At 71.6% G+C, this 56189-nt stretch carries 55 protein-coding genes (1 of these 55 running past the window's edge); 28 read left to right on the plus strand and 27 right to left on the minus strand.

The window, feature by feature from the left end; all coding sequences use genetic code 11:
- Window positions 1–72: 72 nt before the first annotated feature.
- Complete coding sequence (locus PCA76_RS11420; RefSeq protein WP_272617371.1) at window positions 73–1563, plus strand: glycoside hydrolase family 3 protein; 1491 nt, start codon at window positions 73–75, stop codon at window positions 1561–1563.
- 51 nt (window positions 1564–1614) lie between these two features.
- Here the strand turns inward: PCA76_RS11420 and PCA76_RS11425 are convergent, their stop codons facing one another.
- Both PCA76_RS11425 and PCA76_RS11430 read right to left on the minus strand, forming a co-directional pair.
- On the minus strand, window positions 1615–1902 hold the full coding sequence (locus PCA76_RS11425; RefSeq protein ID WP_272617373.1) for a GNAT family N-acetyltransferase: 288 nt from the start codon (window positions 1900–1902) through the stop codon (window positions 1615–1617).
- A complete protein-coding gene (locus tag PCA76_RS11430; RefSeq protein WP_272617376.1) occupies window positions 1899–3125 on the minus strand; it encodes a cysteine desulfurase-like protein in 1227 nt (408 codons plus the stop codon). The genes PCA76_RS11425 and PCA76_RS11430 overlap by 4 nt, the downstream gene beginning before the upstream one ends.
- A gap of 95 nt (window positions 3126–3220) precedes the next feature.
- Between PCA76_RS11430 and PCA76_RS11435 the strand changes: the two genes are divergently transcribed.
- The 7 genes from PCA76_RS11435 (at window position 3221) to PCA76_RS11465 (ending at window position 7659) form a co-directional block, all read left to right on the plus strand.
- Entirely contained in the window at window positions 3221–3586 is a 366-nt protein-coding gene (locus tag PCA76_RS11435) for a hypothetical protein (RefSeq protein WP_442930219.1), read from the plus strand.
- 59 nt (window positions 3587–3645) lie between these two features.
- Window positions 3646–4467, plus strand: a complete 822-nt coding sequence (locus tag PCA76_RS11440; RefSeq protein WP_272617378.1) for a DUF1206 domain-containing protein — start codon at window positions 3646–3648, stop codon at window positions 4465–4467.
- An 83-nt stretch (window positions 4468–4550) separates the two neighbouring features.
- Entirely contained in the window at window positions 4551–5738 is a 1188-nt protein-coding gene (locus PCA76_RS11445) for a mechanosensitive ion channel family protein (protein WP_272617380.1), read from the plus strand.
- Window positions 5739–6059: 321 nt separating this feature from the next.
- Window positions 6060–6494 (plus strand): phage holin family protein, encoded by a 435-nt coding sequence (locus PCA76_RS11450; protein ID WP_272617382.1) that lies wholly within the window; start codon window positions 6060–6062, stop codon window positions 6492–6494.
- Window positions 6491–6898: a DUF3618 domain-containing protein gene (locus tag PCA76_RS11455; RefSeq protein ID WP_272617384.1), complete on the plus strand. Its 408-nt coding sequence runs from the start codon at window positions 6491–6493 to the stop codon at window positions 6896–6898. The genes PCA76_RS11450 and PCA76_RS11455 overlap by 4 nt, the downstream gene beginning before the upstream one ends.
- Window positions 6895–7167, plus strand: coding sequence for a DUF4235 domain-containing protein (locus PCA76_RS11460; protein ID WP_099852132.1), 273 nt, complete (start codon window positions 6895–6897; stop codon window positions 7165–7167). Before PCA76_RS11455 ends, PCA76_RS11460 begins: the two co-directional genes overlap by 4 nt.
- A 288-nt stretch (window positions 7168–7455) precedes the next feature.
- Window positions 7456–7659, plus strand: a complete 204-nt coding sequence (locus PCA76_RS11465) for a cold-shock protein (RefSeq protein WP_030338233.1) — start codon at window positions 7456–7458, stop codon at window positions 7657–7659.
- A gap of 131 nt (window positions 7660–7790) precedes the next feature.
- Here the strand turns inward: PCA76_RS11465 and PCA76_RS11470 are convergent, their stop codons facing one another.
- Entirely contained in the window at window positions 7791–7985 is a 195-nt protein-coding gene (locus PCA76_RS11470) for a hypothetical protein (RefSeq protein ID WP_272617392.1), read from the minus strand.
- Window positions 7986–8073: 88 nt separating this feature from the next.
- Window positions 8074–9057: an aldo/keto reductase gene (locus tag PCA76_RS11475; RefSeq protein WP_272617394.1), complete on the minus strand. Its 984-nt coding sequence runs from the start codon at window positions 9055–9057 to the stop codon at window positions 8074–8076.
- An 84-nt stretch (window positions 9058–9141) separates the two neighbouring features.
- On the opposite strand from PCA76_RS11475, the gene PCA76_RS11480 reads away from it, so the two are divergent.
- Window positions 9142–9936: a trans-aconitate 2-methyltransferase gene (locus PCA76_RS11480; RefSeq protein WP_272617396.1), complete on the plus strand. Its 795-nt coding sequence runs from the start codon at window positions 9142–9144 to the stop codon at window positions 9934–9936.
- A complete protein-coding gene (locus PCA76_RS11485; protein ID WP_272617398.1) occupies window positions 9933–10955 on the plus strand; it encodes an adenosine deaminase in 1023 nt (340 codons plus the stop codon). Before PCA76_RS11480 ends, PCA76_RS11485 begins: the two co-directional genes overlap by 4 nt.
- Window positions 10956–11176: 221 nt before the next feature.
- Here PCA76_RS11485 and PCA76_RS11490 read toward each other — a convergent pair whose 3' ends face one another.
- Both PCA76_RS11490 and PCA76_RS11495 read right to left on the minus strand, forming a co-directional pair.
- Window positions 11177–12580 carry a HAMP domain-containing sensor histidine kinase gene (locus PCA76_RS11490; protein ID WP_272617400.1) on the minus strand — a complete coding sequence of 468 codons (1404 nt, stop codon included), beginning with the start codon at window positions 12578–12580 and terminating at the stop codon, window positions 11177–11179.
- Between the two features lie 29 nt (window positions 12581–12609).
- A complete protein-coding gene (locus tag PCA76_RS11495; RefSeq protein ID WP_030489108.1) occupies window positions 12610–13299 on the minus strand; it encodes a response regulator transcription factor in 690 nt (229 codons plus the stop codon).
- A 73-nt stretch (window positions 13300–13372) separates the two neighbouring features.
- Here PCA76_RS11495 and PCA76_RS11500 point away from each other — a divergent pair, with 73 nt between their 5' ends.
- Window positions 13373–14293 carry an ADP-ribosylglycohydrolase family protein gene (locus PCA76_RS11500; protein WP_272617404.1) on the plus strand — a complete coding sequence of 307 codons (921 nt, stop codon included), beginning with the start codon at window positions 13373–13375 and terminating at the stop codon, window positions 14291–14293.
- A gap of 179 nt (window positions 14294–14472) precedes the next feature.
- On the opposite strand, the gene PCA76_RS11505 is transcribed toward PCA76_RS11500, so the two are convergent.
- A complete protein-coding gene (locus PCA76_RS11505) occupies window positions 14473–15354 on the minus strand; it encodes a DUF1775 domain-containing protein (RefSeq protein WP_272617406.1) in 882 nt (293 codons plus the stop codon).
- Between the two features lie 188 nt (window positions 15355–15542).
- Between PCA76_RS11505 and thrS the strand changes: the two genes are divergently transcribed.
- Complete coding sequence (thrS, locus tag PCA76_RS11510; RefSeq protein ID WP_272617408.1) at window positions 15543–17552, plus strand: threonine--tRNA ligase; 2010 nt, start codon at window positions 15543–15545, stop codon at window positions 17550–17552.
- Window positions 17553–17697: 145 nt separating this feature from the next.
- Here thrS and PCA76_RS11515 read toward each other — a convergent pair whose 3' ends face one another.
- On the minus strand, window positions 17698–18426 hold the full coding sequence (locus PCA76_RS11515; protein ID WP_272617410.1) for a D-Ala-D-Ala carboxypeptidase family metallohydrolase: 729 nt from the start codon (window positions 18424–18426) through the stop codon (window positions 17698–17700).
- 176 nt (window positions 18427–18602) lie between these two features.
- Between PCA76_RS11515 and PCA76_RS11520 the strand changes: the two genes are divergently transcribed.
- Complete coding sequence (locus PCA76_RS11520) at window positions 18603–19115, plus strand: HIT family protein (protein ID WP_196930193.1); 513 nt, start codon at window positions 18603–18605, stop codon at window positions 19113–19115.
- A gap of 34 nt (window positions 19116–19149) precedes the next feature.
- Here PCA76_RS11520 and PCA76_RS11525 read toward each other — a convergent pair whose 3' ends face one another.
- Entirely contained in the window at window positions 19150–19632 is a 483-nt protein-coding gene (locus tag PCA76_RS11525) for a hypothetical protein (RefSeq protein ID WP_272617412.1), read from the minus strand.
- Between the two features lie 98 nt (window positions 19633–19730).
- Here PCA76_RS11525 and PCA76_RS11530 point away from each other — a divergent pair, with 98 nt between their 5' ends.
- On the plus strand, window positions 19731–20789 hold the full coding sequence (locus tag PCA76_RS11530) for an aldo/keto reductase (protein WP_272617414.1): 1059 nt from the start codon (window positions 19731–19733) through the stop codon (window positions 20787–20789).
- A 198-nt stretch (window positions 20790–20987) separates the two neighbouring features.
- On the opposite strand, the gene PCA76_RS11535 is transcribed toward PCA76_RS11530, so the two are convergent.
- Window positions 20988–23144 (minus strand): elongation factor G-like protein EF-G2, encoded by a 2157-nt coding sequence (locus tag PCA76_RS11535; protein WP_272617416.1) that lies wholly within the window; start codon window positions 23142–23144, stop codon window positions 20988–20990.
- Window positions 23145–23394: 250 nt separating this feature from the next.
- Here PCA76_RS11535 and pgsA point away from each other — a divergent pair, with 250 nt between their 5' ends.
- The 6 genes from pgsA (at window position 23395) to pdxT (ending at window position 28469) form a co-directional block, all read left to right on the plus strand.
- A complete protein-coding gene (gene pgsA, locus PCA76_RS11540) occupies window positions 23395–24024 on the plus strand; it encodes a phosphatidylinositol phosphate synthase (RefSeq protein WP_272617418.1) in 630 nt (209 codons plus the stop codon).
- Window positions 24025–24070: 46 nt separating this feature from the next.
- Window positions 24071–25003, plus strand: a complete 933-nt coding sequence (locus PCA76_RS11545; RefSeq protein WP_272617420.1) for a phosphatidylinositol mannoside acyltransferase — start codon at window positions 24071–24073, stop codon at window positions 25001–25003.
- A 58-nt stretch (window positions 25004–25061) separates the two neighbouring features.
- The gene (locus tag PCA76_RS11550; protein WP_272617422.1) at window positions 25062–26222 is read left to right on the plus strand and encodes a glycosyltransferase family 4 protein; all 1161 of its coding nucleotides are present in this window, start codon (window positions 25062–25064) and stop codon (window positions 26220–26222) included.
- Between the two features lie 82 nt (window positions 26223–26304).
- On the plus strand, window positions 26305–26808 hold the full coding sequence (locus tag PCA76_RS11555; RefSeq protein WP_272617424.1) for a hypothetical protein: 504 nt from the start codon (window positions 26305–26307) through the stop codon (window positions 26806–26808).
- A 138-nt stretch (window positions 26809–26946) separates the two neighbouring features.
- Entirely contained in the window at window positions 26947–27864 is a 918-nt protein-coding gene (pdxS, locus tag PCA76_RS11560) for a pyridoxal 5'-phosphate synthase lyase subunit PdxS (RefSeq protein ID WP_272617426.1), read from the plus strand.
- Window positions 27861–28469 carry a pyridoxal 5'-phosphate synthase glutaminase subunit PdxT gene (gene pdxT / locus PCA76_RS11565; protein WP_442930220.1) on the plus strand — a complete coding sequence of 203 codons (609 nt, stop codon included), beginning with the start codon at window positions 27861–27863 and terminating at the stop codon, window positions 28467–28469. Before pdxS ends, pdxT begins: the two co-directional genes overlap by 4 nt.
- Before the next feature lie 17 nt (window positions 28470–28486).
- Here pdxT and PCA76_RS11570 read toward each other — a convergent pair whose 3' ends face one another.
- Window positions 28487–29341, minus strand: a complete 855-nt coding sequence (locus tag PCA76_RS11570) for a helix-turn-helix transcriptional regulator (RefSeq protein WP_272617428.1) — start codon at window positions 29339–29341, stop codon at window positions 28487–28489.
- Window positions 29342–29442: 101 nt separating this feature from the next.
- Between PCA76_RS11570 and PCA76_RS11575 the strand changes: the two genes are divergently transcribed.
- The 3 genes from PCA76_RS11575 to PCA76_RS11585 all read left to right on the plus strand — a co-directional run bounded on the left by PCA76_RS11575 (window position 29443) and on the right by PCA76_RS11585 (window position 31608).
- Window positions 29443–30081, plus strand: a complete 639-nt coding sequence (locus PCA76_RS11575) for an NADPH-dependent FMN reductase (protein ID WP_272617430.1) — start codon at window positions 29443–29445, stop codon at window positions 30079–30081.
- Between the two features lie 232 nt (window positions 30082–30313).
- Window positions 30314–31066: a YebC/PmpR family DNA-binding transcriptional regulator gene (locus tag PCA76_RS11580; protein WP_204944465.1), complete on the plus strand. Its 753-nt coding sequence runs from the start codon at window positions 30314–30316 to the stop codon at window positions 31064–31066.
- A 74-nt stretch (window positions 31067–31140) separates the two neighbouring features.
- On the plus strand, window positions 31141–31608 hold the full coding sequence (locus PCA76_RS11585; RefSeq protein ID WP_272617433.1) for a DUF402 domain-containing protein: 468 nt from the start codon (window positions 31141–31143) through the stop codon (window positions 31606–31608).
- Between the two features lie 44 nt (window positions 31609–31652).
- Here PCA76_RS11585 and PCA76_RS11590 read toward each other — a convergent pair whose 3' ends face one another.
- The 7 genes from PCA76_RS11590 to PCA76_RS11620 all read right to left on the minus strand — a co-directional run bounded on the left by PCA76_RS11590 (window position 31653) and on the right by PCA76_RS11620 (window position 37887).
- The gene (locus PCA76_RS11590; protein WP_272617435.1) at window positions 31653–32714 is read right to left on the minus strand and encodes an ABC transporter permease; all 1062 of its coding nucleotides are present in this window, start codon (window positions 32712–32714) and stop codon (window positions 31653–31655) included.
- Complete coding sequence (locus tag PCA76_RS11595) at window positions 32711–33604, minus strand: ABC transporter ATP-binding protein (protein WP_272617437.1); 894 nt, start codon at window positions 33602–33604, stop codon at window positions 32711–32713. Before PCA76_RS11595 ends, PCA76_RS11590 begins: the two co-directional genes overlap by 4 nt.
- An 81-nt stretch (window positions 33605–33685) precedes the next feature.
- Window positions 33686–34405 carry a response regulator gene (locus PCA76_RS11600; RefSeq protein ID WP_272617439.1) on the minus strand — a complete coding sequence of 240 codons (720 nt, stop codon included), beginning with the start codon at window positions 34403–34405 and terminating at the stop codon, window positions 33686–33688.
- Window positions 34402–35739, minus strand: coding sequence for a sensor histidine kinase (locus PCA76_RS11605; protein ID WP_272617440.1), 1338 nt, complete (start codon window positions 35737–35739; stop codon window positions 34402–34404). The genes PCA76_RS11600 and PCA76_RS11605 overlap by 4 nt, the downstream gene beginning before the upstream one ends.
- Window positions 35740–35867: 128 nt before the next feature.
- A complete protein-coding gene (locus tag PCA76_RS11610; RefSeq protein ID WP_272617442.1) occupies window positions 35868–36815 on the minus strand; it encodes a permease prefix domain 1-containing protein in 948 nt (315 codons plus the stop codon).
- Window positions 36812–37153, minus strand: a complete 342-nt coding sequence (locus PCA76_RS11615) for a PadR family transcriptional regulator (RefSeq protein WP_272617444.1) — start codon at window positions 37151–37153, stop codon at window positions 36812–36814. Before PCA76_RS11615 ends, PCA76_RS11610 begins: the two co-directional genes overlap by 4 nt.
- Before the next feature lie 128 nt (window positions 37154–37281).
- On the minus strand, window positions 37282–37887 hold the full coding sequence (locus tag PCA76_RS11620; protein ID WP_272617446.1) for a hypothetical protein: 606 nt from the start codon (window positions 37885–37887) through the stop codon (window positions 37282–37284).
- A gap of 133 nt (window positions 37888–38020) precedes the next feature.
- Here PCA76_RS11620 and PCA76_RS11625 point away from each other — a divergent pair, with 133 nt between their 5' ends.
- Window positions 38021–39415, plus strand: a complete 1395-nt coding sequence (locus tag PCA76_RS11625) for a serine/threonine-protein kinase (RefSeq protein ID WP_272617448.1) — start codon at window positions 38021–38023, stop codon at window positions 39413–39415.
- Between the two features lie 22 nt (window positions 39416–39437).
- Here PCA76_RS11625 and PCA76_RS11630 read toward each other — a convergent pair whose 3' ends face one another.
- From PCA76_RS11630 to PCA76_RS11640, 3 genes are all read right to left on the minus strand, one after another.
- Entirely contained in the window at window positions 39438–39626 is a 189-nt protein-coding gene (locus tag PCA76_RS11630) for a hypothetical protein (protein WP_272617451.1), read from the minus strand.
- Window positions 39627–39999: 373 nt separating this feature from the next.
- Window positions 40000–40539, minus strand: coding sequence for an RNA polymerase sigma factor (locus PCA76_RS11635; protein ID WP_272617453.1), 540 nt, complete (start codon window positions 40537–40539; stop codon window positions 40000–40002).
- 102 nt (window positions 40540–40641) lie between these two features.
- On the minus strand, window positions 40642–41262 hold the full coding sequence (locus PCA76_RS11640; protein ID WP_272617455.1) for an L-threonylcarbamoyladenylate synthase: 621 nt from the start codon (window positions 41260–41262) through the stop codon (window positions 40642–40644).
- 147 nt (window positions 41263–41409) lie between these two features.
- On the opposite strand from PCA76_RS11640, the gene dnaE reads away from it, so the two are divergent.
- Window positions 41410–44940 carry a DNA polymerase III subunit alpha gene (gene dnaE, locus PCA76_RS11645; RefSeq protein ID WP_272617457.1) on the plus strand — a complete coding sequence of 1177 codons (3531 nt, stop codon included), beginning with the start codon at window positions 41410–41412 and terminating at the stop codon, window positions 44938–44940.
- Window positions 44941–44995: 55 nt separating this feature from the next.
- Here the strand turns inward: dnaE and abc-f are convergent, their stop codons facing one another.
- The 3 genes from abc-f to PCA76_RS11660 all read right to left on the minus strand — a co-directional run bounded on the left by abc-f (window position 44996) and on the right by PCA76_RS11660 (window position 49302).
- Window positions 44996–46633 (minus strand): ribosomal protection-like ABC-F family protein, encoded by a 1638-nt coding sequence (abc-f, locus tag PCA76_RS11650; RefSeq protein WP_272617459.1) that lies wholly within the window; start codon window positions 46631–46633, stop codon window positions 44996–44998.
- A 390-nt stretch (window positions 46634–47023) separates the two neighbouring features.
- Window positions 47024–47719, minus strand: a complete 696-nt coding sequence (locus PCA76_RS11655; RefSeq protein ID WP_272617461.1) for a response regulator — start codon at window positions 47717–47719, stop codon at window positions 47024–47026.
- On the minus strand, window positions 47716–49302 hold the full coding sequence (locus PCA76_RS11660) for an ATP-binding protein (protein WP_272617463.1): 1587 nt from the start codon (window positions 49300–49302) through the stop codon (window positions 47716–47718). The genes PCA76_RS11655 and PCA76_RS11660 overlap by 4 nt, the downstream gene beginning before the upstream one ends.
- Before the next feature lie 100 nt (window positions 49303–49402).
- On the opposite strand from PCA76_RS11660, the gene PCA76_RS11665 reads away from it, so the two are divergent.
- Complete coding sequence (locus PCA76_RS11665; protein WP_272617465.1) at window positions 49403–50806, plus strand: cation:dicarboxylate symporter family transporter; 1404 nt, start codon at window positions 49403–49405, stop codon at window positions 50804–50806.
- Window positions 50807–50974: 168 nt separating this feature from the next.
- Here PCA76_RS11665 and PCA76_RS11670 read toward each other — a convergent pair whose 3' ends face one another.
- From PCA76_RS11670 to PCA76_RS11680, 3 genes are all read right to left on the minus strand, one after another.
- Complete coding sequence (locus PCA76_RS11670; RefSeq protein ID WP_272617467.1) at window positions 50975–51847, minus strand: DUF4231 domain-containing protein; 873 nt, start codon at window positions 51845–51847, stop codon at window positions 50975–50977.
- 188 nt (window positions 51848–52035) lie between these two features.
- Entirely contained in the window at window positions 52036–52884 is an 849-nt protein-coding gene (locus PCA76_RS11675; protein WP_272617469.1) for a DUF4262 domain-containing protein, read from the minus strand.
- Window positions 52885–52893: 9 nt separating this feature from the next.
- Window positions 52894–53445, minus strand: coding sequence for a hypothetical protein (locus PCA76_RS11680; protein WP_272617471.1), 552 nt, complete (start codon window positions 53443–53445; stop codon window positions 52894–52896).
- A gap of 257 nt (window positions 53446–53702) precedes the next feature.
- Between PCA76_RS11680 and PCA76_RS11685 the strand changes: the two genes are divergently transcribed.
- A complete protein-coding gene (locus PCA76_RS11685) occupies window positions 53703–55883 on the plus strand; it encodes a protein kinase domain-containing protein (protein WP_442930221.1) in 2181 nt (726 codons plus the stop codon).
- 73 nt (window positions 55884–55956) lie between these two features.
- Window positions 55957–56189 carry the 5' end (the start) of an FAD-dependent oxidoreductase gene (locus PCA76_RS11695; RefSeq protein ID WP_272617473.1) on the plus strand. 1183 nt of this gene lie beyond the right edge of the window, so 233 of the gene's 1416 nt are visible here — the first part of the coding sequence; the start codon lies at window positions 55957–55959; its stop codon lies beyond the right edge, outside the window.

Consider the following 56189-nt stretch of genomic DNA (forward strand, 5'->3'; position numbering starts at 1 on the left):
CGAGCGCAACCAGCGGGTCGACGGGGGCGCACCGACGCCGATGATGGACATCAACAACTGTGCGAGGGCGGCGTGACCACGCCCAGCGGGCACCTTCCGGCGCTCGCCGCCGCCGTCCTGCAACCCGGGTTCGTCGGCACCACCCCGCCACCGTGGGTGTGCCGCTGGCTCGGTGAGGGCCTCGGCTCGGTGGTGCTCTTCGCCCGCAACGTCGTCGACTCCACGCAGGTGGCGGCGCTCACCGCCACGCTGCGCGCCGAGCGGCCGGACGTCATCGTGGCGATCGACGAGGAGGCCGGAGACGTCACCCGGCTCGAGTCGGTCCACGGCAGCTCCCGGCCCGGCAACCTCGCCCTCGGCGCGGTCGACGACCCCGAGCTGACCGAGGCGGTCGCCCGAGACCTCGGCGTCGAGCTGGCCGCGGCGGGAGTCACCCTCAACTACGCCCCGGACGCCGACGTCAACTCCAACGCGGAGAACCCGGTGATCGGCGTCCGCTCGTTCGGTGCCGACCCGGCGCTGGTCGCGAGGCACACCGCCGCCTGGGTCCGCGGCCTCCAGGCCGGTGGCGTCGCGGCCTGCGCCAAGCACTTCCCCGGGCACGGCGACACCCGCGTCGACTCACACCACGACCTGCCCCAGATCACCGCCGACCGGGACCGGCTGGACGCCTGCGAGCTGGCCCCGTTCCGGGCCGCCGTGTCCGCCGGGGTGCAGGCCGTGATGACCGGTCACCTGCTGGTGCCCGCGCTCGACCCGCACCTGCCGGCCACGCTGAGCCAGCGCATCCTCGGTGGGCTGCTCCGCGACGAGATGGGCTTCTCCGGCGTGGTGGTGACCGACGCGATGGAGATGCGCGCCGTCGCCGACCGGTACGGCTTCGCCGGGGCGACGGTCCGCGCCCTCGCCGCCGGAGCCGACGCGATCTGCATCGGCGGCGAACGGGCCGACGAGCAGGCGGCCCGCGAGCTGCGCGACGCCATCGTGGCCGCGGTCGTCTCCGGTGAGCTGCCCGAGGAACGCCTCGCCGAGGCGGCCAAGCGCGTCGGTCAACTCGCCGCCTGGACGGTGGCCGCCCGCACCGCCGGGTCGGCCGGAGCGCGCGGTGCGACCGACGTCGGTCTGGTCGCCGCCCGCCGGGCCGTCCGGGTCACCACCGCCCGGACCGCGACGGTCGCGTTGCCGCTGACCCGCGCGGCGCACGTCGTCGAGTTCGAGCCGCCCCGCAACATCGCCATCGGCGCGGAGACCCCGTGGGGCATCGGCGCGCCGCTGGGCGAGCTGCTGCCCGGCACGAGCACGGTCCGCTACGCCGAACCCGACGTGCCGGCCGACCCCGGCGCCGGGGCGGGCGCTCGCCCACTGGTCCTGGTGGTCCGCGACCTGCACCGGCACGACTGGATGCGCGCCGCCGTGCAACGCGCGTTGGCCGTCCGGCCGGACGCGGTCGTGGTCGAGCTGGGCGTGCCCGAGCTGGTCACCGGGGCGGTGCACCTGGCCACCCACGGCGCCACCCGGGCCAGTGGGTGGGCCGCCGCCGAGGTGCTGGCCGGCGACCGCTGAGCTGACCGGCTGGCGCTGTTCGACCGGCTGGCGCTGTTCGACCGGCTGGCGCTACGCGAGGTCGGCGACCAGGTCCGCGTACTCGGGGTGCTTGTCGATGAACGCGGCCATGAAGGGGCACTGCGGCACCACCTTGGTGCCGCGAGCGCGGACCTGGTCCAGGGTGCCCCGGATCAGCGTGCCGCCCACGCCCTTGCCCTGGAAGCTCCGGTCCACCTCGGTGTGGGTGAAGACCAGGACCTCCCCGCGCGGCAGGTACGCCGTGAAGCCGGCCAGCGCGTCGTCGACCAGGATCTCGAAGCGGTGCTTTGCCGGGTTGTCCTCGACCAGGGTGCTCATCCGGCCATTCTCCCCGCGGCGTCGGTCAGCGCGTCCAGTTCGCCGAGCAACCGGTCCACCTCGTCGACGGTGTTGTAGTGGTAGATGCTGGCCCGCACCGCGCCACCGCTGTCGCGCAGACCCATCATCTGGAAGTACTCGTAGGCGTAGTAGTCACCGACGGAGAGGCAGAACCCGGCGGCGCCCAACGCCTCCTGGGTGGCCGCTGGTGACATCCCGGCGACCCGGAACGACACCGTCGGGCAGCGCCGGGCCGGCGAGCCGTAGACGGTGATCGCGGACCGCTCCGCGAACCCGGCGAGCAGCCGGTCCAGCAGTGCCTCCTCGTGCGCCTGGGCGGCGGCCAGCCCGGCGCGCAACCGCGCCCGCCGGTCCCCGACCGCGTCCGGGTCCAGCCCCGCCAGGTGATCCACCGCGGCGGTCACACCGGCCAGCAGCGGGAAGCTCGGGGTGCCGTACTCGAACCGCTCCGGCACCCCGTCGGAGGAGGGCACCAGCTTCGCCGGGCGCAGCGCCGCCCACCGGGCCGGGTCGGCCACCATCGCCGCCAGGTGTGGCCCGGACCACTTGTACGCGCTGGTGACCAGCACGTCGGCGCCGAGCGAGGCCAGGTCGGTCGGCCCGTGCGGCACCGAGTGCACCCCGTCGACGCAGACCAGAGCGCCGACGGTGTGAGCGGTCTTGGCGATCGCCGCCACGTCCGGCATCGTGCCGATGGCGTTGCTGCCGGCGGTCACCGCGACCAGCCGCGTCCGCTCACCGACCAGGTCCGCGTACTGGGCTGCGGGCAACTCACCGGTGTGCCGGTCCACCTCGGCCCAGCGCACCGTCGCGCCAGCCGCCTCGGCCGCCTGCACCCACGGTCGCACGTTCGCGTCGTGGTCGAGCCGGGAGACCACCACCTCGTCGCCCGGGCGCCAGCTCGCGCCGAGCGTGCGGGCCAGGGTGTACGTCAGCGCGGTGGCACTCGGGCCCAGCACCACCCCGTCCGGGTCGGCGTCCAGCAGGTCGGCCACCGCCGAGCGGGCCTCGGCCACCATCTCCAACGACCGGCGACCCGGTACGAAGGCGGCGCTGCGGTTGCCGACCGCCGTACGCATGGCATCGGTGACCGCGTCGATCACACCGGCCGCGGTCTGGGTGCCCCCGGCCCCATCGAAGTGGACGAAGCCCTCGGTCAGGGCGGGATAGGCAGCCCGGGTGCGGGCGATGTCGAACGGCATGTCCCGGACCCTAGCCGGTGCTCCCCGTGCCTGGTCGGCCGGCGGTGGATCACCGTTCGGCCGGACCGTCGCCGACGTCTCGTACTCTTGGTGAGGTGACGAACCGACCCGCCACCATGCCCATTCCCCCCATTCGCCGCGCCGCCGGTCTGTTCGCCGGTCTGGCACTCGGCCTCGCCGTGCTCGCCGGTTGCAGTTCCCAGGGCGCCTCCACCGACTGCGGGCTGGACGCCTGCACGGTCACCTTCGAGCGGGGTGTCGACGCGAGCGCCACCATCCTGGGCGTCGAGGCCAAGCTGGTCGGCGCTGAGGGTGACCAGGTGACCGTCGAGGTCGCCGGCGAGCAGCTCAGCCTCACCACCGGCCAACAGGCCGCCGAGGCCGGAGGCTTCGGAGTCACCCTGGACAGCGTGACCGACCAGCAGGTCAAGATTCGCGTATCGCGCAACCCGGGCAACTGACCTGGGCGGGCGGCGGTGGCCGACGTTTGGGAATCTTCCGAATCGGAGATTGTGACGCCATGTCACTCACCCGTAGCGCCGAAGCCACCGCCTCCCGAACGGCGGACAGCCGGTGGCTGGAACTCCTCGCCCGGGCCGGCTTCATCGGCTACGGCATCGTCCACCTCCTCTTCGCCTGGTTGGCGTTGCAGATCGCGTTCGGCACGTCGTCCGACGACGGCGACCAGTCCGGCGCGCTGCGTACCCTCTCCGAACAACCGCTGGGTAAGTTCCTGGTCATCGCCACCGCGGTCGGTCTGCTCGCGATGGCGATCTGGCAGGCGCTGGAGGCGGCGGTCGGGCACCGCGCCGAGCGGGGCAAGGAGCGGGTCGTCGAGCGGCTCGCCTCGGCCGGCCGGACTGTCGTCTACCTCTACTTCGCCTGGACCGCCTTCAAGGTCTTCAAGGACGTCGGGTCGAACAGCGCCGACCAGCAGGAGGCGTTGACCGGCAAGCTGATGACCTCCAGCGGGGGTCGCTGGCTGGTCGGCCTGGCCGGGCTGGTGCTCGCCGGCATCGGCGTCGGCCTGGTCATCTACGGCATCCTCAAGAAGTTCGAGAAGCACCTGAAGACCGGCGAGATGAGCCCGAAGACCCGCAAGCTGGCCCGCCGCCTCGGCACCGCCGGATACACCGCCAAGGGCGTCGCGTACGGCATCTCCGGTCTGCTGGTCATCGTGGCGGCGGTGAACTACGACCCGAAGAAGGCCCGTGGTCTGGACGCCGCGCTGCACACGCTGCGCGAGCAGTCGTACGGCACGTTCCTGCTGACCCTGGTGGCCCTCGGCATCGCCGCCTTCGGCCTCTACTGCTTCCTCCAGTCCCGGTACCGCAAGGTCTGAGCTGGTCGATTCCGGGGACGTCGGGCACTCTTGGGCTTTTGCCCGGAGTGCCCGACGTCTGGTCGAAGGGAAGCACCGAAGCCGTGCAGAGCTATCTCGAAACGGCCGTCGTCGCGCTCGTCGCGGCGGCGGTCGCCCTGTTCCTGGTCGAGGTCGTCCACCGGCTGACCCGGCGGTTCGGCCGCCGGTCGCAGCTGTTGACCGAGCTGACCGATCACGCGCACCGCCCGTTCCAGGTCGCCGGCACGGTCGTCGCCGTGCAGTTCGCCGTCCGCCTCAGCACCGGGTACGCGGTCGGTGAGAGCTGGCGGCAGTTGCTGCTGCACCTGCTCGTCCTCGGCGTCATCGCCACCACCGCCTGGCTGGTCGCCTCCCTGCTGGTCGTCGTGGAGGACACCGCGCTGGCCCGGTTCCGGGTCGACGTGCCGGACAATCGGCACGCCCGGCGGGTACGGACCCAGGTGGTGATGCTGCGCCGACTGACCATCGCGGTGATCGTCATCCTGACCGTCGGGGTCATGCTGATGACGTTCCCGAGCGTGCGTGGCATCGGCGCCGGGGTGCTGACCTCGGCCGGTGTGGTCGGTGTGGTGGCCGCGCTCGCCGCGCAGAGCCTGCTCGGCAACGTCTTCGCCGGCCTCCAACTCGCCTTCAGCGACGCCGTCCGGCTCGACGACGTGGTCGTCGTCGAGGGGGAGTGGGGTCGGATCGAGGAGCTGACCCTCAGCTACGTCGTCGTGCAGATCTGGGACGACCGGCGGTTGATCCTGCCCACCTCGTACTTCACCAGCAAACCGTTCCAGAACTGGACCCGGACCGAGGCGGCGGTGCTCGGCACCGCCGAGTTCGACGTGGACTGGGCGGTGCCGGTGCAGACCATGCGCGAGGAGCTGCGCCGCCTCGTCGAGGGCACCGAGCTGTGGGACGGGCGGGTCTGCGTCCTGCAGGTCACCGACGCCACCGGCGGGACGGTCCGGGTGCGGGCGCTGGTCAGCGCCGCCGACGCGGGCAGACTGTGGGACCTGCGCTGCCTGGTCCGGGAGCACCTGGTCGCCTGGATTCGGGACAACCGCCCGACCGCGATGCCCCGGATGCGTACCGAGCTGGGCGATGCCAGCAGCAACCTGCCCTGGCAGTGGGTGCAGCCGAGGCGGCCGGCCCGTCGCGCAACCGACACGGAGGCCGCCGACGACGCGCGCGTCTTCGGGGGCAGCGACGACGGCGACGCCCGCAGCGAAGCCTTCGTAGGCCCCGAAGAAACCCGCCCCTAACCCGCCCCCATCACCCCCTCCCACCCCACCCCCACCCCACCTCCCACCCCCTCCAGCCCCAGGTGATCAAGAGGTTTCGGTCACCCGCGCCGGGTTTCTTGACCGAAACCTCTTGATCACGCGCATCGGGCGGGCGGGGGGTCCGTTGCGGGAGGTTTGGTCGGGCTTGGGTGGGGGATGTGCTGCCGGACGTCTCTGGCGCGATCGGGCGTTGGCGGCGCGCCGTCCGGTCAACGGGGACGGTGAGCTGCTTCGCGCGTTTTAGGATTGACGGGCGGCGACTCCGGGCATACAGCGCGGTGATGAGGAAAGGAGGACAGCATGGCTGACGTGGCGAACGCCCGCACATCCCAGAACGGGAGCGAGCCCTCCACCGCCGAGCTGGTGCAGCGAGCCACCGAGCAGGTCTCCCGCCTCGTACGGGACGAACTGGCGCTGGCCCGGGCGGAGTTGACCCAGAAGGGCAAGCACGCCGGAATCGGAATCGGCCTGTTCGGCGGCGGCGGAGCGCTGGCGTTCTACGGCCTGGGAGCGCTGGTCGTCACGGCGATCCTGCTGCTCGACCTGGTGCTGCCCGCCTGGGCCGCCGCGCTGATCGTGGCGGTGGCGCTCTTCCTGCTGGCCGGCATCCTCGCCCTGGTGGGCAAGAAGCAGGTCAGCCGTGCGGTCCCACCGGTGCCGGCGGCCACGGTCCGGAGCCTCCGGGCCGACGTGGACACCGTCACCGCCGCGGTGAAGGACAGGGGACGGTCATGACGGGCAACGGGACCGGCGACACGGAGGCGCTCCGCGAGGAGATCCGTCGCACCCGCGTCGAGTTGGGCGAGACGATGGAGGCGTTGGCCGCCAAGGCCGACGTCAAGGCGCGCCTGAAGGAGTCCGCCGGGCAGGCCAAGGAGCGGATGCGCGAGCAGGCGGCGCAGACCGTCGCACGGGTCCGCGGGCAGGCCGCGCGTGGCGCCGGAATGGCGCGCGCGCAGGCGTACGAGGCGGGCGAGTTGGTGCGCGCGCAGGCGCACGAGACCGGCGGGCTGGTGCGCGCGCAGGCGCACGACAAGAGCGAGTTGGTGCGACGCAATCCGGTGCCGTGGGCGACGATCGCCGCGGGTGCGGTGGTCGCCGTGGTGGTGCTGATGATCGTTCGGGGGAGGCGTAGGTGAGCAAGAGCATCGGCAGGGTCGCGTACCGGCCGGTCGGCGTGTTGTTGGGTATCGCCGCGGGCACGGTGGCTGGCGCGATCTTCCGGCAGGTCTGGAAGGTCACCGCGGGCGACGGTGAGGCGCCCAACGCGATCGACGAGGATCGCGGCTGGGGCGAGATCCTGGCCGCCGCGGCGTTGCAGGGGGCGATCTTCGCGGTTGTCCGGGCTGCCGTGGACCGGGGCGGCGCGGTCGGTGTCCGCCGGATGACCGGCAGCTGGCCGGACTGACCGCACAGCGACTTCAGCCCCCTTTCCGCATCGATGGGAAGGGGGCTTTCGCATGGCATCGGACGCCGCCCAGTGGGCCTGAGGCATCCGTCAGGTCACATGTCGGAGAAATTCGTCGGAGAGGTCGTGACAGACTTTTTGCGTCCGTGATTTGCTGGTCCCCGCTGTTGCGAGATGGCGTGGGTTGAGAGAAGTCTCCTTCGTGGGGCCGCCTCAGGCGCCGCTGCTCGAAAACGGCCGATCGGCCGCACGGCGTGCACGGCCACCAGTTTTTAGAGGGAGATACACATGGCTCAGGGAACCGTGAAGTGGTTCAACGCTGACAAGGGCTTCGGCTTCATCACCGTCGATGGTGGGGGTGCTGACGTGTTCGTCCACTTCTCGGCCATCCAGACCAGCGGCTACCGCTCGCTGGAGGAGAACCAGCGGGTGGAGTTCGAGATCGCTCAGGGTCAGAAGGGCCCGCAGGCTGAGCAGGTCCGTCCCATCTGAGTACGATGGCCGGCCCCCGCCGGCCAGTGGGACGATCCGGCCAGGGGTCGTTGTGAAGCCCCGCATCCCGAGAGGGATGCGGGGCTTTCCACGTTTCCGGGCCGGGTCGGGACCCACAGTGGACCGACTGGTCAGCGTCGGCGGCGTGCACGCAGGCCGAGCCAGAGCACCACCAGCCCGGCCAGCGCCACGAGCGGACCGAGCACCGCCCAGATCTTATCGTCGGTCATCACGCTGCCGCTGACGTAGCCGAGGCCCTGGACCGTCCACACCGCACCGATCACGACGGCCAGCAGGCCGAGGGTGAGCGAAAGCCAACCCCTCATCGCGTCCCCTCTCCGCCGCCCGGGGCGGCGCGCCGCCCTCCAGCATCGCCGGCCGGGCAGCGCCACGCGAGCACCCCGGGTGCGCGGGTCACCACCGGTCGTGCACCTGCGGGCGGATCAGCTCGTCGTAGATCTCCCGTACGGCGGCCAACTGGCCGTCGCTGAGCGGCGACAGGGCCGCCGTGGCGGCGTTGCGCCGGGCCTGGTCAGCATCGCGGGCGCCGGGGATGACGACGGTGACGCCCGGCTGGTCCAACACCCAGCGCAGCGCGAACTGCGCCATCGTGCGGTCCTCGTCGACCAGCGGAGCCAACCGGCGTACGGCGGCCAGGCCCCGCTCGAAGTCGACCCCGGAGAACGTCTCCCCGACGTCGAAGGCCGCGCCGTGCCGGTTGAAGTTGCGGTGGTCGTCGGCGGGGAACTCGGTGTGCTCGTCGTACCGGCCGGAGAGCAGGCCGCTGGCCAGCGGCACCCGGGCGATGATGCCGACGCCGGCCGCCGCGGCGGCCGGCAGGACACGCTCCAGCGGCTTGTGGCGGACCGCGTTGAGGATGATCTGGACGCTCGCCACCCCCGGTCGGGCGATCGCGGTGAGGGCCTGATCGCAGGTCTCGACGCTGACGCCGTACCCGGCGATGGCCTTCTCGGCGACGAGGGTGTCCAGGCCGTCGAAGACCTCGTCGGAGGAGAAGACGGCGGTGGGCGGGCAGTGCAACTGGACCAGGTCCAGCGTGTCCATACCCAGGTTGGCCCGGGACCGGTCGGTCCACTGCCGGAAGTTGGCCAGGGTGTACGCCTCCGGCTGCTGCTCGACGCGGCGGCCCATCTTGGTGGCGACGGTCAGCCCGGCGTCGGGTCGGGAGCGCAGGAAGCGGCCGATGAGTTGTTCGCTGCGGCCGTCGCCGTACACGTCGGCGGTGTCGAGGAAGGTGACCCCGGAGTCCACGGCGGCGGCGAGCACGGCCATCGCGTCGGCCTCGCTGACGGTGCCCCAGTCCGCGCCGAGTTGCCAGGCGCCCAGGCCGACCGCTCCGACGGTCCGGCCGAGCCGGTTGAAGCTGCGCTGTTCCATGCCCCGAGCCTAGTGATCGGGTTGTCACCCTGCCAGGCGAGCCGTACCTTGAAACAAGACGGACGTACGGTTTGGGAGGCTGTGATGTGGGACCCGACGACCTACCTGCACTTCGGCGACGAGCGGTCCCGGCCGTTCCACGACCTCGTCGCGCGGATCCCCGCCGCGCGGCCCCGGGCCGTGGTCGACCTCGGCTGCGGCCCCGGCCAGCTCACCGCCACCCTCGCCCAGCGCTGGCCGACCAGCCGGGTGCTCGGCCTGGACTCCTCACCCGAGATGATCGACCGGGCCGCCGCCCTCGGCGCTCCAGTCGACTTCGCGGTCGCCGACCTGCGCGACTGGCATCCGACCGGTGACGAGGACGTGGTGGTCAGCACCGCCGCGCTCCAGTGGGTGCCGGGCCACCAGGAGCTGCTGCGCCGCTGGGCCGGCGAGCTGCCCGCCGGGGCGTGGCTGGCCATGCAGGTCCCCGGCAACTTCGCCGCCGGATCGCACCGCGCCCTGCGCGAGGTCGCCGACCAGCCGGCCTGGCGCGCCGAGGTCGCCCCGCTACTGCGCGCGGACCCGGTCGACGACCCGGCCGACTATGCGGCGCTGCTGACCGCCGCCGGCTGCGCGGTGGACGCCTGGGAGACTACCTACGTGCACCTGCTGCCGGCTCGGCCCGCCGCCGAGCACCCGGTGCTGGCCTGGATGGAGGGCACGGCGCTGCGCCCGGTCCGGGCCGCACTGGACGCCGCCGGCTGGTCCGCCTTCCGGGCCGAGCTGGGGGTACGCCTCACCGCCGAGTACCCGGTGCGGCAGGGTCAGGTGTACTTCCCGTTCCGCCGCGTCTTCGTCGTCGCCCGCACCGGCGACCGTGCCCAGGAGAACCCGTGACCGACCTGCCCACCTTCATCGCCGGCCTGCCCAAGGTGGAGCTGCACGTGCACCACGTCGGCTCCGCCTCGCCCCGGATCGTCGCCGAGCTGGCCGCCCGCCACGAGGGACGCACCCCCGTGCCGGCCGACCCGGAGACGCTCGCCACCTACTTCGAGTTCCGCGACTTCGCGCACTTCATCGAGGTCTACCTGAGCGTGGTGGACCTCATCCGCGACCCGGAGGACGTCTGGATCCTCACCCACGAGGTGGCCCGGGAGCTGGCCCGCCAACAGGTCCGGTACGCGGAGCTGACCATCACCCCGTACTCGCACGTTCGGCGGGGCATCCCCGCGCCGGCGTTCTGTGAGGCGATCGAGGACGCCCGCAGGCGTGCCCTGGCCGACTTCGGCATCGAACTGCGCTGGTGCTTCGACATCCCCGGTGAGGCTGGCCTGCCGGCAGCCGAGGAGACGCTGCGCATCGCCGTGGAGGAGCGCCCGGACGGGTTGATCAGCTTCGGTCTGGGCGGCCCGGAGATCGGCGTACCCCGGCCGCAGTTCCGGCCCTACTTCGACCAGGCCCGCGCCGCCGGTCTGCGCTCGGTGCCGCACGCCGGGGAGACCACCGGCCCGCAGACGATCTGGGACGCGCTGAACGAGCTGGGCGCCGAGCGGATCGGGCACGGCATCTCCGCCGCCCAGGACCCGGAGCTGCTCGCGTACCTGGCCGAGCGGCAGATCGGGATGGAGGTCTGCCCGACGTCGAACGTACGGACCCGGGCGGTGGCCTCCATCGACGAGCACCCGCTGCCCCGACTGGTCGAGGCCGGGCTGCTGGTCACCATCAACTCCGACGACCCGCCGATGTTCGGCACGACCCTCAACGACGAGTACGCGGTCGCGGCCCGTCTGCTCGGGGCCGGCCCCGAGGGCCTGGCCGGGTTGGCCCGCAACGCGGTGACCGCGTCCTTCCTCGACCCCGCCGGCAAGCAGCGGATCACGGCCGAGATCGACGCCTACCTCGCCACCGCCGGCTGAGCCGATCGGTGAGCAGGGCGCGCGGCGGGAGCGTGGGTGTGGGGGGACCTGAGACTCCCGCCGCGCGCGCGGCTCCACCGGCCGGGGGTGCGTGGTGCGCTCGACCGGTGGAACTGGTGGGTTCGTGCTCTGATCCTGTCAGTCCGTGGCCGATCCAACGCGGTCGTTAACCGCGATCTAAGGAAGACTTGCGCCGGCGCACAGCCCGGGGTCGGCCCGGGTCAGTCGTCGGTGGGGCGCTGGCGCGGCCAGCGACGTCCGCTGGTCTTCGTGTCCCGTGCGTCGCGTGCCATCCGGCCGACCAGACCGAAGCGACTGACCTGCCGGGGCGTCGCCTCCGGGTCGGCGAGCAGCATCACCACGCTGGCCCCGCCCAGCCGGGCGCGGTCGATGCTCACCGAGCCGTTGGCCTGCAACGCCACCCGCTTGGCGATGTCCAGGCCGAGCCCTGTCGAACCCTGGTCGCTGGTCCCCCGGCGCAGGGCCCGGTCCGGGTTGGCGATGCCGGGACCGGCGTCGTCGATCCGGATCGCCACGTAACCGTCGCGCCGGGACACGGCGACCTCGAACGCGGTGCCCTGCGGGGTGTAGCGGAAGACGTTGCCGATCACCGCGTCCAGCGCGGCGGCCAACTCGGCGCGCGGCACCGGCGCCGGGATGCGCAGCTGGGCGCCGTTCACCCGGTGCGGCCGGTTCTGGTCGCCGGCCAGCGCGGCCCAGAACACCATCCGGTCACGGACCACTTCGCTGACGTCGCACATCGCCGGTCCGGCCTCGTGGGCCACCGCCTTGCGGGTGGTCTTGATGAGCACGTCGATCTCACCCTCCAGGGTGACGATCGCCTGCCGGATCCGCCGGATGCCGCGGAGCCGGTCCAGCTCGGCCGGGCTGAACGAACCCACGCTGGTGTCGTCGGACTCCAACGCCTCCGCGTCCAACCGCAGCACCGTCAACGGGGTACGCAGACGGTGCGACAGGTCGGCCACCAACTCCCGCTCGTCGGTGCGGGCCGCGTCCAGCCGGTCGGCCATCCGGTTGAAGGCGTACCCGGCCTCGGCCAGCTCGCGGGGACCGGTCGGCTCGATGCGTACGCCCACGTCGCCGTCGCCGATGGAGAGCGCGGCCTTGACCAGACCCCGGGTCGAGTCCACCGCGCGGGCGGCGACCCGGTCGACCACCAGCACCGCCGCGCCCGCCATCGCCGCGCCGACCGCGAACAGCAGCAGCCAGGTGCCGCCAGCACCCTCGCCCAGCGTCGAATCCGGGAGGAACACCTCGACCACGGCAGTCCGGTCACCGAGGACGACCGGGTCGAGCCGAACCACTCCGCCGTCGACGTCGACGACCATCGACCGTCGGTCGGCACGAGCCCGGTCCAGGTCGCTGTCGCTGGCCCGACCTGCGGATTCGTCCAGCCCCAGCCCGTGCACCACCGGTCGGGTCGGTGCACCCTCGGCGCTGGCGACCACGGCACGCTCGACGACCACCGGGTCGGTGCTCACCGCCAGTGCGCCGGTCACCAGCGCGCTGCGCCTGGCCGCGTCGGCGATCGCCTTGTCCCGGCTCTGCTCACGCAGGCTGAGCCCGAGCGGAATCAGGAACGCGAGCGCGACGAGACTGCACATGCCGGCCGTGAGCAGGGCCAGCGCTGTCCTCAGTCCGGTGCCACCAGCCGGAACCCGACCCCCCGCACGGTGCGCAGGTAGCGCGGCTTCGCCGCGGACTCGCCCATCTTTCTGCGGAGCCAGTACAGGTGAACGTCGATGGTCTGATCCTCGCCGACCGATGGCTGCCGCCATACCTCCTCCAAAAGTTCCCGGCGGGACACTACCCGCCCGGGTCGCGCGGCGAGATACGCCAGCAGGTCGAATTCCTTGCGGGTCAGCGCCAGCGGCTCCCCGTCGAGCTGGGCGCTGCGCTCGCCCACGTCCACCCGTAGCCCGCCGACGCTGTGCACCGCGGGCTGCACCGTCCGGCTGGCCCGGCCGGCCCGACGCAGCACGGTGGTGATCCGCGCGTCCAGGTGCGCCCCGGTGAACGGCTTGACCATGTAGTCGTCGGCGCCCGCGCGTAGCAGTTTGACCACCGACTGCTCGTCGTCCCGGGCGGTGGCGATGATGATCGGGACGTCGGTGATGCCGCGCAGCATCCGCAGCGCGTCCGAGCCGTCCAGGTCGGGCAGACCGAGGTCGAGGACCACCAGGTCGGGTGTCTCCGCGGCGACCCGACGCAGGGCATCCAACGCCGTACCCACGGCGTGCACGGCATGCCCCCGGTCGGTGAGGGACCGCAGCATCGCGCCGCGTACGACGTGATCGTCTTCGACCAGGAGCACGGAGGCCACGACAAGACCGTACTTGGCCTGGCAAGTCGATCGCGTTGCGACGTGCCTGGCAAGCGGGCAAGCTGGTACGACGATGTCGTTCACCCTGTTCGCCGATGCCCGCCTGGCGCTCGCCCGGGACAGCCTCGCCGGCCTCTCCACCGGCGACGCGCTCGGCGCGCAGTATTTCCTGTCCGGGTCGCCGCCTGCGGATCTCGACGTGGACGCACTGCCACCGGCGCCGTGGGAGTGGACCGACGACACCGAGATGGCCTGCTCGGTCCTCGCCGAGCTGGCCGACTCCGGCGGCATCGACCGGGACCGGCTGGCCCTGGCCTTCGCCGAGCGTTGCGCCCCACGCCGGGGGTACGGCACCGGCGCGATGCTGATCCTGCGGCTGATCCGCACCGGCACCCCGTGGCCGCTGGCCGCCGCGTCGGCCTTTGACGGTCAGGGCTCGTGCGGCAATGGTGCGGCGATGCGGGTCGGCCCGTTGGGCGCGTACTTCGCCGACTCGACCGCGCGTGCCGCGGCCCAGGCCCACGCCTCAGCCGAGGTGACGCACGCGCACCCAGAGGGGATCGCGGGTGCTGTCGCGGTGGCTGTCGCCGCCGCGCTGGCCGCCCAGGCCCGCCTCGACGGGCACCGGCCGGCCCCGGAGCGGCTGCTCGCCGGGATCGCCGCGGCGCTCGATTCGGGCACCGAGGTACACCGAGGCGTGAGCCGGGCGGCCGGGCTGCTCGGTCGGCCGCTGCCCCGGGTGGTGGCGGCGCTCGGCAACGGCTCCCGGGTGACCGCCCAGGACACCGTCGGGTTCACCCTCTGGGTGGCGGCAACCCACCTCGACGACTATCCGGCGGCGATCCGGACGTGCGTGCAGGCCGGCGGGGACGTGGACACCACGGCCGCCATCGTCGGGGCGGTGGTGGCGGCGTACACCGGCGTCGGCACCGCCGGGGGCGTGCCCGAGTCGTGGCTGGCCGCCCGCGAGCCGCTACCGACCTGGCTGCCCTGACCACCCGGCCTGCCCGGCCTGCCCGGCCTGCCCGGCCTGCCCGGCCTGCCCGGCCTGCCCGGTCTGGGCCGCCGCCTGGCCTGGCCGCCCGAGCAGCCCGGGCCATGATCGACTCGGGTTTCTGCAAATCGGGGTGTCCGTGTGGCGTTGATGCCGCGGTTTCCGGGAACCCGAGTGGATCACCGAGATGACGCGGAAACGGCGGGGGCCTCGTCCTTGTCCGTGCGGCCGGTCACCTCGGCGGGCGTCGCGGCGTCGTCCTCGTCCGGTCCGCCGGTCACCTCGGCGAGCGCCGTGGCCTCGGCTGGGTCGCGCCGGCGCCAGCGGCTGACCAGCCAACCGATCGCCGCGCCGCCGCCCAATCCGGCCAGCAGCCCGGCGGCCAACATCCCGTCGGCGCTACCGGACTCCTCGTCCGCGCCGCCCGCACCAGCGGCCGGGGCGTCGACACGGTTGTCCGGAGCAGCCGGCGCACCGGCCGCCGGGGCGCCGTGGCCGCCGTGTCCGACCGGACCCGCCGCTCCAGCGGCCGCCGGCAGCAGGGTGAGCACCGGGGCCCGGTGCGCGCCGTCGGCGTCCGCCCAGCGGACCACCGTGCCGTCGGCGTACGTCTGGACGACCTCGAAGGCGAGTCGCTCCGCCTGCGGCAGCGGGCCCATGGACAGCGCCAGCCGGGCCGGGCCGGCCGGGCTCTCGCCGACCCGGACCCAGGTCACCGCGGTGGTCACCGTGCTCACCCCGGTGGAGTGGAGGCCAGCCACCGGACGATCCAGCGTACGAGAGCTGATCTTGGGTGCCCAGCCGTCGACCGACATCGGGTAGACCTCGGCGACCGGTGCGTCGGCCGGCAACTTGACCTCGATCTGGCGGGTCTTCGTGCCGGCACGCTCCTCCGGCACGATGAACTCCAGGCGTACGGCGTCGCCCTGCCGAGCCTCGGTCGGGGTCGTCGTCACGTCCGCCGCGTACGCCGAACCGGGCCAGAGCAGCAGCCCGGCGGCGGTCAGCGCGGTCACCGCCGCGATCCGCCTCCGGCGCCCACCGCCGTGCGTGCTCGCCATCTTGTGCCCCCATCCGTGTCGACGCGACCGGCACCGGTTCCGGCCACACCTGGTAGTTCGGCTCCGAGGCGCGAAAGGTTCAACGTCGGCCGTCAGGAAGGTGCCCTTCCTTACCGCGGGTGGGTGGACCGATAGCATCGGCAGGGGCCGAGGATCGGCACCGTTTCGTACTGCTTGGAGGAGTCACCGTGTCAGCACCCCGTACCCCCGCCGTGGCCGACCCCGTCGTCGTCGCCGCCGGGACCACGGCGGCCGACGCGGTGGCCGCGGCCGGACTGCCCGCGAACGGCCCCAAGGCGGTCGTGGTGGTCCGCGACCCGTCGGGTCAGCTGCGCGACCTGGACTGGGCGCCGGCTGAGGAGACCGTCGTCGAGCCGGTCAGCCTGGATTCGCCCGACGGGCTCAACGTGCTGCGCCACTCCACCGCGCACGTGCTCGCCCAGGCCGTGCAGGACGTCTTCCCCGAGGCCAAGCTGGGCATCGGCCCGCCGATCGAGAACGGCTTCTACTACGACTTCGACGTCGACAAGCCGTTCCAGCCCGATGACCTCAGCAAGCTCGAGAAGCGCATGCAGGAGATCATCAAGTCCGGGCAGCGGTTCCGCCGCCGCCGCTTCGGCAGCCTCGACGAGGCGCGCTCCGAGCTGGCCGACGAGCCGTTCAAGCTGGAGTTGATCGAGGTCAAGGGCGAGGGCCTGGACACCAACGAGGTGATGGAGGTGGGCGGCGGCGAGCTGACCATCTACGACAACCTCGACGCCAAGGAGGACAAGGTCTGCTGGTCGGACCTGTGCCGGGGCCCACACCTGCCGACCACCCGACTGATCGGCGCGTTCAAGCTGATGCGCTCGGCCGCCGCGTACTGGCGGGGGTCGGAGAAGAACCCGCAACTGCAGCGGGTGTACGGCACCGCGTGGCCGACCCGCGACGAGCTCAAGGCGTACCTGAAGCTGTTGGAGGAGGCCGCCCGGCGCGACCACCGCAAGCTCGGCGCGGACCTCGACCTGTTCAGCTTCCCCGACGAGATCGGCTCCGGCCTGGCGGTCTTCCACCCCAAGGGCGGCATCATCCGCCGGGAGATGGAGGACTACTCGCGGCGCCGGCACGAGGAGGCGGGGTACGAGTTCGTCAACACCCCGCACATCAGCAAGGCGCAGCTCTTCCACACCTCCGGGCACCTGCCGTACTACGCGGACACCATGTTCCCGCCCATGCAGCTGGAGGGCGCGGAATATTACCTCAAGGCCATGAACTGCCCGATGCACAACCTGATCTTCAGGTCGCGCGGGCGGTCGTACCGGGAGCTGCCGCTGCGGATGTTCGAGTTCGGCACGGTCTACCGGTACGAGAAGTCCGGCGTCGTGCACGGCCTGACCCGGGTTCGTGGCCTGACCCAGGACGACTCGCACATCTACTGCACCCGTGAGCAGATGGCCGGCGAGCTGTCCACGCTGCTCAGCTTCGTGCTGGATCTGCTGCGCGACTACGGTCTGGACGACTTCTACCTGGAGCTGTCCACCCGGGACGACTCGCCCAAGTTCATCGGCGCCGACGAGGACTGGGCCGAGGCGACCGAGGCGCTGCGGACCGCCGCCGCGACGTCCGGGCTGGAGCTGGTGCCCGACCCGGGTGGCGCGGCGTTCTACGGGCCGAAGATCTCCGTGCAGGCCCGCGACGCGATCGGCCGGACCTGGCAGATGTCCACCATCCAGGTCGACTTCAACCAGCCGGCGCGGTTCGGGCTGGAGTACCAGGCCGCCGACGGCACCCGGCAGCAGCCCGTGATGATCCACCGGGCGTTGTTCGGGTCGATCGAGCGGTTCTTCGGGGTGCTCACCGAGCACTACGCGGGCGCGTTCCCGGCGTGGCTGGCGCCGGTGCAGGTGGTGGGCATCCCGATCCGCGAGGACCACACCGACTACCTGCACGGCTTCGTCGCGGCGCTGCGGGCCGAGGGGATCCGGGCCCAGGTGGACGCGGGTGACGACCGGATGCAGAAGAAGATCCGGACCGCACAGCAGCAGAAGATCCCGTTCATGGTCATCGCCGGTGACGACGACGTGGCGGCCGGCACGGTCTCCTTCCGCTACCGCGACGGCTCCCAGCGCAACGGGGTGCCGATCGCCGAGGCGGTGACCCACGTCCTGGACGTGGTCAGCTCGCGAACCAACATCGGCCCCTCGGCCGCCGCGGAGTAGCACGCGGTCGCTCGGTCGATCGGTCGAAGATCGCGCACGATCCACGAAGTAGTGGCCTCCCCGCGCCGGGGAGGCCACTACTTCTCTGTTCAAGCGCGATCTCTGCCGTCGCGGCCACCGGTCGCCGGGGCCGGACGGTCCGGCGTCAGATGCCGCAGTTCGGCGCGGACCAACCGCCCACCGCCGCCACATGGGTGTGGTCGTTGTGGTCCGGGTAACCGGGGCCGAGGATCTGCCCGAAGCCGTGGTTGCGGGCCTGCTGGGCCAGCCGGCAGAACGACGGTGACCCGACCAGGTCCACCCCGTCGCCGTACAGGTGCCGGCTGTTCGACGCCCCGCCGACTGCGCTGTTGCAGGCGTAGCTGCGGAAGCTGCTGCTGATCGCGATGTTCACGTCGCCGAGGGCGTGCCGCAGGGCCTGGAGCTTCCACATCGAGACGAGCGCGTTGAACCGCGCGGTGCTCGCCGCGACCGCGCCGCCGGACCAGGTGCTGTTGCAGTTGTTCAGCTCGGCATAGCTGAAGTTGACCGGGGTGCAGTCGTCGTCCTGGAGGGCGTAGAGCCGGTTGAAGGTCTGCGCGCCGGCGACGCCGTCCGCCGACATCCCGTACGCCTGCTGGAAGCGGATGACCGCGGACCTGGTGGCCGGGCCGAACGCGCCGTCGATGGTGAGAACGGCGCCGTAGCCGGGGTAGCCGGCGACCCGGATCTGGAGTTGCCGGACGTCTTCGCCGGACATCCCCTGGGCCAGGGCGCGACCCCAGGTGTAGCAGCCGTCGGCCTGTGCTGCGCCGGCGGTGAGGGTGACGCCGGCCACTGTGGTGGCGGCGGTCAGTGCGAGCGCCGCGAGGATTCTGCCGAGCCGTTGGATCATGTACCTCTCCATCGTTAAATGGAAGTTTCTGAATGTGTGGAAGTTTCAGGTATCGACGTCGATCCGTCAATAACTTGCAGCAAGGAGTTTCCCGGCGGCTGGTGTCGCGGCCCGCCCGCGCGGCTCCGTAGGATCGGCACGTGACTGGGGCGGAACGGGACGCGGACATCGGCGGCATGGCGGACGGCCTGGAGCGGCTCTGGACGCCGCACCGGATGACCTACATCTCCGGCGAGGACCGTCCGGCCGAGGGCTACGAGAAGCCGACCGGCTGCCCCTTCTGCCGGGGGCCCAAGCTGCCGCCGGAGGAGAGCCTGGTGGTGGCCCGTGGTGAGCACGTCTTCGTGGTGCTCAACCTCTACCCGTACAACCCCGGGCACCTGCTGGTCTGCCCCTACCGACACGTCGCCGACTACACCGACCTGGACGTGCCGGAGACCACCGAGCTGGCGTCGTACACCCAGACCGCGATGCGGGTGATCCGCAAGGTGAGCAACGCGCACGGCTTCAACCTGGGCATGAACCAGGGCGGGGTGGCCGGCGCCGGCATCGCCGCACACCTGCACCAGCACGTGGTGCCGCGCTGGGGCGGCGACGCGAACTTCATGCCGGTCATCGGCCGCACCAAGGTCCTGCCGCAGCTGCTCGGCGACACCCGCGACCTGCTCGCCCGCGCCTGGCCGTCCTGACCGCCGCTGGCGCGCGGCGTCCCCGCCGGTCCGGCTACTCGGCGCGCAGCAGCGGGGTCAGCTCCGGCCAGCTCTCCACCCGGTGTACGCGGGGAAGCAGCGCGGCGTGTGCGGCGACCTCCGCCGGACGGGGCCGGAACAGGAAGCGGTGCGGCACCGAGTCGAGGTAGCCGAGCACCTCCAGCTTGTCGTCCACGAAGTGGGTCAGCCCGAGCCGCCGGGCGATCGGTGCCTTGTCCGGCCGGGTGCGGCAGAAGTGCACCCGCTCCACCGAGATGCCGGTGCGCGCCGCGAAGTCGTGGTGGGCCAACCACTCCCGGGTGCGCCGCTCGATGGACTCCCCGCACTTGGACACCAGGTGCACCTCGTCGAACGCCGGGCCGAGCGCCGCGAGCGCGTCGAAAGCCCCGTCGACGCGGGGAGTACGCAGGTAGTGCGCGCCGAAGAACGACGTGTCGGCGTCTCCGTCGGCCGGCTCGATGATCACGCCGCCGATGTCCACACCCAGCCTCCGCATGCCGACGATCATGCCGCACCGGACCGGTGGTTGCGTACCCACGATCCCGCACCGGGATCTGCTGCGCCCCGACCCGGCGGAGGTGGCACGATCGGCCGATGGCAGTCACGACACGGACTTTGGGGCGCAGCGGCATCGAAGTCAGCGCCCTCGGCATGGGGTGCTGGGCGATCGGCGGGCCCTGGGCGGAGGGCACCCAGCCGCTGGGCTGGGGCGCGGTCGACGACGACGAGTCGGTGCGCGCGGTACGCCGCGCGCTCGAGGAGGGCATCACCCTCTTCGACACCGCCGACACGTACGGCGCCGGGCACGGGGAGCGGGTGCTCGGCCGGGCGCTCGCCGGTCGCCGCGACGAGGCCGTGATCGCCACCAAGTGGGGCTACACGTTCGACGAGGAGAGCCGACAGGCCACCGGGGAGGACGCGTCGCCCGCGTACCTGCGACGGGCCGTGACCGACTCGCTACGCCGGCTGGACACCGACCGGATCGACCTCTACCAGCTGCACCTGGCCGACCTGTCGGTGCCGCGGGCGCAGGCGCTGGTCGGCACCTGCGAAGACCTGGTCGCCGAGGGCCTCATCCGGGCGTACGGGTGGAGCACCGACCGCCCCGACCGGGCCACCGCGTTCGGGCACGCCGCCGCCGGTGCCACCGCCGTGCAGCACACCCTGTCGGTGCTGCGCGACGCCCCCGAGCTGCTCGCGGTCTGCGACAAGTACGACCTGGCGAGCGTCAACCAGGGCCCGCTGGGAATGGGGCTGCTCACCGGCAAGTACTCGGCCGGATCGACACTGCCCCGCGACGACGTACGTGGGTTGGCCCCGGGCTGGTTGGAGTGGTTCCGTGGTGGCCGGCCGGCACCGGAGTGGCTGCGCCGGGTCGGCGCGGTCCGCGCCGCGCTCACCGCCGACGGGCGCACCCTCGCCCAGGGGGCGCTGGGCTGGATCTGGGCGCGCAGCGGTCGCACCATCCCGATTCCGGGCTGCCGTACGGTCGCCCAGGTCGAGGAGAACGCCGCGGCGCTGCACTGGGGCCCTTTGCCGGCGGACCAGTTCGTTGAGGTGGAACGGCAGCTGGCTGCCCTGCGCACCGCCGCTCTCCGCGACGCCGACCGCCCCCACTGGCCACGCCCCACCCACCCCACAACCCACCCCTGAGAGCTGTGCGGGCGCCGCACGGGCCGCCGTCGATCACTCGCGCTGGGGATCCGGGCTGGCCGGTCCAGTTGTGCGCCCTTTGCTCTGCTTCAACGGGGGCAACAACATGGTGCTGTTGGTGTTGCCTTGAGTGAAGCAGAGCAAAGGGCGCGAACCAGTGACCGGGTCCCGGGGACGTCGAGCGGGCCCGGCGTGGGGTCAGGGGGTGTGTTCTTTGCGGATCTGGTCGGCCAGGTGGGCGGGCATGGGGTCGTGGCGGACGAAGTGGCGGCGGAAGGTGCCGGTGCCAGCCGTCATCGAGCGCAGCTCGACGGCGTAGCGGAGCAACTCGGTGGCCGGCACCTCGGCGTGCACCAGGCTGCGGCCCTCGGCCTGCGGGTCCGGTTCGGTCCCGAGCACTCGGCCGCGTCGGCCGGACAGATCGCCCAGCACCGTGCCCACCGAGCCGTCCGGCACCCGGATGGTGACCTCGTCGATGGGCTCCAGCAGCGCCGGCTGGCCCCGGTCGGCGGCGTCGCGCAGGGCCAACGCGCCGGCGGTCTGGAAGGCCGCGTCGGACGAGTCGACGCTGTGCGCCTTCCCGTCGACCAGGGTCACCCGCAGGTCCACCACCGGGTGGCCGACGACCAGACCGCGCTCGAGTTGGGCACGGACGCCCTTCTCCACCGACGGGATGTAGTTGTGCGGCACCGCGCCGCCGACGACCCGGTCGACGAACTCGAAGCCACTGCCCGGAGGCAGGGGCTCGACCTCGATGTCGCAGACCGCGTACTGGCCGTGGCCCCCGGACTGCTTGACGTGCCGGCCGTGCCCCGTCGTGGGCACGGTCAGCGTCTCGCGCAGCGACACCTTGACCGGCTCGGTGTCCACCTCGACACCACCGGCGCGGAGCCGGTCGAGCACCACGTCCGCGTGTGCCTCGCCCATGCACCAGAGCACCAGCTGGTGGGTCTCCGGGTTGCGCTCCAGCCGCAGCGTGGGGTCGCCGGCGACCAGACGGGCGAGGTTGCGGGCCAGTGCGTCCTCGTCGGCGCGGCTGTGGGCGACGATGGCCACCGGCAGCAGCGGCTCCGGCATCTCCCAGGGTGCGATCAGCAGCGGGTCGCCCTTGGCGGAGATGGTGTCGCCGGTCTCGGCGCTGCCCGACTTGGTGATCGCACAGATGTCGCCGGCCACGCAGAGCTGCACCTCGCGCAAAGTGGCGCCCAGCGGGGTGTAGATGTGCCCGACCCGCTCGTCGGCGTCGTGGTCGGGGTGCCCGCGTTCGGCCATGCCGTGCCCGGAGACGTGCACGATCTGGTCGGGGCGCAGCGTGCCGGAGAAGACCCGGACCAGCGACACCCGCCCGACGTGGCGGTCGACGGTGGTCTTGACGACCTCGGCGACCAACGGTCCGTCCGGGTCGCAGGTCAGCGGCGGACGCGGTGAGCCGTCCACGCCCGTCACGGCCGGCAACTCGTGCTCCAGCGGCGACGGGAACGCGGCGGTCAGCACCTCCAGCAGCACGTCCAGCCCGACACCGGTCTGGGCGCAGACCGGCACCACCGGGTAGAAGTGGCCCCGGGCGACGGCCTTCTCCAGGTCGTCGATGAGCACCTCGGTGCTGATCTCCTCGCCGTCGAGGTAGCGGTCCATGAGGGTCTCGTCCTCGCTCTCGGCGATGATCCCCTCGATCAGCTCGTCGCGGGACTCGTCGATGGCCCGCTGGTGCTCCGGGTCCGGGTCGCGGACGTCGGCCGGGAGCCCGGCGGTGTAGTCGAAGACCCGGCGGGTGATCAGGCCGAGCAGGCCGTCGGTGGACACACCGTCGTCGCCGAGCAGAGGCAGGTAGAGGGGCATCACGTTGTCGCCGAAGAGGCGCTGGCAGAGCGCCACCGCCTCGTCGACGTCGGCGCGGGGCTGGTCCAGTCGGGCCACCGCGACCGCGCGGGGCATGTCGACGGCCGCGCACTCCTCCCACAGCGCGACGGTGGCGGCGTCCATGCCACCCGCCGCGGAGACGACGAAGAGCGCGGCGTCGGCGGCCCGCAGCCCGGCGCGCAGCTCGCCGACGAAGTCGGCGTACCCGGGGGTGTCCAGCAGGTTGACCTTGATGCCGTTGTGCAGCAGCGGCGCGCAGGACAGGCTGACCGAGCGCTGTTGCCGTACGGCCGCGGGGTCGTGGTCGCCGACCGTGGTGCCGTCGACCACGGTGCCGGCCCGGCCGATCGTGCCGGTGGCCGCGAGTAGCGCCTCGACCAGGGTCGTCTTGCCCGCCCCGGAGTGCCCGACGAGCACCACGTTGCGAACCCGCTCGGGCTCGGTCATCACCGGCGTGCCGCCGGTGGAACCCTTCTCCTGATTTTTTTGCGCCATGGGGCGCACCTCCCTCAGCCGGTGGTGGGTGGCGACCGCCGCGCGACGGAGAGCGGCCCGGGGCGAGTGCGCGGCGATATCCTCCGGTGGTCTGCTGCACAGCGGGAACGGGACGGGCGGACGGGTGAGCTGGCTCACCTCCCGGCTCGATCTCACACCCGTTGTCGGGTAGGCACAAGCTTCTCCTGGGCGGGTCGGCGGGACCGGCCGTTCCGCCGGAGCTGGGCGGACCGTTATCGTGGGGACCGCCATGGCGAAGATCTTCCAAGTGTCGGCCCGCGCGGGGATGACCCGCGTCGTCGAGCCGATTGCCCGCGCCCTTCTGCGCGCGGGCGTTACTCCCAATGCCGTCACCGTTGCGGGCACCGTTGGTGTGCTCGTCGGCGCGCTCGGCTTCGGTGCTCGCGGCCACCTGGTCGCGGGCGCGTTGATCGTTACCCTGTTCGCGCTCACCGACCTGCTCGACGGGACGATGGCCCGGATGAGCGGTGGCTCCACCAAGTTCGGGGCGTTCCTCGACTCAAGCATGGACCGGGTCGCCGACAGCGCCGTCTTCGGTGCGGTCGCGTACTGGCTGGCCACGCAGGGCAACCACTCCGGGGTGGCTGCCGCGTTGGTCTGCCTGGCCGCCGGCGGTCTGGTCTCCTACGTGAAGGCTCGCGCCGAAGGGCTCGGCATGACCTGCAACGTGGGCATCGCGGAGCGCACCGAGCGGCTGCTGATCGTCGGGGTCGGTGGGATCCTCACCGGCCTGCACGTGAAGCCGGCGCTGGAGATCGCGCTGTGGCTGCTCGCCGCAGTGTCGATCTTCACGGTGGGGCAGCGGATGACGCACGTCTACCGCCAGGCCCAGCAGCTCCAGCCGGACGGCCAGGCGTGAGTGGCGCGTCGGCGACCCGGCGCCGGACGACCGGCGGCCGGGCCGCGTGAACCTCACCGAGCTCGGCTACGTCGCCGGCTGGCGGGTGGTCCGGGCGCTACCTCGCCCGCTGGTGGCGGCGGCGTTCCAGGCGGGCGCGGACCGCGCCCACCGCGCCGGCGGCGCGGGTACGGCCCGACTGCGCGCGAACCTGCGCCGGGTGGTCGGCCCGGAGCTGCCCGAGGACGAGCTGGACGATCTCGTCAAGCGCGGGCTCCGCTCGTACGCCCGGTACTGGATGGAGGCGTTCCGCCTGCCCGCGTTGAGTCGAGAGCAGATCCTGTCCGGCTTCCGGCTCGATGGCGCGGAGATGCTCGCCGCCGACGTGGCCGCCGGTCGGGGCGCGGTGGTGGCGCTGCCGCACGCCGGCAACTGGGACGCCGCGGGCGCCTGGGTGGCGGCCACCGGTTGGCCGATCACCACGGTCATGGAGCGGCTCAAGCCGGAGGGCGTGTACAAGCGTTTCCTGGCGTTCCGAGAGGTCCTCGGGATGGAGATTCTGCCGACCCACGGTGGGCCGCGCCCGGCGTTCGACGTGCTGCTGGACCGCGTACGTGCCGGCGCGGTGGTGCCGCTGTTGGCCGACCGGGACCTCTCCGCCCGTGGGGTGGAGGTGGACTTCTTCGGCGGGAAGACCCGGATGCCGGCCGGGCCTGCGCTGCTCGCCCTGCACACCGGTGCGCCCCTCTACGTGGCCTCGTTGTGGTACGAATCGGACACGGCGTGCGCGGCGCTGGCCGGCCCGCTGCCGGTGCCGGGGCCCGAGGTGGGGCCCCTGGACCAGCGGGTCCGATTGCTGACCCAGCTGATCGCCGACCGTCTGGCGGCGGGCATCGCCCGGCATCCGGAAGACTGGCACATGTTGCAGCGGATGTGGCTGGACCAGCGGGGGGCGGGGGACGGCACGGCGCTGCCCTCGTCGGCCTCCGGTCAGGGCTGAGGGGGTGGTGGGCACGGTGGGATGGTGTCCCGCAGTCGTGGACAGGGGGCGCTGACGCATGCGGATCGGCATCGTGTGCCCGTACTCCTTCGACGTCCCCGGTGGGGTGCAGAACCACGTCATGGACCTCGCCGAGGCGCTGATCGTGCTCGGCCACGAGGTCAGCGTGCTCGCCCCGGCTGACGAGGACTCGCCGGTGCCGGAGTACGTGGTGTCCGCCGGTCGTGCCGTGCCGCTGCCGTACAACGGTTCGGTGGCCCGGATCGCGTTCGGCCCGGTCTCGACCGCCCGGGTCCGGCGGTGGATCACCAACGGCGACTTCGACGTGCTGCACGTGCACGAGCCGCTCACGCTCAGCCTGTCGCTGCTGGCCGTGCTCTCCGCCCGCGGCCCGGTGGTGGCCACGTTCCACACCGCGATGACCCGTTCGCGGGTGCTGGCGGCCGCGCAGGGTGTGCTCCAGATCGTGTTGGAGCGGATCACCGCCCGGATCGCGGTCAGCGCGCTGGCCCGCAAGGTGCAGGTCGAGCACATGGACGGCGGCGCGGTGGAGGTCCCCAACGGGGTGGCGGTCGTCAAGTTCGCCGACGCCGAGCCGTTGCCGGGCTGGCCGGGGGAGTGCGCCCCGGGCACCGGCGGCACGCTGGGCTTCCTGGGCCGGTTCACCGAGGCGCGCAAGGGCTTCCCGGTGCTGCGCGACGCGTTCGTGGCGTTGTCCGCCACCCGGCCCGGGCTGCGGTTGCTCGTCGCCGGCCCGGGTGACCCCGACGACCTGTACGACCAGTTCCCTGCCGAGTTGCATGAGCGGGTCACGTTCCTCGGCCTGGTCACCGAACCGGACAAGGCGCGGATGCTGCGCAGTGTGCACCTCTACGTGGCACCGAACACCGGCGGCGAGTCGTTCGGCATGATCCTCACCGAGGCGCTGGCGGCGGGGACCACCGTGGTCGCCAGCGATCTGGACGCGTTCCGGCGGGTGCTCGACGGTGGGCGCGCCGGTCGGCTCTTCCCCACCGGTGACCCGGTGGGGCTGCGCGACGCGGTGACCGAGCTGTTGGACGACCCGGCCGGGCGGGCCACGCTGAGCGCCTGCGGCGATCAGGTGGTGGCGAATTTCGACTGGCCGGTGGTTGCTCGCCGTGTGGTGGAGGTATACGCAGCGGCGATCGAGGCAACCGACGGGCGGGTCATCGACCAGGAATGGGTGGGGCTGGGCTGAACCGGCGTGACGGATGGTGCGGTGGTGACCGGGCGACCGGCGTGGCCGTGCCCAAACGGAGTCGAAACGGAGCAGCACTACGATGCCGCACATGTGGTGGGTGGTGGCCGCGAGCGTGGTCGTGGGGCTCGTCGCCGCGTACCTCATCTGGACCGCCGGCCGGGTAGAGCGGCTGCAGGGCCGCGCGGAGCTGGCGGCCCGGGCTCTTGACGCCCACCTCCTGCGCCGGGCTGCGGCGGCCGCCGTGCTGGCCGAGCGGCACTTCGGCGTCGAGCTGTACGCGGCGGCGCGGATCGCCCTGGACGCCAGCCCGGATGAGCGGGAAGCGGCGGAGAACGACCTCACCCGGCAGTTGCGTGTCGTCCAGTTGGATGCGGGCGATCCGGACTGTGCGGCGGTGATCGCCGCCAGCCGTCGGCTCGCGCTGTCCCGGCAGGTACACACCGACCTGGTTCGGGACGCCCGCTCGGCGCGCAGCCGGCCCTTGGTGCGGTTGTTGCGGATGGGGCGGGGCCGGGAGTGGCCGCGCTACTTCGACATCGACGATCCGACCCTCACCGTCCCGGCGGACGTCCCCGCCGCCTGACCCGCAGCGTCGCGGGCGGGCCGGTGACCAGGGCCACAGTGCAGGCCACCGGGGGTCTGATTGGCTGTCGGTACGGCGTTGACCCGCGCGTAGCATTTTCGCTGCCACCCCCAGAGCACGTCCAAGGAGCGATGCCCCGTGCCTGAAAACACCGCCTCGAACACCGGTACCGCCCCCGTCGTCGGCACCGCCCGCGTGAAGCGTGGCATGGCCGAGATGCTCAAGGGTGGCGTGATCATGGATGTGGTCAACGCCGAGCAGGCCAAGATCGCTGAGGACGCCGGCGCCGTCGCGGTGATGGCCCTGGAGCGGGTGCCCGCCGACATCCGTGCGCAGGGCGGCGTGTCCCGGATGAGCGACCCCGACATGATCGACGGGATCATCGAGGCGGTCTCCATCCCGGTGATGGCCAAGGCCCGCATCGGCCACTTCGTGGAGGCGCGGATCCTCCAGTCGCTCGGGGTGGACTACGTCGACGAGTCCGAGGTGCTGACCCCGGCCGACTACGCGAACCACATCGACAAGTGGGCCTTCACGGTGCCCTTCGTGTGTGGCGCGACCAACCTGGGTGAGGCGCTGCGCCGGATCACCGAGGGTGCTGCCATGATCCGCTCCAAGGGGGAGGCGGGCACCGGTGACGTCTCCAACGCCACCACCCACATGCGCAAGATCCGCCAGGAGATCCGTCGGCTGTCCTCGCTGCCGACCGACGAGCTGTTCGTCGCGGCCAAGGAGCTGCAGGCCCCGTACGAGCTGGTCAAGGAGGTCGCCGAGAGCGGCAAGCTGCCGGTGGTGCTGTTCACCGCCGGCGGGATCGCCACCCCGGCCGACGCGGCGATGATGATGCAGCTCGGCGCCGAGGGTGTCTTCGTCGGCTCCGGCATCTTCAAGGCGGGCAACCCGGCTCAGCGGGCCGCCGCGATCGTCAAGGCCACCACCTTCCACGACGACCCGGACGTGCTGGCGAAGGTCTCCCGCGGTCTCGGCGAGGCCATGGTCGGCATCAACGTCGACGAGATCCCGCAGCCGCACCGCCTGGCCGAGCGCGGCTGGTGAGCAACGCGCCCGTGATTGGTGTGCTCGCGCTCCAGGGGGACGTCCGCGAGCACGTGGCGGCGCTGGCCGCCGCGGGCGCGGACGCCCGCCCGGTCCGCCGTCCGGCGGAGCTGGACGCGGTCGACGGCCTGGTCGTCCCCGGCGGCGAGTCCACCACCATCAGCAAACTCGCCGACATCTTCGAGATGCGTGAGCCGATCGACAAGCGGATCGCCGACGGCCTGCCGGTCTACGGCTCCTGCGCCGGCATGATCATGCTGGCGACCGAGGTGCTCGACGGCCGACCCGACCAGCGGGGTTTCTCCGGCATCGACATGACCGTCCGGCGCAACGCGTTCGGCCGGCAGGTCGACTCGTTCGAGGCGCCGGTGGAGATCGCCGGGGTGCCGGGTGAGCCGTTCCACGCGGTGTTCATCCGTGCGCCGTGGGTCGAGCGGGTCGGTGCCGGCGTCCAGGTGATCGGGACGGTGACCGGTGGCCCGGCCGCCGACCGCATCGTGGCGGTCCGGCAGGGCAACCTGCTGGCCACCTCGTTCCACCCGGAGCTGACCGGCGACCTGCGCGTGCACGCGTACTTCGTGGACCTGGTGCGGGCCGCTCGTTGACGGTGTGAATCGGCAGGTCAGCCGGCGACCGCGCGTAGCTGTCCCGGGCGGCGGCCCGCCAACTGGTCGAGTGCGGCCGCGGTGGCGGGGTCGGCGGGTAGCTGCACCACCAGTCGTTGCGGATCGGCCTCGGCCAACTCCAGCGTCTCGTAGCTGAGGCGCAGCAGATCGACTGCCGGATGGCGCACGGTCAGCAGTCCGCTACGCGCGGCGGCAACTGGTCGCCGCTGCCACCGGTCGGTGAACGGCGCGCCCACCGTGCGGGCCAGTCGCTCGGCAAAGGCGTCGGTGGCCGGGTCGCCCCGACGCAGCAGGTGCAACTCGGCGATCTGCTGGTCGGCCAGCGCCGACCACTGCGGGAAATGCGCACGGGCCCGCTCGTCGGTCAGCACGTACCAGGTCAGGTTCGGTCGCGTTCCGTCGAGCAGGCCGAGCGGGTGGGCCAGCAGGTCGAACGGCTCGTTCCAGGCCAGCACGTCGCCGAGCCGGTTGAGCACGTACGCCGGGGTGTCGCGCAGCGCGTCGAGCATGGCGCGGACCGTCGGCCGCACGGCGCGGGAAACCGTCGGCCGGGCACCCGAGCAGAGCTGGTGGGCGTGCTGGGCCGAGGCGAGCTGCCGCAGGTGTTCCCGGTCGGCGTCGTTCAGGCGCAGGGCATCGGCGAGCGCGGCGAGGATCTCCGGCGACGGACGGGTGTCGCGGCCCTGCTCCAGCCGGGTCAGGTACTCAACGCTGACCTGCGCCAACGTCGCCAACTCGGCCCGGCGCAGCCCGGGCGTACGTCGGCGCGGGCCCTCGGCGAGGCCCACCTCGGCTGGTCGCCGGGCCTCCCGGCGACTGCGGAGGAACGCGCCCAACTCTCCGTCAATCACCGACTCAGTCTGGCAGCCGCCGCCTACCGGTGGGTGGCCCTGGTAAGGCCATCCTCGCGGCGGTCTGCCCGCATCTCCGCGCAGCTCGCAGGATCGTGGTCATGAGAGACATGCAGAGCACAGGACCGCTGCGGATCGGTGTGATCGTCGGTAGCACCAGGCCCGGCCGACGAGGCGGGGCGATCGCCCACTGGGTCATGGACGTGGCCGAGCGGCACGAGGCGGTACGCGCCGGGGACGCGGTCTTCACGCTGGTCGACCTCGCGGAGCAGGCGTTGCCGCTGCTCGACGAGCCGGTGCCCGCGCTGTTCGGCGACTACCGGCGCCCGCACACCCGGCGTTGGGCGGCCGTGGTGGACGCCTGCGACTCGTTCGTCTTCGTCACCCCGGACTACAACCGCTCAATACCGGCCGCGCTCAAGAACGGCATCGACTACCTGTACGCGGAGTGGACCGACAAGGTGGCCGGGGTCCTGAGCTACGGCGTGCAGGGCGGCAACCGGGCCGCCGACCACCTGCGGGCGATCCTCACCGAGGTGCGGACCGTGGTGGTGCCGACGGGAGTGGCTCTGTCGATCCTCACCGATTTCGACTTCACGGGGGCCGACCCCGGTGACCGGACCGCCGGCCGCTTCGCGCCGGGCGACGGCCGGGAGGCGGAGCTGTCGACGATGCTCGGCGAGGTCGTGACCTGGTCCCGGGCGCTGCGTCCGGTCGGTCGGGCGCTGCTCGGGTCGTAGTCGTCCAAGGATTTTCGTACCGTCTGCCCCGGTCCGGGCGGGCGGTACGATGCCGCCGCGCGCGGTGCATGACAGCGACCCGGGGGACGTCGGTAGGATTGCGGAGATTCGGCAGGGCCATCTGCCCGCCACAGCTTCCACCAGAGCTGACCGGCACCTCCGCGTGCGCCGGCGGGAGCGAGGCGTGAGCGGTGCGGTCGATGCAGACGGCGGGTAGCAACGGAGGTAGAAGATGTCCGGCCACTCAAAGTGGGCGACGACCAAGCACAAGAAGGCCGTCATCGACGCCAAGCGCGGCAAGATGTTCGCCAAGCTGATCAAGAACGTCGAGGTGGCCGCGCGGATCGGCGGCGGCGACCCCACCGGCAACCCGACGCTCTTCGACGCCATCCAGAAGGCGAAGAAGAGCTCGGTGCCGAACGACAACATCGACCGCGCCGTCAAGCGCGGCTCCGGCCTGGAGGCCGGCGGCGCCGACTGGCAGACGATCATGTATGAGGGGTACGGCCCGAACGGCGTGGCCATGCTCATCGAGTGCCTCACCGACAACCGCAACCGGGCGGCGACCGAGGTGCGTACCGCGCTGACCCGCAACGGCGGCTCGCTCGCCGACGCCGGCTCGGTGTCGTACATGTTCTCCCGTAAGGGAGTGGTGATCGTGCCCAAGGAGGGCACCAGCGAGGACGACGTGATGCTGGCTGTCCTCGACGCCGGCGCCGAAGAGGTCAACGACCTCGGTGAGGCGTACGAGGTGGTCTCCGAGCCGACCGATCTGATCCCGGTGCGCACAGCGTTGCAGGACGCGGGCATCGAGTACGAGTCGGCCGAGTCCTCCCTCATCCCCAGCATGAACATCCCGCTGGACGAAGAGGGCGCTCGCAAGATCTTCAAGCTGATCGACGTTCTCGAAGACTGCGACGACGTGCAGAACGTCTACGCGAACTTCGACATCTCCGATGACGTGATGGCGGCAGTCGACGCCTGACGGTCGGAGCCCGCTTGATCGACTCGGTTTCGCTGATGTCGGGGTGTCCCCTGCGCGGGGATGCCGCGATTTCCGTGAAACTGAGTCGATCGAGGAGGTGGCACCCGTGGGAGACCGCCGGGCACCGCTCCTGGTGGGGGCACGGCAAGCTGATGCTGCAACGCCCCGGTGAGGCGCACTCGATCGACGTGTTCTGGGCGGGGCCGGAGCGGGACTTCGCCGGCTGGTATTTCAACCTCCAGGACCCGGTGCGGCGTACCCCGATCGGGGTGGACACTCTGGACCACGAGCTGGACCTGTGGTGGGGTGCGGACACTGGCCGGTACGTCTGGAAGGACGTGGAGATTTTCGCCGAGCGCCTCGTCGAGGGGCGCTACCCGGGCATGGGGGATGCCATCCAGGCCGAGGGTGACCGGATCGCGGCCCTGCTCGACGCGGGTGAGCGCTGGTGGGACCCGGCGTGGGCGCAGTGGCAGCCCGACCCGGCCTGGTCGGCGCCCCCGCTGCCCGCCGGCTGGGACCGGGTTCCGCCCGCCCGCTGACCCGGCGTCCGATCAGGACACCGACGCCCACGCGAAACCTCCGCTCAGCCGATCGTCTCCCGCTCCCGCCAGGCGGTACGCAGGGAGGTCCGGCCGTTGGTGCGTAGCAGCGATCCCTCGTACACCCGGGCACCGGCGACCAGGAACGCACCAGCGGCGAGCAGCAGGATGGCCAACGAGACGAACGGCTCCCAGCCGGCCGCGTCACCGGTGAACAACCGCAGCGGCATGGCCGTCGGCGAGGAGAACGGCAGGTAGGACAGCACCCGCATCGCGGTGGCGTTGTCGTTCAGGAAGATCACCGCGAAGAACGGCAGCATGACGGCGAACTGCACCGGCGTCGACACGGCCGCGATGTCCTCCTGCCGGTTGGCCAGGGCGCCGGCCGCCGCCCACATCGCCGCGAGTAGCACGAAACCGAGCAGGAAGAACGGCACGAACCAGCCGATCGCCGGGGCGAGCAGGGTGAGCAGGCCGCCACTGTCGCCGATCTGCATGCCGATGACCGCCACCACCGCGATCAGCGCGATCTGTGCGAATGCCAGGATGCCGCCGGCCACCACCTTGCCGGCCATCAGCGCTCGGACCGGTATGGCGGCGACCAGGATCTCGACGATCCGGGTCTGCTTCTCCTCGGTGACGCTCTGCGCAATCTGCAGACCGAAGGTCTGCGAGGTGATGAAGAAGACGAACGCGAAGACGAACGGCACCAGGAACGCCACCACCGGGTCGACCGCGTCCGGGTCGAGTAGCTGCACCGGCGGCGCGCTGCTCAGCGCCCGGACCACGTCGTTCGGGGCCTCGTCCAGCGCGAGCACCTTCGGGCCGGAGACCACCGCGGCATCCACGTCACCGTCGCGGACGGCCTGTTCGGCGGCCCGGTCGTCGGCCACCACGCGGACGTCGAGGCCGGCGGCCCGCAGAGGGCCAGCGGCCTCCTGAGTGACCGCGACGCTCTCCGGCCCGCCGGAGAGCAGCGGCGGCAGGATGGTGCCCGCCGCGGCGATCAGCAGGAAGAAGAGCGTGCCGAACAGGAAGGTACGGTCGCGCAGCTTGACCCGGATCTCGCGTTCGGCGACCAGTCGGGTGGCCTGGGTGGTGTTCACTGGGTGACCTCTCGGAAGATCTCGGTGAGCGAGGGGCTGACCGGGCGGAAGGCGCGGACCGGGCCACGGGCCAGGGCCGCCTGCAGCACGGGCTGTTCGTCGGCGCCGGCCGGCAGGTCGAAGACCACTCGCGCGCCGTCCAGCTCGACCAGGGTCACCCCGGGGTGGTCGCGCACCCAGCCGGCGTCACTCGCCACCACCAGCTCGTAGCGGGGCACGGTGTACGAGTCGCGCAGTTGCTGCCGGCTGCCGGCGGCCCGGATCACTCCGTCGCCAATGATCACAAGGTCGTCGCAGAGGCGTTCCACGACGTCGAGCTGGTGGCTGGAGAAGAGCACCGGCGCTCCGGCCGAGGCCCGTTCCCGCAGCACGGTGACGACGGTGTCCACGGCCAGCGGGTCGAGGCCGGAGAACGGCTCGTCGAGCACCAGCACCTCGGGGTCGTGCACCAGCGCCGCTGCGATCTGGGCGCGTTGCTGGTTGCCCAGCGACAGCGTCTCCAGCAGGTCGTCGCCGCGTTCGCCGAGCCCGACCCGTTCCAGCAGCGTGTCGGTGGCACGCCGTGCCGCGGGGGCGTCCAGGCCGTGCAGCCGGCCCAGGTAGGTCACCTGCTCCCGGGTGGTCATCTTGGGGTAGAGGCCCCGCTCCTCCGGCATGTAGCCGAAGCGCCGCCGGTCCTGCCGGGTCAGCTTCGTGCCGTCCCAGCTGACCTCGCCGGCGTCGGGGGCGAGCACACCCAGGATGATTCGCATGGTGGTGGTCTTGCCGGCGCCGTTGGCGCCCACGAAACCGGTCATCCGGCCGGCGGCCACCTCGAAGGACACGTTGTTGAGCACCTGCCGGTCGCCGAAACTACGGTCGACGCCGTCGAGGCGAAGCGTTCTGGTCACGCACCCACGCTAGATCGAACACGGCGCCCCGCCGTCCCCCCGGCGGCTGAGCGCGTGGGTCCACCTCGCGATGGATAGCGGTCACCCGCCGGGTCGGACCACCCCGTTCTCGTAGGCGAACACCACCGCCTGCACCCGGTCGCGCAGGCCGAGTTTGGCCAGCACCCGGCTCACGTGCGTCTTCACCGTCGCCTCGCCCAGGTGGATGGTCGCGGCGATCTCCGAGTTGCTCGAACCGGTGGCGAGCAGCACCAGCACCTCCCGTTCACGCGGGGTCAGCTCGGCCAGCGCGGCGTCGGCGTCCGGCCCACGGTGGGCGGTGCCCGCCGGGTCACCGGGGCGGGCGAACGTGGAGATCACTCGGCGGGTGATCTCCGGCGCGAGCAGACCGTCGCCCCTGGCCAGCACCCGGATCGCCTCGATCAGTTCCTCCGGCGTTCCGTTCTTGAGCAGGAAACCGCTCGCCCCGGCCCGCAGCGCGGCGAACAGGTAGTCGTCGCGGTCGAACGTCGTGAGGATCAGCACCGCGGGCGTGCCTGGTCCGTCGGCGGTGATCCGCCGGGTGGCCTCCAGACCGTCCATCCCGGGCATCTCCACGTCCATGAGTACGACGTCGGGGCGGGTGGCGCGGGTCATGGCAACGGCGCGTTCGCCGTCGGCGGCCTCGCCGACCACCTCGATGTCGTCCTCCACCTCGAGGATGACCCGGAAGCCGGTGCGGACGAGGTGCTGGTCGTCGGCGAGCAGCACCCGGACCCGCTGAGCCTCGCCCGGTGCCTCGTGAGCTGGTGCGGCGCTCATGCCGCGCGCTCCGCGCCGGCTGCCACCTGTTGTCCGTCGCTCGGCTCCCGCTGCGCGCCGACCGGCGGGTTCGGCGACGCCGCGAGTGGGAAGCGCGCGCGTACCCGCCAACCGCCGCCGGCACGCGGCCCGGCCTCCAGGTCGCCGTCGTGCGCGGTGACCCGTTCGCGCATCCCGATCAGACCCAGCCCGACGGCGTTGGCCTGGCCACCGGCCCGGCCGTCGTCGGTCACGTCGACCTCCATCTCGCGGGCCAGGTACCGGACCCGCACGTCCAGCAGATCCGCCCCGGCGTGCTTGAGGGTGTTGGTCACCGCTTCCTGCGTCACCCGGTAGGCCGCCTGGGAGACCGATTCGGGCAAGGCGACCGGTTCGCCGTACACCCCGAGTGTGGCCGTCAGTCCCGCGGCCCGGGCCCGCTCGACCAGCTCGCTGATCCGTTCGACGCCGCCGGCCGCTGGCGGCTCGGCGTCGGCCCCGGCGGAGGCCCGCAGCACCCCGAGCATCCGACGCAGCTCGTCGACGGCGGTGCGGGCGCTCTGCTCGATGGCGGTGAGTGCCGTGCGGGCCTTGCCCGGGTCGCGGTCGAACACCCGGCGGCAGGCGGACGCCTGCACGCCCATCACCGACACGTGGTGGGCGACCACGTCGTGCAGTTCCCGGGCGATCCGGACCCGTTCGCCGAGCACCGCCCGTTCCCGGGCCTCGGCCTGCGACCGGCGCAGGTCCTCGGCCTGGGTACGCAGCTCGTGCTCGCGCCGCGCGGCCACCCAGGCGGTCTCGCCGAAGAAGTACGCGAACCCGAAGACCAGCACGTTGAGAAGGACGCCGGTGACCATCGCGGCGAGCACCGGTGGCACCGGCCCGACCGCGTCGGCGAAGGCGCCGGGCGGGATGTGGTCGATCGTCACCGCGTAGTAGACCCCCAGCCAGGCGAACATCGTGGCGATCACGCCGATCCGCAGGCGGCGGGCCAGCTGATGGTCCTGCCCCCAGGCGCCCATCGTGTAGAGGGCGCAGAACAGGGCCCAGGAGGAGAACTGGGTTTCCGGTGCCGATCGTGCCTGCGCGGCGATGAACGCCACCGCGATGATCAGCAGGGTCGCGGCCGGCCAACGCCGCCGCCAGATCAGCGGCAGGGTCACCGCGACGGTCCAGAACAGCTGCTCCGGCCCGGACGGCGGTGGACCCAGCAGGAACGCCCCGGTGCTGCGGGCCAGGGTGAGGCTCACCAGCGCCAACCCGGTCATCCCCAGGCCGATCCAGAGGTCGTTCCGGCGCTGCTCCGTCGTCGGCCCCGGACGGCGCCAGTCCTCTCGCTGTGCCACGGTCATCCGGGAACGATGCCACGCCGGCCGCCACGGCCGCTCGCCGGGCGGCGCGGCGGTGACCTGGCCCGGTGGACGGGCGGCGGCCCGGCGCGGGGTCCGCGCCGGGCCGCCTGGTCGGCTGCTGCTCAGGCTCACGCCGCCTGACGGCGGGTCTTGGTGGCGGTGTCGATCAGTTCCCAGACCATGACCACGGCCGCGCCCACTGCGATGGCAGCTCCGAGTGTGTTCCGGTTGTCCCCTTCCGCCAGCCAGCTCAGCCGCTCGCCGAGGGCCGGGTTGAGCAGCCGGTCGGAGAGCACCAACCACACCAGCGGCACCGCGAACGCCAGGTTGAGAAGGGCCTTCACCCCGAACAGGTTCCAGGTCCAGCGCCCGATCCGGTACTTGACGATCTCGAACACCACCTCGGCCAGCAGCACCGCCATCAGCGCCGGCAGCCAGAACGACCACAGCGCCGGGTCGAGGATCGGGATGTTGCCGCCGTCGGTCTCGTGCACCCAGGACTGGTAGTGCTGGAAGGGCAGGTACCCGATGGTCAGCACCAGCATGGCCACCGACGCGATGGTGTCGGCGAGGGAGACATCCCGGTGCGCGGGGACGTCGGGCAGTTGGTCGACGGTCCATTCGGGCAGACCGGCCGTGGTCTGGGACCGGTCGATGAGGGCGAAGGTCAGGGTGAGCCAGAAGGCGATCTGCACGGCCACCTGCATGGCGACGACAATGGCTGGCCCGATGGCCCCGAACCCCTTGCCGTCCGCCACGTCGACCACCAGGACCACCGTGCCGACGATCGCCGGGATGAGGCTGAGCAGCAGCTTCAGCAGCCGCAGCCAGACCAGGTAGTAGGTCGGGCCGATGAGCTGCAGCCGGCGGTCGGCGTACCGGGCGGCCAGCAGGTCGGGGTTGCCCAGCTCGGTGAGCACCTCCCGCTCGGCGGCGGTGGCGTCCTGGCCGCCGCCGGTCCGGTCCTCGACCATGTCCTCGATCGAGGCGCGCAGCTCGGTGGCGATCTCGTCCCGGCGTGGGGAAGGCACCGAGCGCAGGGTGGCGGCGAGGTAGCGGTCGGTCAGGGTGTTCATCGGTCTTCTCCTTGAATCAGCCCGGTGATGGAGGTCTGCACGGCGGCGAGGTCGTCGAGGAGCCGGCTCAGCATCGACTCGCCCTCGTCGCTGGTCCGGTAGAACTTGCGCGGCCGGCTTTCCTCGGTGTTCCACTCGCTGGTCAGGAGGCCTTGGTCCTCCAGGCGACGCAGCAGCGGGTAGAGCGTGTTGGCGTCCACCGGAAAGCCGTGGTCGGTGAGCCGTTGCAGGAGTGCGTAGCCGTAGTTCGGCCGGCGGAGCGCGACCAGGCTGGCCACCACGACGGTGCCTCGACGCAACTCCTGTAGGTGCGTCCGTAGAACGTCCTCGCTAACCATGTGTCACACCATACTGTGTGCCACACAGTGTTGTCTACAACGACATCATCGTGCCGCTCACAGAACCACCCGCCGGGCAGCACGCGGGGCGCCCGAAACGGACCGGACGCCCCGACGTCTGACGCGGATCAGCAGGCCGGGCCCTGCCGGAAGTTCCGCTCGACGAAGCTGGCCGGCCCGACCTGGAAGTAGCCCACGCCCGGCCGGATCGGGTGCCCGGTGAACAACTCGACTCGCGAGCCGACCCGCACGAGGTACGCCCCCGCGTCCCCCGCGTCGTTGCGGATCAGCGAGCCCCGCCGGCCGTAGATCTCCTCCAGCTCAGCGAAGGACATGCCGACCGCCGCTCCGGCGGGGGAGCGGGGCGGCGCGGTGGCCGTACCCACCTCCACCAGCCGGCCGCCGCGGAAAGCCAGCACGAGCACACCAGCCCAGGAGCCGGTCGCGCCGGCGTGCACCACCCCGCCGCAGCCCGGCGCCACCCAGTCGATGTGCCCGGCCGCGGTGAGCGCCGCCAGGCTGACGCCGATCCGGTACGCCCCGGCGCCGCCGACGCTGAGCACCTGCGGGTGGCGGTGCCCGACGACTGTGGCGGTGGCGAGCGGGCCGTGGACCGAGGCTGGCGTGGCGCCGCCGGTCGGCGAAGCCGCCGAGGCCGGGCCGGCGCTGGTCACCGGGACGAGCGCGCTGAGCGCCAACGCGCCCGTGACGATGAGGATCGAGGGTCGCTTCATGGTGTCTCCTTCGGTGGTCGGTCTCCTGCCCTGTTAGTCACCGCGGCGGGGCCAACGGTTCGTCGGGTTTCCGATCGGGTCGGTCTACTGTGCAGTGGGAAGCCAACCGACGGCGCTGGCCGGGGGTGACGCGGTGACGGCTCCGCAGCGGATCGGGCCCTACGCCATCGAGCGACTGCTGGGCGTCGGCTCGTTCGCCACGGTCTGGCTGGGCTACGACCCGGTGCTCGACGCGTACGTGGCGATCAAGGTGCTGGCCGAGAACTGGAGCCACGACCTGCGGGTCCGGGAACGCTTCCGCGACGAGGCCCGGCTGCTGCGCAGGCTGGAGCACGAGCGGCTGGTCCGGGTGCACGGAGTCGGTGAGCTGCCCGACGGCCGGCCGTACGCGGTCCTGGCCTGGGCGGACGGGGGAAGCCTGCGGGACCGCCTGGCCGCCGGTGAGATCCCGGTGCCGACGGCGCTGCGGCTGCTCGGCGAGGTCTGCGCCGGGGTCGCCGTGCTGCATCGGCACGGCGTCGTGCACCGCGATCTCACGCCGGGCAACATCCTGTTCCGCTCCGCCGGCGCGAGCCCCGGCACCGAACGGGTGCTGATCGCCGACCTCGGCCTCGCCAAGGCGCTCGCCGCCGCCTCCGGCCTCACCGCCAGGGCGGGCACCCCCGGCTACATGGCACCGGAACAGGACGACCCGGGCGCGGTGATCGACACCCGTGCCGACGTGTACGGGCTCGGTCGGCTCGGAATCCGTCTGCTCGCCGCCGAACCCCTGCGCGTCGGGTCCGACCCGCCCCGACCGGCCGGCGCCCTCCGGCTGCGCGACGACGTACCGGTGCGGCTGGCGGCGGTGCTCATCCGGGCCACCGCCCACCAACCCGCCGACCGCTATCCGGACGCCGCCGCGCTGCACGCCGCGCTGGACCGGGCCACCAACCCCGTACGGCAGCCGCCGTCGCCCCGGTCGGCGGCCCGTCGCCCGTACCGGTTGCGGCTTGCCGGGGCGGCCGTCGTGGCCGTCGCCGTGCTGGGTGGCGCGGGCGCCGAGCCGGGCGGCACCGGGTCCGGACGGCCTGGCGGTGCCACGTACACCGCCGGGCCGCTCACCGTGACGTTGCCGGACGGCTGGTCGGCCACCGGTACGACGTGGGCCGGTCAGTACGGCGTCGACGGCGAAGCGGAACCCGCGCTGGTGATGTCGCCGCAGCCCCGCCGCTGGGCCGCCGACCCTCGGGTGCCCGGCGCGTTCGTCGGCTTCTCCACCACCACGGCGGCGCGCACCACGCCCGCCGGGTTCCTGGCCGAGCGCACACACGGGGACTGCGCGTCCGCGCCGGCCCGCACCACCCGGCAGTCGGGCGTCGAGTGGACCGTGGTGGCGTACCGCTGTGACCTGGGCCGGCCGCGGATCGTCGAGTCGGCCGGGCGGCATCCCGGCCGCGCCGCCCTGGTGTACGTGCAGGTCGTGCCACCGGCAGACAGTGGGCATGACTTCGTGGACACGCTGCTCGCCGGAGTGCGGGTGCGCTGACGGCCGTGTCGCCAGTCCCGGATCACGAATCGGTGGGCTGGCGGACCACCACCGTGATGGTGTGCTCCCGGTCCTGCTGCGGGATCGTGACGTCGACGGTGCCGGGGCGGACGAACCGGATGTCCACCACGCCGGCCTCGTACTGCTGCGAGACCAGCTCCGGGCGGTCCACGGTGACCAGGCCGGGGCCGATGCCCTGGATGCGCAGCACCGCGCCGGTGGCGAAGCACAGTGAGCGCAGCAGCTCAAGCTCGGTCTCGGCCAGCGGCAGGTCGTAGCGGACGGCGCCCTGGCAGCTCGTGGTCGGCCCGGCCGACGTGGGGGCCGGTCGTTGCGGCGTACCCCTGGCGCTGGTCCGTGCGGGCGGTGCCGCGATCGGACGCCCGCTGGTCGGCGGCGGTCGGGACGGCGACCCGGTGGGCGCGGGGATCGCGGAGGGGTTGGCGGCGGTCGGGACGGACCGGGCGGTTGCACGGGCAGCGGTGCGACCGGGTCGGCGCCGCAGGCCGCGACGGCCACGGCGGCCACGAGGGCGACGACACCGGCGACGAACCGGCGGATCGAGCGGCGTTGCGCGGCGGAGCTCATTCGGCGCCGAGTCGTTGCCGGACCTGCTGTCGGGCCAGGTGCAGCCGGGACTTCACCGTGCCCACCGGCACGTCGAGCAGTGCGGCGATCTCGGGATAGCTCAGCCCGAGGACGTCGCGCAGGGCCACCACCTCGGCGAGGTCGGGGCGGACGGCGTCGAAGGCGTCGAGCAGGTCGAGGCGGGTGCCCGCGACCACGCTGGTCCGCCGTGGGTCGGCCTGGTCGGGCAGCGGTACGCCACCGGCCTCCAGCCGCCAGCGGCGGCGCAGCGTGCGGTACGTCGAGCGGGCCCGGTTGGCGGTCAGCCGGTGCAGCCAGGTGCGGAACGAGGAGCGCCCCTCGAACCGGGTGATGCCGCCGGCCAGCGCGAGCAGCGTGTCCTGGCAGGCCTCCTCGGCGTCCTCCCGGCTGGGCAGGAACCGTGCGCACAGCCGCAGCACCTCGGGGCGTACCGCGAGCAGCAGAGCGTCCAGCGCGGCCGGGTCGCCGTGCGCGGCGGACCGGGCCAGGGCGTCGATGTCGTCCGCGTCGGGCATGCCGGATGTCCAATGCTCGCCGGTGCCGATCCCCGAGCGTACGACCGGCGACGCCGGTGCGGCCCCGTACGGTCCGGCACCCGACGCGAACCAGGCGGCGCGCTACTCGAAGCGGGACACGTCGCCGGCGCCCCGGCGCAGGATCTCCGGCTCGGGCCCGGACAGGTCGATCACGGTCGTCGGCTCCATGCCGCAGTCGCCGGCGTCGAGCACCGCGTCGAGCTGGTGGTCGAGTCGTTCCTTGATCTCCCAGCCCTGGGTCATCGGCTCGTCGTCGCCGGGCAGGACCAGGGTGCTCGACACCAGCGGCTCGCCCAGCTCGGCCAGCAGCGCCTGGGTGACGGTGTGGCGGGGTACGCGGACGCCGACGGTGCGCTTCTTCGGGTGCAGCATCCGGCGCGGCACCTCGCGGGTGGCCGGCAGGATGAAGGTGTAGCTGCCCGGGGTGGATGCCTTCACCAGGCGGAAGACCGCGTTGCTGATCTGGACGAACTGGCCGAGCTGCGCGAAGTCCCGGCAGACCAGCGTGAAGTGGTGCCGGTCGTCGAGGTGGCGGATCTGGCGGATCCGGTCCAGCCCATCCTGGTTGCCCAGCTGGATGCCGAGCGCGTAGCAGGAGTCCGTCGGGTAGGCGACCAGTCCACCACCTCGGATCAGGTCGGCGACCTGGCCGATGATCCGGGGCTGGGGGTTCTCCGGGTGCACGTCGTAGTACCTCGCCATCCTCCGAGCCTAGGCGCATCGTCCGGCGATCAGGAGACGAGGGCCACGGCCGTCGGCGCGGACGGTGGAGCCGCCGAGATCACCTCGGTAGGGTAGGTCCCGGTCGGCTCCGACCATCAAGATCCACACCGCCGGGGGGCGCCACGCATGGCCGATTCGTTCGCGCATCTGCACGTGCACACGGAGTATTCGATGCTCGACGGAGCGGCCCGCCTCAAGGACCTGTTCGCCGAGGCCAAGCGGCTCGGCATGTCCGCCGTGGCGATCACCGACCATGGCAACATGCACGGCGCGAACGACTTCTACAACCAGGCGATGGCCGCCGGGATCACGCCGATCCTGGGCGTCGAGGCGTACGTGGCACCGGAGTCGCGCTACCACAAGGCGCGGGTCAAGTGGGGTCGGCCGGAGCAGAAGAGCGACGACATCTCGGGTAACGGCGCGATCACCCACAAGACCATGTGGGCGAAGAACGCGCAGGGCCTGAAGAACCTGTTCACCCTCAACTCGCGCGCGTCCATGGAGGGGCACTACGTCAAGTGGCCCCGGATGGACATGGAGCTGATCGCCGAGCACGCCGAGGGCATCATGGCCACCACCGGCTGCCCGTCCGGTGCCGTGCAGACCCGGCTGCGGCTGGGCCAGTTCGACGAAGCCCTCAAGGTCGCCGCCAGCTACCAGGACATCTTCGGCAAGGACAACTACTTCCTGGAGATCATGGATCACGGCCTCTCCATCGAGAGCCGGGTCCGCGAGGGGCTCACCGAGATCGCCCGCAAGCTGGACATCCCGCCGGTGGTCACGAACGACTCGCACTACACCCACGAGGCGCAGGCCACCGCCCACGACGTGCTGCTCTGCGTGCAGACCGGCAGCAACATCGACGACCCCAACCGGTTCCGGTTCGAGGGCGGCGGCTACTTCATCAAGAGTGCCGACCAGATGCGCGCGGTGGACTCGTCGGAGCTGTGGCAGGAGGGTTGCCGCAACACCCTGCTGGTCGCCGAGAAGGTCGACCCGACCGGCATGTTCCAGTTCCACAACCTGATGCCGCGCTTCCCGGTGCCCGAGGGCGAGACCGAGGAGTCCTGGTTCCGCAAGGAGACCTTCGCCGGCCTGGCCCGCCGCTACCCGAACGGTATCCCGGAGGGGCACGTCGTCCAGGCGGAGTACGAGCTGGGCGTCATCAACCAGATGGGCTTCCCGTCGTACTTCCTCGTGGTCGCCGACTTCATCCGGTGGGCGAAGAACCAGGGCATCGCGGTGGGTCCGGGCCGTGGCTCGGCTGCCGGCTCTCTCGTCGCGTACGCGCTGGGCATCACCGACCTGGACCCGATCCAGCACGGCCTGATCTTCGAGCGGTTCCTCAACCCCGAGCGTGTCTCGATGCCGGATGTCGACATCGACTTCGACGAGCGTCGGCGCGGTGAGGTGATCAAGTACGTCACCGACAAGTGGGGTGAGGACAAGGTCGCCCAGATCGCCACCTTCGGCACGATCAAGGCGAAGGCCGCGATCAAGGACTCGGCCCGGGTCCTCGGCTTCCCGTACGCGGTCGGCGACCGGATCACCAAGGCGATGCCGCCGGCCGTGATGGGCAAGGACATCCCGCTCACCGGCATCTTCGACGCGAAGCACCCCCGCTACGCCGAGGCCGGCGAGATCCGCGGCCTGTACGACTCCGACCCGGACGTCCGCAAGGTGATCGACACCGCCAAGGGCATCGAGGGGCTGATCCGGCAGACCGGTGTGCACGCCGCCGGCGTCATCATGTCCGCCGAGCCGATCATCGAGCACATCCCGTTGTCGCGCCGCGACGCCGACGGGGCGATCATCACGCAGTTCGACTACCCGACCTGCGAGTCGCTCGGGCTGCTGAAGATGGACTTCCTCGGCCTGCGCAACCTGACGATCATCGACGACGCGGTCAAGAACATCGAGCTCAACCACGACAAGAAGCTCGACCTGTTGGCCCTGCCGCTGGACGACCCGGCCGCGTACGAGCTGCTGGCCCGCGGTGACACCCTGGGCGTGTTCCAGCTCGACGGCGGGCCGATGCGGTCGCTACTGCGGTTGATGAAGCCGGACAACTTCGAGGACATCTCGGCCGTCCTGGCCCTGTACCGGCCCGGCCCGATGGGCGTCGACTCGCACACCAACTACGCGCTGCGCAAGAACGGCCTCCAGGAGATCACGCCGATCCACCCGGAGCTGGAGGAGCCGCTGCGGGAGATCCTGGCGCCCACCCACGGCCTGATCGTCTACCAGGAGCAGGTGCAGCGCGCCGCGCAGATCCTCGCCGGCTACACCCTCGGTCAGGCGGACCTGCTGCGCCGGGCGATGGGTAAGAAGAAGAAGGAGATCCTCGACAAGGAGTTCATCCCGTTCCGGGACGGCTGCCGCGAGCGCGGCTACTCCGACGAGGCGATCCAGGCGGTGTGGGACGTCCTGGTGCCGTTCGCCGGGTACGCCTTCAACAAGGCGCACTCCGCCGCGTACGGCCTGGTCTCCTATTGGACCGCGTACCTGAAGGCGCACTACCCGGCCGAGTACATGGCCGGGCTGCTGACCTCCGTCGGTGACGACAAGGACAAGATGGCTCTCTATCTGTCCGAGTGTCGCCGGATGCGCATCCAGGTGCTGCCACCGGACGTGAACACCTCCGCCGGGCCGTTCACCCCGGTCGGCACGGACATCCGCTTCGGCCTGGCCGCGGTGCGCAACGTCGGCGCGAACGTGGTCGCCTCGATCATGCGGTGCCGCAACGAGAAGGGCGACTACGCCGACTTCTACGACTTCCTGTCCAAGGTGGACGCGGTGGTCTGCAACAAGAAGACGATCGAATCGCTGATCAAGGCGGGTGCGTTCGACTCGCTGGACCACCCCCGCAAGGGCCTGCTCGCGGTGCACGCCGACGCCATCGACGCGTACGCCGATGTGAAGCGCAAGGAGGCGGTCGGCCAGTACGACCTCTTCGGTGCCGGCTTCGGTGACGGCGACACCGGCAGCACGACGGTCATGCCGGTCATCGCGAGCAACGAGTGGGACAAGCGCGACAAGCTGGCCTTCGAACGCGAGATGCTCGGCCTGTACGTCTCCGACCACCCCCTGTTCGGCCTGGAGCACATCCTCGGCGCGGCGGCCGACACCACCATCGCATCCCTGGCCGAGGACGGCGCGGTGCCCGACGGGGCGATCGTCACCCTCGCCGGCATCCTCTCCGGGGTGCAGCGCCGGGTCACCAAACAGGGCCGCGCCTGGGCCTCGGCCACCCTGGAGGACCTGGCCGGTGGGGTGGAGACGCTGTTCTTCCCCAACACCTACGAGGTGATCGGGCAGTACATCGCCGAGGACGCCATCGTCGTGGTCAAGGGTCGCGTCGACCGCCGCGACGACACCCCACGGATCATGGCGATGGACATGTCCATGCCGGATGTCAGCACCAGCGCCAGCAACAAGCCGGTCACCCTCACCATCCCGGTGCACCGGTGCACCCCACCGTTGATGGAGAAGCTCAAGGAAACCCTGGTGCTGCACCCCGGCGACACCGAAGTGCACGTCAAACTGCAGAACGGCGGGCGTACCACCACCCTGCGGCTGGGCCCGTTCCGGGTGGCGGCGACCACCGCGCTGATGGGTGACCTGAAGAGCGTCCTCGGCCCGGCCAACGTGAGCTGACCGAGCCGCGGCCCGGTCGGCGTGCGTCCGACCGGGCCGCGGACGGCCGCCTGGCTCAGCCCCGGTCGGGGGCGCTGATCTCCCGCAGCTGGCCGTCGGCCAGCCGCAACCAGCGCTGCACGCCGATCTCGGCGAGGAACCGTTCGTCGTGGCTGACCACCACGAACGCTCCCTGGTACGCGCTCAGCGCGCTCTCCAACTGACCGACGCTGACCAGGTCCAGGTTGTTGGTCGGCTCGTCGAGCAGCAGCAGTTGCGGCGCCGGGTCGGCGCACAGCACGCAGGCGAGAGTGGCGCGCAGCCGCTCACCGCCGGAGAGCACCCCGACGGGCAGGTTCACCCGGGTGCCCCGGAACAGGAACCGGGCGAGCAGGTTCATCCGCTGCGCGTCTGACAGGCTCGGCGCGTACGCGGCGAAGTTCTCCGCCACCGTACGGTCGAGATCCAGCAGGTCCAGCCGCTGCGACAGGTACGCGATCCGACCGTCGGCCCGCTTCAGCTCGCCGCCGGACGGTTCCAGATCGCCCTCGACCAGGCGCAGCAGGGTCGACTTGCCGACTCCGTTCGCCCCGGTGAGCGCGATCCGCTCCGGCCCTCGGATCACCAGGTCGGCGCCGTCGCCGGCGAACAGATCCCGGTCGCCGAAGCGGACCCGCATCCCCTGCCCGGTGAAGACCGTACGGCCGCCTGGGACGGTGGTGTCCGGCAGTTCCACGTTGATCCGGTCCTCTTCGCGCAGCGCCCGGCCGGCCTCGTCGAGCCGGGTCTTGGCCTGGCCGAGCCGGGCCGAGTGCGTCTCGTGGGACTTTCCGGCGGCCTCCTGCGCATTGCGCTTCATGGTGCCGGCGAAGATCTTCGGCAGGCCGGCGTTCTTCAGGTTCCTGGAGGCGTTGCTGGCCCGCCGGTCAGCTCGCTCGCGGGCCTGCTGCATCTCCCGCTTCTCCCGCTTGACGTCCTGTTCGGCGTTGCGCAGGTTGCTCTCGGCCACCTCACGCGCCGCCTGCACCGCCTCGGTGTACGCGGTGAAGGTGCCCCCGTACCAGCGGATCTCGCCACGGTCCAGCTCGGCGATGCGGTCCATCCGGTCCAGCAGCTCCCGGTCGTGACTGACCAGGAGCAGGCAGCCAGCCCAGTCCGTCAGCACGTCATAGAGCTTGTGCCGGGCGGCCACGTCCAGGTTGTTGGTCGGCTCGTCGAGCAGCAGCACATCCGGGCGTCGGAGCAACTGCGCCGCCAGGCCGAGGGAGACCACCTGGCCGCCACTGAGGGTGTTGAGCCGCCGGTCGAGTACCAGGTCGCCCAGGCCGAGCCGGTCCAGCTCGGCGCGGGTGCGTTCCTCGATGTCCCAGTCGTCGCCAATCGTGGCGAAGTGCTCCTCGCTGGCGTCGCCGGCCTCGATCGCGTGCAGCGCCGCGATCCGCTCGGCGACGCCGAGCACCTCGGCCACCGTCAGCTCACCAGCCAGCGGCAGGGTCTGCGGGAGGTAACCGAGCAGGCCGTCGACGGTGACGCTGCCGCCGGTGGGCCGCAGCTCCCCGGCGATCAGCCGCAGCAGGGTGCTCTTGCCGGAGCCGTTGGGCGCGACCAGGCCGGTGCGGCCACCGGGGACGGAGAAGGACAGCTCCGCGAAGACCGGGGTGTCATCCGGCCATGAAAAGGACAGGTTCGAGCAGACAATGAACGCATCAGACATGCGAGTGACCTCAAAGGGTGGGGTGGGCGCGCCTAAGCCGCCCGACGACGGCGGGGACCGGTGGAACGACAACATGGCCACGGCGGCTGCGCTGCTGCGCGCCGAACCGATGGCCGAACACATCCGGTCTCACCCGGAGATGTCGTCGTCACCCGCCATGTCTGGTCTCCCTGGTCGTACCGCTAACCCAACTCGGCCAGTCTAACAACGGATCTTCGCCCCGCCAGCAGGTTCCCCGCCCCCGCCCCGCCCCGCCCCGCCCCGCCCCCGCCCCGCACGCGTCGATCATGGAGTTGTGGTGGGAGGAATGCCCCCTCGCACCCGATTCGTGAGGCACCACAACTCCATGATCGACGCGGGGGCGGGGCGGGGCGGGGCGGGGCGGGGGCTTTACCTGGGTTGGTACTCGACCTCGGGGCGGCCGGGGGTGCCGTAGCGAGGACTGCGCGCGGCCCGGTCGACGGTCACCAGGTACTCCAGGTAGCGGCGGGCGGTTACCCGGGAGGTGCCGGTCAGCGCGCTCACCTCGGTCGCGGACAGCCCCGGCTGCGCGCGGGTTCCGTCGGTGAGCGCGGCGCGTACCCGATCGAGGGTCTGCGCGTCGAGCCCCTTGGGCAGGCTGTGCCGGGCGGTGCCGCGCAGGGTGGCGAACATCTGGTCCACCTCGTGCTGGGCGGCCACCTCGCCGTCGGCGAGCGCCTGCGCGCGGTAGTCGGCGTACCGCTCCAGCTTGTCGCGGAACGCGGCGAACGTGAACGGCTTGAGCAGGTAGTGGGTCACCCCGAGGGACACCGCGGTGCGCACCACGGCCAGGTCCCGCGCGGACGTCACGGCGAGCACGTCGACGCTGCTGCCGGCCGCGCGCAGCGCCCGGCAGACGTCCAGGCCGTGCAGGTCGGGCAGCCGAAAATCGAGGAGTACGAGGTCGACGTCGCCGCCCTCGTTGGCGCGTAGGACCGCCATCGCCGCCCGCGCGGTGTGCGCCACCCCGACGACCACGAAACCGGGAACCCGCTCGGTGTACGCGCTGTGCGCCTCGGCCAGCAGCGGCTCGTCCTCGACGACCAGCACCCGGATGTCGGTCATGACCGCGCACCTCCGCCGGGCAGCCGGACGGTGAACAGGCTGCCGCCGTCATCCGAGCGGGCCACCTCGGAGCTGCCGCCGTGCCGGCGGACCACCTGCCCGACCAGCGCCAGGCCAAGTCCCCGGCCGGTGCTCTTGGTGGACCAGCCGCGCCGGAACGCGTCGGCCACCCGCTCTGGGGGCAGCCCGGGGCCGCTGTCGGCGACCCGTACGACCAACTCGTCGTCGACCGCGCCGACGAAGACCCGCACCCGGCGCGGCGCCGGCGTGCCGGCCACCGCCTCCAGGGCGTTGTCGACCAGGTTGCCGACCACGGTGAGCAGATCGCCGGTCGGTAGAGGGCTGTCGTCGAGGCGGCAGTCGGGCTCGATGACCAGATCCACCCCACGTTCGCCGGCCTGCGCGGACTTGCCGAGCAGCAGCGCGGCCAACGCTGGCTCGGTCACCGCGCCGACCACCCGGTCGGTCAGCTGCTGGGCGAGGACCAGGTCCCGGGTGCCGAGCCGGACGGCCTCGTCGGCACGGCCCAGCTCCACCAACGTCAACACGGTGTGCAGCCGGTTGGCCGACTCGTGGGTCTGCGCCTGCAACGCCTCGGTCAGCGCGCGCACCGAATCCAGTTCGCTGGCCAGGGCGCGTAGCTCGGTCTGGTCGCGCAGGGTCAGCACGGTCCCGAGCACGGCGCCCTCGAAGCGGGTGGTCCCCTGGTTGGCGACGAGCACCCGGTCACCGGCGAGGATGGGTTCGTCGCGGGCGTCACGCCCGGAGTGGAGCAGCTCGGCCACCGCGGGCGGCAGGTCGATCCCGGCCACCGGCTGGTCGATCACGGGCGCGTCCGCTTCGAGCCCCAGCAGACGGCGACCCTCGTCGTTGACCAACGCCATCCGCCGGTCGGTGGTCAGCACCACGAGACCTTCGCGCACCGAGTGCAGAACCGCGTCGTAGTACTCGTACATCCGGGTCATCTGCGCCGGCCCCAGACCGTGGGTCTGGCGGCGTAGCCGCCGGCTGAGCAGCCAGGAACCGGTCGCGGCGAGCGCGAGAGCCGGTGCGGCGACACCGAGGAGCACCGGCAACTGACCGAGCAGCTTACGGTCGATCGCGCGGGTGGTGATGCCCACCGAGACCAGGCCGACGATGCGCTCCTGCTCGTCGTACACCGGAACAACCGCGCGCACCGACTCGCCGAGCGTGCCGACGTTCGTGGTGGTGAACGGGCGGCCCGCCAAGGCGGGCTCGATCTCCCCGACGAACGGCTCGCCGATCCGCTCCTGGGTCGGGTGCGAGAAGCGGGTGCGGTCGGGGGCCATCACCACCACGAAGTTGGTGCCCGTCGCCAGTCGGGTCGATTCGGCGTACGGCTGGAGGACGCTGGCCGGATCGGCGGTCGTGAGGGCCGCGCGGACGTCGGGGGAGCGGGCCACGGTCTGCGCCACCGCGAGCACCTCCTCCTGCGCGGCCTGACGGGAGTCGCTCCGGGCCAACCAGACGGCGCCCGCCGCGCCGGCCAGCACGAGCAGCGTCACCACCATCGCCTGGAGGGCGAAGAGTTGCCCCGCGATGCTCCACTGGCGTCGGGCCACCTCCACCACCTCCTCGTCGCGTCGCCGCTGTTGGTGCTTCCGCGGTGAACAGAATGACCGCAAGGCTGTCAACGGGTGAGACGCGCTTCACATTGTCGACATGGACACCACCGCATCCACCACCACAGCGGCGCCGTCGGTCCGCCGGGACCGTACCCGTTACCTCTACCTGGCCGTCATCGTGGCCGTGCTCGCCGGCATCGTGGTCGGCCTGGTCGCCCCCGATTTCGGCAAGGAACTCAAGCCGATCGGCACCGGCTTCGTCAACCTGATCAAGATGATGATCAGTCCGGTCATCTTCTGCACCATCGTGCTGGGCGTCGGTTCCGTCCGGCAGGCCGCGAAGGTCGGCAAGGTCGGCGGCCTCGCGCTCGGCTACTTCATCACCATGTCGACCGTGGCGCTCGCCATCGGCCTGGTGGTCGGCAACATCGTCCACCCCGGCTCCGGCCTCAACCTCGGCCAGGACCTCGCCGGGGCGGGCAAGGCAGCCGCTGGCGACGAGGCCGCCGGTACGGCGGACTTCCTGCTCGGGATCATCCCGACCACGCTGGTCTCCGCGCTGACCGAAGGGAAGGTGCTCCAGACGCTGCTGGTCGCCCTGCTGGTCGGCTTCGCCGTCCAGGCCATGGGTCGGCGCGGTGAGCCGGTGCTCAGCGCCATCACCGTCATCCAGCGGGTGGTGTTCAAGGTCCTGGCCATGATCATGTGGTTGGCGCCGATCGGCGCGTTCGGTGCCATGGCCGCCGTGGTCGGCGCGACCGGCGTGGACGCGCTCAAGAGCCTCGCCCAGATCATGCTGGGCTTCTACGCGACCTGCCTGATCTTCGTGCTGGTGTTCCTGGGCGCGTTGCTCTGGTTCGTGGCGCGGATTTCGATCTTCTCGCTGCTGCGCTACCTCGGCCGGGAGTTCCTGCTGATCCTGTCGACCTCGTCGTCGGAGTCGGCGCTGCCGCGGCTCATCGCGAAGATGGAGCACTTCGGGGTGAGCAAGCCGGTCGTCGGCATCACGGTGCCGACCGGGTACTCGTTCAACCTCGACGGCACGGCGATCTACCTTACGATGGCGTCGCTGTTCATCGCCGACGCGCTGGGCAAGCCGCTCTCGATCGGCGAGCAGATCTCGCTGCTGCTATTCATGATCATCGCTTCGAAGGGTGCCGCCGGGGTCACCGGCGCCGGGCTGGCGACCCTGGCCGGTGGCCTTCAGTCGCACCGCCCGGATCTCGTCGACGGGGTGGGTCTGATCGTCGGCATCGACCGGTTCATGTCCGAGGCTCGGGCGCTGACCAACTTCGCGGGTAACGCGGTGGCGACCGTGCTCGTGGGCACCTGGACCGGCGAGTTCGACCGGGACCGCGCGGTCGGGGTGCTGAAGGGCGACGACCCGTTCGACGAGGCCACGATGCTCGACGAGCACGACGACGACGACGAGGACGAGGACGAGTCGGCGGCGCGGCGGTCCGACGAGAAGGCGGTCGCGCCGGCGGGAGCGCCTGCCTGAAGCCGCAGCCGGGGTCGCGGTGGCCGAGTGCCAGCGCGACCCCGGGGTGGTAGGAACGCCGGCACGCGCAGCAGTGATCCCCTCCGTTTCCCGAAAATCGGGGCATCCGGGCGGCCCGGACACCGCGATATCCCTAAAACCGAGTCGATCTTTCGGGCGGCAGCATCTTCAGCGTCGGCGTGCTCGCCACATCGTGTGCTCTCTCGAAATCGCCGTCTCCGTGTCACTGACGAACTGCGACAGTTGCGTCTCCGAGTTGATTCGTGTGGCGAGCGACCCCATGGCCGCAAGCTCCTGACTCGCCAGGGCGTAGGCGGTCGCTACCGCACCGTGTTGCCGTGTCTGCGTCCATGCCGCACCGGCCGCGATTGCCGCTGCGGCTACTCCGAGCAGGTCGACGTCGGTCAGCCCAGCAGCCCTCGACACTGCCAGGGTCACCGCCAGTAGTTCCAGGACGAGCATGCTGACCGACCAGCGTGTCGCTCGCGCTCGATTGGACAGCGATCGCTCGGCGTACCAGGCCCGCTGGGCCTCGAGACGGCCGGTCAGGTACGCGGCTCGGCGGTCCTCAAGGGAGGCCGCGCGCAATGTCCGCATTCCTTCGGTGATCTGCTGGCCAGAAACCGCGGGGGCGGCCAGCCCGGCAGACGACATGTCGGTGGTCAGGCCCAACAGTCGGCCGGTGAATTCCTCGACACATTCCGAGTCGTCTCGCGACCGGGGAAAGGGATCTGCCGCTATCGCGAATCGCCACGTCAGCGATTTGATGGATTCGGACAGGGCTCTTCCGACATACCAGCGCTCGTTCGGGCGATTGGTGAGGAGGAAGACCTCGACGATCGAGGTGGCGGCGAAAGCACCCGCCGCCAGCGCCGGACCCAGCGCGAAGTCGTCAAGCTTCCAGGTGGCGATTCCCGCGACCGCGCCTAGCAGGAGCAGCGACAGCCGCAGCGCGATCAGGGTCGCGAACACCCGCTGCCCGCGCTGCGACTCGTAGGACACGGCCCGCTGAAACGGCGGAAAGTCCTCGGCGTTCAGCATGGCGTTGACCTCTCAACGGAAATATTCACCGTGTCGGCGTCGTCGGCGATGACGGCTCGCCCGGGCCGGTGAGCTAGTCGGTACGCAGGCTGTAGACAGTAGACGGTGGTGCCCACCAGGGCCGCCCTGAGATAGAAATCCGTCGAGAAGTGGATCGCAGACCGGCGATGACGGCCCATCCGGCGTACCTAGCTCGGGTTGACGTTCTTCCACGCCCGCGTGCTGTCACGCCTGAGTCCTCGTGACAGCGGCGACCGGCTCCAGCTCTGGTCCGCGTCGAGGGCTGCGACCTGGCCGTCGGCCAGGTCGGCGCAGCCAGTGAGGTGGGGATGACATTGAACGAGCGCTCCGAGGAAGGCCAGGCAGATGTCGTCCGCCTGGTATCCGCGCTCGTCCAGCACGTCATAGCCTCCCTCGTCCCTGACTACGCGAGCGATGGGGCGAGCGCCGGTGGCGACGGCGCGGGTGGTCAGGGCCCACGAGTCCGGGCCCGCATCGAACGGGAAGCCTGGTTCCAGTTCGCCGACCAGGCGCCAAGCACCCGCAGGGTGCTCACTAACCGGAAGCCAGGAGTTGGCTTGCCGGTTGCGGCTGCTCTGCGTGGCTTCCTCATCCCAAGGCCATAGGCCGTTGCGGTCCGGCCACACCAGCTGCTGGAACGGCACCGCGGAATCGCGATAGAAGCGGTGGACCGTGCCGAAGAGGGCGTCATGCCAGGACGGGTCCACCGGTCGAAGCTGGGTGGCGAAGCCGTCGATCACCCCGTTGAAAGGCGTGTTCTCGCCGGGCCAGTCATGCTCGCGAGCGTGCTCGACGTAGGCGTTGAGCCAGTGCTGCATGCCCTCGCCGTCAAGCCCGAACATCACCACCTCAGGGCGACGGAACGTGTGCCACAAGCCGACCGTGTAGGCGAAGTCGATCCCTCCGGCTACCCGCAGTACCGACCAACCGTGTCGACGCACCATCTCGACGATGCCGCTGTCCCGGGTCGGAGCACCTTCGCCGCAGATCAGACACGAGCATCCCTCAATCGCCACTGGCCGACCTTAGCGAGTGGTCGTGGCGGTCCTCGAAGCGGTGGGCTTGTCGCAGGTAACGCCGATGCCGAGGTTGACGCGGCTCTCCCCGCCGTTGGACCGCACAATGAGCGGTACGCACGCGGCACGCGCCACCCAGGTGCCACCGACGAAGGCCATCCATTGCGCTTGCCCATCGTCCGGCGCGCAGGCGTGCAGGGTGGTGGTCGCCGCTGGCGTGCTGGGAGCACCCCATCCGATCCGGGCCTTGTCCTCCCATCCGGGTGCCACCTGAAGGTCAACGACCGCGCCTGCGCGTACGACCAGACCCCATTTGGCGAATAGCCGAGCCGCTGGTTCAGCCTCGCCGGATTCCTCCACGGGCCGCACCGTGTGGTCAGGCACCGCCACGTCTTCTCCGACCAGCCGATAACCGTCCGGTAGTGCCGGCATCGCCGCTACCGATGTCGTACATGGCGGCCCGTCGCCGCTCGCGGGTGTCGACGACGCTGCGCCGTCGACAGGCGGTGTGGTGGGTTGGTGCGACTCGCTTGCGGGCGTGCAGGCGGTCAGCACCGCCACCAGGCACGGGATGCCCCATCCCGTAATCGGCCCGGGCCGGGTCGCCGCAGAATTCGAATTCACTCGATATTCATAGCACGATGCCGATATGCGTGTTGGTAACATCGCGTTGGGCGACAGCGGTCGTGCCAATAATGGAGCTATGTCGAAATGAACGATCGGTCAGCAGTCGATCTTGCATGTGACATATCCAACTGTCGCTTTTCCATCTGCCCGAAAAAATTGGGCACGTAAACTTCGCCGGGTACCTTCCTGTCGTGCCAGACGCCTCTCGACAGTTGATTGCCGATCGCTATCGGCTGGTCCGCCCGCTCGGCCAGGGTGGGATGGGCCGCGTGTGGCAGGCCCGTGACGAGATGCTGCAGCGCGACGTGGCCATCAAGGAGTTGGTGGCACCGCCCGGCCTGCGTGACGACGAACGCCGGGAGATGCGCGAACGGTCCATGCGCGAGGCGCGGGCCGTCGCCCGCCTGGGTCACGTCAACGTGGTACGCGTCTTCGACGTGCTGCACTCGGCCGACGACCCCTGGATCGTGATGGAGCTCGTCCCGTCCCGGTCCCTGCACCAGGTGCTCGAAGCCGAGGGGCCGATGCCGGCGGCGCGCGCCGCGTACATCGGGCTCGGCGTGCTGGGCGCGCTACGGGCCGCACACCAGGCCGGCGTGCTGCATCGGGACGTCAAGCCGGCCAACGTGCTGCTCGCCGACGACGGCAGGGTGGTGCTGACCGATTTTGGTCTGGCCACCCTCCCCGGCGACCCACGCATGACCCAGACCGGGATGGTGCTCGGCTCGCCGGCGTTCCTCGCGCCGGAGCGGGCCACCGACGGCGACGTCGGCCCGGCCGCCGACCTCTGGTCGCTCGGCGCCACCCTCTACGCGGCGGTCGAGGGACGCACCCCGTACCACCGCTCGTCTCCGATCGCCACGCTGGCGGCGCTCGCCACCGAGCCGCCACCGCCGGCGCAGCGAGCCGGTCGGTTGACCCCGCTCCTCGAAGGACTGCTGCGCCGGGAACCAGGCCAGCGGATCAGCGCCGAGGAGGCGGATCGACTCCTGCGCCAGGCCGCCACCCCGGACGAGCCAGTCGCCCAGGCGAGCATCACCGGTGGCGGGCCGGTAACCCCGATCAACACGACCGGCGACGGGCCGGTCGCCCGGATCAACACCACCGGCGAGGTACCCCGTCCGAAGATCGTGCCCGAGTTCGTCGCCGCCGAGTCCGGTCCGCCGGCGTCGCCGGTTGTCCCCGCCGCGCCGGTGCCCGGGCCGGGCCGCAAGCATCGGGCTCGGCTGATCGGGTCGATCGCCGCCGCGGCGCTGCTGGTCGTCCTGCTGGTGACCGCGTCCCTGCTGAACGGCCGGCTGTTCGGCGGTGCGAGTGACGGCGGAGTGGCGGCGCCAGCCGCGAACCCGTCGCCGATCGCCGAGACGCCGGTGTCCCGGGTGCTGCCACCGGCGCCCGCCGGGTGGCGCTACTACCGCGACGATCCCCGTTTCCTCGTACCGGTGCCGGACGGCTGGCGGGTGCGGCGCGACGGTGAGCGGGCCGAGTTCCGGGAGCCGGACGGCAGCCGGGTGCTCGTCGTCGACGAACTCCGGTCCGTCCCCGCGGACCCGGTCGCCGAGCTGCGGGCGCGGGAGGCGGCGGAACGCAAGCGGTACGCCGACTACCGGCAGGTCCGGCTCGCCGCACTGCGCTACCAGGTGCGGGCCGCCGAATGGGAGTGGACCTACACCGACGAGGACGGCACGCCGCTGCACATGGTGAGCCGCGCGTTCGTTGGTCACAACGGGCACGCGTACTCGATCGGCTGGACCACCTCGGCCGCCGAATGGTCGGCGAGCGCGGGTGTCTTCGCGCTGATCACGGATGGTTTCCAGGGCTTGCCGGTCGCGGGCGGCCCGCCGTCCAGACCTGCCGGCCCGCCGCCGTCCGCAGGCACGGGGCAGCCGACATCGGGGACGGGCAACGGTGCGACGACCGATCCGGGGAATCCAGGGCAGCAACCGTCGGCTCCGCCGCCGCCCTCACCGACGCAGAGCAACGCGCCCGCCGGCAAGCAGATCCTCGGCTTCGCCAGTGACCGTTGCATCGACATTCCGGATGGCAACGCCACCGCTGGTGCGCGACTGCAGATCTGGGACTGTCGTCGGACCGCCAAGCAGCTGTGGACCTTCCCCGCGGACGGCACGGTCCGCTCGATGGGCAAGTGCCTGGATGTCGCCGGCCACTCCACCGAAGATGGGGCCGCTGTCCAACTGGCCGACTGCTCCGGCGCGGGGTCGCAGAAGTTCACCCTCAACAAGGCCTACGACCTGGTGAACACCAAGGCGGACAGGTGCGTCGACGTGCTCGACGCCAACCCGGACAACGGCGCCCGGTTGCAGATCTGGCAGTGCAACGGGAATGCCAACCAGAAGTGGCGGGCCACCTGAGCGCTGACTGCGAGCCCTTCGATGGTTACGGTCGTGGATGCCGAGGTTTCCCGACCGCACGAGGAGTGATCGCATGTCCCCCTCTCCGTCCCGGATCTTCTCGGAGATAGCGACGGCCGAACGACCGGTCGGGACCACAGTGGTCATGCGACGTGCGGTGGTGCTCGGTGGCAGCATGGCCGGGTTGATGGCCGCTCGGGTGTTGAGCGACCACGCCGAGGAAGTCCTGATCATCGAACGGGACCCGTCCGATGTGGACGCCGGGCCCCGTCCCGGTGTGCCCCAGGGCAGTCAGGTGCACGCGCT

The sequence above is a fragment of the Micromonospora sp. LH3U1 genome, from assembly GCF_028475105.1.
Lineage (GTDB): Bacteria > Actinomycetota > Actinomycetes > Mycobacteriales > Micromonosporaceae > Micromonospora.

Coding starts and splice junctions, on each gene's coding strand:
- PCA76_RS11490 (WP_272617400.1), bottom strand. CDS start 12,580: ATGTGCAGTCTCGTCGCGCTCGCGTTCCTGATTCCGCTCGGGCTCAGC.
- PCA76_RS11640 (WP_272617455.1), bottom strand. CDS start 41,262: ATGGCGAGGTACTACGACGTGCACCCGGAGAACCCCCAGCCCCGGATC.
- PCA76_RS11575 (WP_272617430.1), top strand. CDS start 29,443: ATGAGAGACATGCAGAGCACAGGACCGCTGCGGATCGGTGTGATCGTC.
- PCA76_RS11525 (WP_272617412.1), bottom strand. CDS start 19,632: ATGCGGAGGCTGGGTGTGGACATCGGCGGCGTGATCATCGAGCCGGCC.
- PCA76_RS11535 (WP_272617416.1), bottom strand. CDS start 23,144: ATGGCGCAAAAAAATCAGGAGAAGGGTTCCACCGGCGGCACGCCGGTG.
- PCA76_RS11635 (WP_272617453.1), bottom strand. CDS start 40,539: ATGCCCGACGCGGACGACATCGACGCCCTGGCCCGGTCCGCCGCGCAC.
- PCA76_RS11425 (WP_272617373.1), bottom strand. CDS start 1,902: ATGAGCACCCTGGTCGAGGACAACCCGGCAAAGCACCGCTTCGAGATC.
- PCA76_RS11600 (WP_272617439.1), bottom strand. CDS start 34,405: ATGAGCGCCGCACCAGCTCACGAGGCACCGGGCGAGGCTCAGCGGGTC.
- PCA76_RS11515 (WP_272617410.1), bottom strand. CDS start 18,426: ATGATCCAACGGCTCGGCAGAATCCTCGCGGCGCTCGCACTGACCGCC.
- PCA76_RS11610 (WP_272617442.1), bottom strand. CDS start 36,815: ATGAACACCCTGACCGACCGCTACCTCGCCGCCACCCTGCGCTCGGTG.
- PCA76_RS11620 (WP_272617446.1), bottom strand. CDS start 37,887: ATGAAGCGACCCTCGATCCTCATCGTCACGGGCGCGTTGGCGCTCAGC.
- PCA76_RS11665 (WP_272617465.1), top strand. CDS start 49,403: ATGGACACCACCGCATCCACCACCACAGCGGCGCCGTCGGTCCGCCGG.
- PCA76_RS11430 (WP_272617376.1), bottom strand. CDS start 3,125: ATGCCGTTCGACATCGCCCGCACCCGGGCTGCCTATCCCGCCCTGACC.
- PCA76_RS11605 (WP_272617440.1), bottom strand. CDS start 35,739: ATGACCGTGGCACAGCGAGAGGACTGGCGCCGTCCGGGGCCGACGACG.
- PCA76_RS11555 (WP_272617424.1), top strand. CDS start 26,305: ATGCCGCACATGTGGTGGGTGGTGGCCGCGAGCGTGGTCGTGGGGCTC.
- PCA76_RS11655 (WP_272617461.1), bottom strand. CDS start 47,719: ATGACCGACATCCGGGTGCTGGTCGTCGAGGACGAGCCGCTGCTGGCC.
- PCA76_RS11470 (WP_272617392.1), bottom strand. CDS start 7,985: ATGAGGGGTTGGCTTTCGCTCACCCTCGGCCTGCTGGCCGTCGTGATC.
- PCA76_RS11520 (WP_196930193.1), top strand. CDS start 18,603: ATGGCGGACGGCCTGGAGCGGCTCTGGACGCCGCACCGGATGACCTAC.
- PCA76_RS11465 (WP_030338233.1), top strand. CDS start 7,456: ATGGCTCAGGGAACCGTGAAGTGGTTCAACGCTGACAAGGGCTTCGGC.
- PCA76_RS11550 (WP_272617422.1), top strand. CDS start 25,062: ATGCGGATCGGCATCGTGTGCCCGTACTCCTTCGACGTCCCCGGTGGG.
- PCA76_RS11440 (WP_272617378.1), top strand. CDS start 3,646: ATGTCACTCACCCGTAGCGCCGAAGCCACCGCCTCCCGAACGGCGGAC.
- PCA76_RS11450 (WP_272617382.1), top strand. CDS start 6,060: ATGGCTGACGTGGCGAACGCCCGCACATCCCAGAACGGGAGCGAGCCC.
- PCA76_RS11475 (WP_272617394.1), bottom strand. CDS start 9,057: ATGGAACAGCGCAGCTTCAACCGGCTCGGCCGGACCGTCGGAGCGGTC.
- pgsA (WP_272617418.1), top strand. CDS start 23,395: ATGGCGAAGATCTTCCAAGTGTCGGCCCGCGCGGGGATGACCCGCGTC.
- abc-f (WP_272617459.1), bottom strand. CDS start 46,633: ATGTCTGATGCGTTCATTGTCTGCTCGAACCTGTCCTTTTCATGGCCG.
- PCA76_RS11670 (WP_272617467.1), bottom strand. CDS start 51,847: ATGCTGAACGCCGAGGACTTTCCGCCGTTTCAGCGGGCCGTGTCCTAC.
- PCA76_RS11505 (WP_272617406.1), bottom strand. CDS start 15,354: ATGGCGAGCACGCACGGCGGTGGGCGCCGGAGGCGGATCGCGGCGGTG.
- PCA76_RS11615 (WP_272617444.1), bottom strand. CDS start 37,153: ATGGTTAGCGAGGACGTTCTACGGACGCACCTACAGGAGTTGCGTCGA.
- dnaE (WP_272617457.1), top strand. CDS start 41,410: ATGGCCGATTCGTTCGCGCATCTGCACGTGCACACGGAGTATTCGATG.
- PCA76_RS11580 (WP_204944465.1), top strand. CDS start 30,314: ATGTCCGGCCACTCAAAGTGGGCGACGACCAAGCACAAGAAGGCCGTC.
- PCA76_RS11480 (WP_272617396.1), top strand. CDS start 9,142: ATGTGGGACCCGACGACCTACCTGCACTTCGGCGACGAGCGGTCCCGG.
- PCA76_RS11500 (WP_272617404.1), top strand. CDS start 13,373: ATGTCGTTCACCCTGTTCGCCGATGCCCGCCTGGCGCTCGCCCGGGAC.
- PCA76_RS11530 (WP_272617414.1), top strand. CDS start 19,731: ATGGCAGTCACGACACGGACTTTGGGGCGCAGCGGCATCGAAGTCAGC.
- PCA76_RS11455 (WP_272617384.1), top strand. CDS start 6,491: ATGACGGGCAACGGGACCGGCGACACGGAGGCGCTCCGCGAGGAGATC.